The sequence below is a fragment of the Sphingomonas sp. Y38-1Y genome, from assembly GCF_032391395.1.
Lineage (GTDB): Bacteria > Pseudomonadota > Alphaproteobacteria > Sphingomonadales > Sphingomonadaceae > Sphingomonas.
Map to the genome: position 1 here is coordinate 285,832 of NZ_CP135916.1, position 55,068 is coordinate 340,899.

55 protein-coding genes, 3 tRNA genes and 3 rRNA genes (2 of these 61 cut by a window edge) are annotated in these 55,068 nt (G+C 67.2%); 22 read left to right on the plus strand and 39 right to left on the minus strand.

Translation table 11 applies throughout. From position 1 onward, the window contains the following. Positions 1 to 551 carry the 3' portion of an LON peptidase substrate-binding domain-containing protein gene (locus tag RS883_RS01240; RefSeq protein WP_315761873.1) on the plus strand. It extends 58 nt beyond the left edge of the window, so 551 of the gene's 609 nt are visible here — the last part of the coding sequence; its start codon lies off the left edge, out of view; it ends in the stop codon at positions 549 to 551. Then, positions 548 to 748, plus strand: coding sequence for a Trm112 family protein (locus RS883_RS01245; RefSeq protein ID WP_315761875.1), 201 nt, complete (start codon positions 548 to 550; stop codon positions 746 to 748). The genes RS883_RS01240 and RS883_RS01245 overlap by 4 nt, the downstream gene beginning before the upstream one ends. 85 nt (positions 749 to 833) lie before the next feature. Here the strand turns inward: RS883_RS01245 and RS883_RS01250 are convergent, their stop codons facing one another. The 4 genes from RS883_RS01250 to RS883_RS01265 all read right to left on the minus strand — a co-directional run bounded on the left by RS883_RS01250 (position 834) and on the right by RS883_RS01265 (position 3,901). After that, positions 834 to 1,622 (minus strand): Coq4 family protein, encoded by a 789-nt coding sequence (locus RS883_RS01250; protein ID WP_315761877.1) that lies wholly within the window; start codon positions 1,620 to 1,622, stop codon positions 834 to 836. A gap of 58 nt (positions 1,623 to 1,680) precedes the next feature. Further along, positions 1,681 to 1,821, minus strand: coding sequence for a hypothetical protein (locus RS883_RS01255; protein ID WP_315761879.1), 141 nt, complete (start codon positions 1,819 to 1,821; stop codon positions 1,681 to 1,683). Positions 1,822 to 1,952: 131 nt separating this feature from the next. After that, positions 1,953 to 3,080 (minus strand): DNA polymerase III subunit beta, encoded by a 1,128-nt coding sequence (gene dnaN / locus RS883_RS01260; RefSeq protein ID WP_315761881.1) that lies wholly within the window; start codon positions 3,078 to 3,080, stop codon positions 1,953 to 1,955. A 161-nt stretch (positions 3,081 to 3,241) separates the two neighbouring features. Next, positions 3,242 to 3,901: an outer membrane protein gene (locus tag RS883_RS01265; RefSeq protein ID WP_315761883.1), complete on the minus strand. Its 660-nt coding sequence runs from the start codon at positions 3,899 to 3,901 to the stop codon at positions 3,242 to 3,244. Between the two features lie 161 nt (positions 3,902 to 4,062). Here RS883_RS01265 and RS883_RS01270 point away from each other — a divergent pair, with 161 nt between their 5' ends. Next, positions 4,063 to 4,515 (plus strand): invasion associated locus B family protein, encoded by a 453-nt coding sequence (locus RS883_RS01270; protein WP_315761885.1) that lies wholly within the window; start codon positions 4,063 to 4,065, stop codon positions 4,513 to 4,515. Positions 4,516 to 4,598: 83 nt separating this feature from the next. On the opposite strand, the gene RS883_RS01275 is transcribed toward RS883_RS01270, so the two are convergent. Genes RS883_RS01275 through hemC form a run of 3 tightly spaced genes read right to left on the minus strand, consistent with a single transcriptional unit; the run spans position 4,599 to position 7,065 of the window. After that, positions 4,599 to 5,480, minus strand: coding sequence for a hypothetical protein (locus RS883_RS01275; protein ID WP_315761887.1), 882 nt, complete (start codon positions 5,478 to 5,480; stop codon positions 4,599 to 4,601). Then, complete coding sequence (locus RS883_RS01280; RefSeq protein WP_315761889.1) at positions 5,477 to 6,154, minus strand: uroporphyrinogen-III synthase; 678 nt, start codon at positions 6,152 to 6,154, stop codon at positions 5,477 to 5,479. Before RS883_RS01280 ends, RS883_RS01275 begins: the two co-directional genes overlap by 4 nt. After that, complete coding sequence (gene hemC, locus RS883_RS01285; RefSeq protein ID WP_315761890.1) at positions 6,139 to 7,065, minus strand: hydroxymethylbilane synthase; 927 nt, start codon at positions 7,063 to 7,065, stop codon at positions 6,139 to 6,141. Before hemC ends, RS883_RS01280 begins: the two co-directional genes overlap by 16 nt. A 38-nt stretch (positions 7,066 to 7,103) precedes the next feature. Here hemC and tsaD point away from each other — a divergent pair, with 38 nt between their 5' ends. Further along, the gene (tsaD, locus tag RS883_RS01290) at positions 7,104 to 8,138 is read left to right on the plus strand and encodes a tRNA (adenosine(37)-N6)-threonylcarbamoyltransferase complex transferase subunit TsaD (RefSeq protein WP_315761892.1); all 1,035 of its coding nucleotides are present in this window, start codon (positions 7,104 to 7,106) and stop codon (positions 8,136 to 8,138) included. Then, positions 8,135 to 9,109 carry an NAD(P)H-dependent glycerol-3-phosphate dehydrogenase gene (locus tag RS883_RS01295; protein WP_315761894.1) on the plus strand — a complete coding sequence of 325 codons (975 nt, stop codon included), beginning with the start codon at positions 8,135 to 8,137 and terminating at the stop codon, positions 9,107 to 9,109. The genes tsaD and RS883_RS01295 overlap by 4 nt, the downstream gene beginning before the upstream one ends. Here the strand turns inward: RS883_RS01295 and RS883_RS01300 are convergent. Together RS883_RS01300 and thyA are read right to left on the minus strand one after the other, a co-directional pair. Next, complete coding sequence (locus RS883_RS01300; RefSeq protein WP_315761896.1) at positions 9,106 to 9,264, minus strand: DUF1674 domain-containing protein; 159 nt, start codon at positions 9,262 to 9,264, stop codon at positions 9,106 to 9,108. The two genes, RS883_RS01295 and RS883_RS01300, sit on opposite strands and share 4 nt — an antisense overlap. 67 nt (positions 9,265 to 9,331) lie before the next feature. After that, positions 9,332 to 10,252: a thymidylate synthase gene (gene thyA, locus RS883_RS01305; protein ID WP_315761898.1), complete on the minus strand. Its 921-nt coding sequence runs from the start codon at positions 10,250 to 10,252 to the stop codon at positions 9,332 to 9,334. 160 nt (positions 10,253 to 10,412) lie between these two features. Between thyA and RS883_RS01310 the strand changes: the two genes are divergently transcribed. Next, positions 10,413 to 10,799, plus strand: coding sequence for a JAB domain-containing protein (locus tag RS883_RS01310; RefSeq protein WP_315761900.1), 387 nt, complete (start codon positions 10,413 to 10,415; stop codon positions 10,797 to 10,799). Between the two features lie 52 nt (positions 10,800 to 10,851). Here the strand turns inward: RS883_RS01310 and RS883_RS01315 are convergent. From RS883_RS01315 to RS883_RS01340, 6 genes are all read right to left on the minus strand, one after another. Then, positions 10,852 to 10,928, minus strand: a tRNA-Met gene (locus RS883_RS01315). Between the two features lie 107 nt (positions 10,929 to 11,035). Beyond that, a 5S ribosomal RNA gene (rrf, locus tag RS883_RS01320) occupies positions 11,036 to 11,150 on the minus strand. A gap of 107 nt (positions 11,151 to 11,257) precedes the next feature. Further along, a 23S ribosomal RNA gene (locus RS883_RS01325) occupies positions 11,258 to 14,041 on the minus strand. Between the two features lie 421 nt (positions 14,042 to 14,462). Beyond that, positions 14,463 to 14,538: transfer RNA gene (locus tag RS883_RS01330), tRNA-Ala, on the minus strand. 118 nt (positions 14,539 to 14,656) lie between these two features. Beyond that, positions 14,657 to 14,733: transfer RNA gene (locus RS883_RS01335), tRNA-Ile, on the minus strand. Between the two features lie 212 nt (positions 14,734 to 14,945). Next, positions 14,946 to 16,435, minus strand: a 16S ribosomal RNA gene (locus RS883_RS01340). Together the 16S, 23S and 5S rRNA genes with 3 tRNA genes alongside form the textbook arrangement of a ribosomal RNA operon. A 460-nt stretch (positions 16,436 to 16,895) precedes the next feature. Here RS883_RS01340 and RS883_RS01345 point away from each other — a divergent pair. Further along, a complete protein-coding gene (locus RS883_RS01345) occupies positions 16,896 to 18,371 on the plus strand; it encodes a lipopolysaccharide biosynthesis protein (RefSeq protein WP_315761902.1) in 1,476 nt (491 codons plus the stop codon). Here the strand turns inward: RS883_RS01345 and RS883_RS01350 are convergent. Then, positions 18,368 to 18,796 carry a CBS domain-containing protein gene (locus tag RS883_RS01350; RefSeq protein ID WP_315761904.1) on the minus strand — a complete coding sequence of 143 codons (429 nt, stop codon included), beginning with the start codon at positions 18,794 to 18,796 and terminating at the stop codon, positions 18,368 to 18,370. The two genes, RS883_RS01345 and RS883_RS01350, sit on opposite strands and share 4 nt — an antisense overlap. Before the next feature lie 62 nt (positions 18,797 to 18,858). Between RS883_RS01350 and RS883_RS01355 the strand changes: the two genes are divergently transcribed. Further along, a complete protein-coding gene (locus RS883_RS01355; RefSeq protein ID WP_315761906.1) occupies positions 18,859 to 19,164 on the plus strand; it encodes a hypothetical protein in 306 nt (101 codons plus the stop codon). On the opposite strand, the gene RS883_RS01360 is transcribed toward RS883_RS01355, so the two are convergent. The 11 genes from RS883_RS01360 to RS883_RS01410 all read right to left on the minus strand — a co-directional run bounded on the left by RS883_RS01360 (position 19,118) and on the right by RS883_RS01410 (position 29,581). Then, positions 19,118 to 19,615, minus strand: coding sequence for a hypothetical protein (locus RS883_RS01360; protein WP_315761908.1), 498 nt, complete (start codon positions 19,613 to 19,615; stop codon positions 19,118 to 19,120). The two genes, RS883_RS01355 and RS883_RS01360, sit on opposite strands and share 47 nt — an antisense overlap. After that, positions 19,554 to 20,618, minus strand: coding sequence for a hypothetical protein (locus RS883_RS01365; protein WP_315761910.1), 1,065 nt, complete (start codon positions 20,616 to 20,618; stop codon positions 19,554 to 19,556). Before RS883_RS01365 ends, RS883_RS01360 begins: the two co-directional genes overlap by 62 nt. A gap of 11 nt (positions 20,619 to 20,629) precedes the next feature. After that, complete coding sequence (locus RS883_RS01370; RefSeq protein ID WP_315761912.1) at positions 20,630 to 22,117, minus strand: DUF4139 domain-containing protein; 1,488 nt, start codon at positions 22,115 to 22,117, stop codon at positions 20,630 to 20,632. 249 nt (positions 22,118 to 22,366) lie between these two features. Further along, positions 22,367 to 23,212: a DUF4167 domain-containing protein gene (locus tag RS883_RS01375; protein ID WP_315761914.1), complete on the minus strand. Its 846-nt coding sequence runs from the start codon at positions 23,210 to 23,212 to the stop codon at positions 22,367 to 22,369. Between the two features lie 258 nt (positions 23,213 to 23,470). Next, the gene (gene prmC / locus RS883_RS01380; RefSeq protein WP_315761916.1) at positions 23,471 to 24,289 is read right to left on the minus strand and encodes a peptide chain release factor N(5)-glutamine methyltransferase; all 819 of its coding nucleotides are present in this window, start codon (positions 24,287 to 24,289) and stop codon (positions 23,471 to 23,473) included. Next, complete coding sequence (gene prfA, locus RS883_RS01385; protein ID WP_315761918.1) at positions 24,282 to 25,355, minus strand: peptide chain release factor 1; 1,074 nt, start codon at positions 25,353 to 25,355, stop codon at positions 24,282 to 24,284. The genes prmC and prfA overlap by 8 nt, the downstream gene beginning before the upstream one ends. Continuing rightward, positions 25,352 to 26,620 (minus strand): histidine--tRNA ligase, encoded by a 1,269-nt coding sequence (hisS, locus tag RS883_RS01390; protein ID WP_315761920.1) that lies wholly within the window; start codon positions 26,618 to 26,620, stop codon positions 25,352 to 25,354. Before hisS ends, prfA begins: the two co-directional genes overlap by 4 nt. A gap of 183 nt (positions 26,621 to 26,803) precedes the next feature. Further along, a complete protein-coding gene (locus RS883_RS01395; RefSeq protein WP_315761922.1) occupies positions 26,804 to 27,724 on the minus strand; it encodes an alpha/beta hydrolase in 921 nt (306 codons plus the stop codon). Continuing rightward, positions 27,679 to 28,581 (minus strand): pirin family protein, encoded by a 903-nt coding sequence (locus tag RS883_RS01400; RefSeq protein WP_315761924.1) that lies wholly within the window; start codon positions 28,579 to 28,581, stop codon positions 27,679 to 27,681. Before RS883_RS01400 ends, RS883_RS01395 begins: the two co-directional genes overlap by 46 nt. Next, complete coding sequence (locus RS883_RS01405) at positions 28,578 to 29,285, minus strand: glutathione S-transferase (RefSeq protein WP_315761926.1); 708 nt, start codon at positions 29,283 to 29,285, stop codon at positions 28,578 to 28,580. The genes RS883_RS01400 and RS883_RS01405 overlap by 4 nt, the downstream gene beginning before the upstream one ends. Continuing rightward, positions 29,285 to 29,581 (minus strand): BolA family protein, encoded by a 297-nt coding sequence (locus tag RS883_RS01410; protein ID WP_315761928.1) that lies wholly within the window; start codon positions 29,579 to 29,581, stop codon positions 29,285 to 29,287. Before RS883_RS01410 ends, RS883_RS01405 begins: the two co-directional genes overlap by 1 nt. A gap of 45 nt (positions 29,582 to 29,626) precedes the next feature. Here RS883_RS01410 and RS883_RS01415 point away from each other — a divergent pair, with 45 nt between their 5' ends. Further along, positions 29,627 to 30,256, plus strand: coding sequence for a J domain-containing protein (locus RS883_RS01415; RefSeq protein ID WP_315761930.1), 630 nt, complete (start codon positions 29,627 to 29,629; stop codon positions 30,254 to 30,256). A 122-nt stretch (positions 30,257 to 30,378) separates the two neighbouring features. Here RS883_RS01415 and RS883_RS01420 read toward each other — a convergent pair whose 3' ends face one another. The 7 genes from RS883_RS01420 to RS883_RS01455 form a co-directional block, all read right to left on the minus strand. Further along, the gene (locus RS883_RS01420) at positions 30,379 to 31,161 is read right to left on the minus strand and encodes a VOC family protein (RefSeq protein WP_315761932.1); all 783 of its coding nucleotides are present in this window, start codon (positions 31,159 to 31,161) and stop codon (positions 30,379 to 30,381) included. 14 nt (positions 31,162 to 31,175) lie between these two features. Continuing rightward, positions 31,176 to 31,889: a DUF1428 domain-containing protein gene (locus RS883_RS17110; RefSeq protein WP_409977370.1), complete on the minus strand. Its 714-nt coding sequence runs from the start codon at positions 31,887 to 31,889 to the stop codon at positions 31,176 to 31,178. Then, positions 31,886 to 32,356, minus strand: a complete 471-nt coding sequence (locus RS883_RS01435) for an SRPBCC family protein (RefSeq protein ID WP_315761934.1) — start codon at positions 32,354 to 32,356, stop codon at positions 31,886 to 31,888. Before RS883_RS01435 ends, RS883_RS17110 begins: the two co-directional genes overlap by 4 nt. Positions 32,357 to 32,370: 14 nt before the next feature. Continuing rightward, on the minus strand, positions 32,371 to 33,045 hold the full coding sequence (locus RS883_RS01440; RefSeq protein WP_315761936.1) for a glutathione S-transferase family protein: 675 nt from the start codon (positions 33,043 to 33,045) through the stop codon (positions 32,371 to 32,373). A 3-nt stretch (positions 33,046 to 33,048) separates the two neighbouring features. After that, positions 33,049 to 33,534, minus strand: a complete 486-nt coding sequence (locus RS883_RS01445; protein ID WP_315761938.1) for a VOC family protein — start codon at positions 33,532 to 33,534, stop codon at positions 33,049 to 33,051. A gap of 118 nt (positions 33,535 to 33,652) precedes the next feature. Further along, on the minus strand, positions 33,653 to 34,051 hold the full coding sequence (locus tag RS883_RS01450; protein ID WP_315761941.1) for a VOC family protein: 399 nt from the start codon (positions 34,049 to 34,051) through the stop codon (positions 33,653 to 33,655). A gap of 4 nt (positions 34,052 to 34,055) precedes the next feature. Beyond that, entirely contained in the window at positions 34,056 to 34,490 is a 435-nt protein-coding gene (locus RS883_RS01455) for a VOC family protein (RefSeq protein WP_315761943.1), read from the minus strand. A 69-nt stretch (positions 34,491 to 34,559) separates the two neighbouring features. Between RS883_RS01455 and RS883_RS01460 the strand changes: the two genes are divergently transcribed. The 3 genes from RS883_RS01460 (at position 34,560) to RS883_RS01470 (ending at position 37,623) form a co-directional block, all read left to right on the plus strand. Then, positions 34,560 to 35,231 carry a winged helix-turn-helix transcriptional regulator gene (locus RS883_RS01460; RefSeq protein WP_315761945.1) on the plus strand — a complete coding sequence of 224 codons (672 nt, stop codon included), beginning with the start codon at positions 34,560 to 34,562 and terminating at the stop codon, positions 35,229 to 35,231. A gap of 173 nt (positions 35,232 to 35,404) precedes the next feature. Next, positions 35,405 to 36,409 (plus strand): cobaltochelatase subunit CobS, encoded by a 1,005-nt coding sequence (gene cobS, locus RS883_RS01465; RefSeq protein ID WP_315761946.1) that lies wholly within the window; start codon positions 35,405 to 35,407, stop codon positions 36,407 to 36,409. Positions 36,410 to 36,498: 89 nt separating this feature from the next. Continuing rightward, complete coding sequence (locus RS883_RS01470; protein ID WP_315761948.1) at positions 36,499 to 37,623, plus strand: 5-methyltetrahydropteroyltriglutamate--homocysteine S-methyltransferase; 1,125 nt, start codon at positions 36,499 to 36,501, stop codon at positions 37,621 to 37,623. 296 nt (positions 37,624 to 37,919) lie between these two features. Here RS883_RS01470 and RS883_RS01475 read toward each other — a convergent pair whose 3' ends face one another. Further along, complete coding sequence (locus RS883_RS01475) at positions 37,920 to 38,993, minus strand: LLM class flavin-dependent oxidoreductase (RefSeq protein ID WP_315761950.1); 1,074 nt, start codon at positions 38,991 to 38,993, stop codon at positions 37,920 to 37,922. Between the two features lie 143 nt (positions 38,994 to 39,136). Continuing rightward, positions 39,137 to 39,574: a hypothetical protein gene (locus RS883_RS01480; RefSeq protein ID WP_315761952.1), complete on the minus strand. Its 438-nt coding sequence runs from the start codon at positions 39,572 to 39,574 to the stop codon at positions 39,137 to 39,139. A 125-nt stretch (positions 39,575 to 39,699) separates the two neighbouring features. On the opposite strand from RS883_RS01480, the gene cobT reads away from it, so the two are divergent. The 8 genes from cobT to aac(3) all read left to right on the plus strand — a co-directional run bounded on the left by cobT (position 39,700) and on the right by aac(3) (position 51,642). Continuing rightward, a complete protein-coding gene (gene cobT / locus RS883_RS01485; RefSeq protein ID WP_315761954.1) occupies positions 39,700 to 41,532 on the plus strand; it encodes a cobaltochelatase subunit CobT in 1,833 nt (610 codons plus the stop codon). Continuing rightward, positions 41,529 to 41,780 (plus strand): ribbon-helix-helix domain-containing protein, encoded by a 252-nt coding sequence (locus RS883_RS01490; RefSeq protein ID WP_315761955.1) that lies wholly within the window; start codon positions 41,529 to 41,531, stop codon positions 41,778 to 41,780. Before cobT ends, RS883_RS01490 begins: the two co-directional genes overlap by 4 nt. Before the next feature lie 53 nt (positions 41,781 to 41,833). Then, positions 41,834 to 42,727: a glutathione-dependent disulfide-bond oxidoreductase gene (yghU, locus tag RS883_RS01495; protein ID WP_315761957.1), complete on the plus strand. Its 894-nt coding sequence runs from the start codon at positions 41,834 to 41,836 to the stop codon at positions 42,725 to 42,727. A 303-nt stretch (positions 42,728 to 43,030) separates the two neighbouring features. Then, positions 43,031 to 45,172, plus strand: coding sequence for an NAD-dependent DNA ligase LigA (gene ligA, locus RS883_RS01500; protein ID WP_315761959.1), 2,142 nt, complete (start codon positions 43,031 to 43,033; stop codon positions 45,170 to 45,172). 162 nt (positions 45,173 to 45,334) lie between these two features. Continuing rightward, positions 45,335 to 48,646 carry a TonB-dependent receptor gene (locus RS883_RS01505; protein ID WP_315761961.1) on the plus strand — a complete coding sequence of 1,104 codons (3,312 nt, stop codon included), beginning with the start codon at positions 45,335 to 45,337 and terminating at the stop codon, positions 48,644 to 48,646. A 110-nt stretch (positions 48,647 to 48,756) separates the two neighbouring features. Further along, positions 48,757 to 49,854 carry a sensor histidine kinase gene (locus RS883_RS01510; RefSeq protein ID WP_315761963.1) on the plus strand — a complete coding sequence of 366 codons (1,098 nt, stop codon included), beginning with the start codon at positions 48,757 to 48,759 and terminating at the stop codon, positions 49,852 to 49,854. Next, on the plus strand, positions 49,851 to 50,657 hold the full coding sequence (locus RS883_RS01515) for a LytR/AlgR family response regulator transcription factor (protein WP_315761965.1): 807 nt from the start codon (positions 49,851 to 49,853) through the stop codon (positions 50,655 to 50,657). Before RS883_RS01510 ends, RS883_RS01515 begins: the two co-directional genes overlap by 4 nt. Before the next feature lie 169 nt (positions 50,658 to 50,826). Continuing rightward, positions 50,827 to 51,642: an aminoglycoside 3-N-acetyltransferase gene (gene aac(3), locus RS883_RS01520; protein WP_315761967.1), complete on the plus strand. Its 816-nt coding sequence runs from the start codon at positions 50,827 to 50,829 to the stop codon at positions 51,640 to 51,642. Here the strand turns inward: aac(3) and RS883_RS01525 are convergent. Beyond that, positions 51,624 to 51,911, minus strand: coding sequence for a DUF3297 family protein (locus tag RS883_RS01525; RefSeq protein ID WP_315761969.1), 288 nt, complete (start codon positions 51,909 to 51,911; stop codon positions 51,624 to 51,626). The genes aac(3) and RS883_RS01525 overlap by 19 nt on opposite strands. A gap of 66 nt (positions 51,912 to 51,977) precedes the next feature. Next, positions 51,978 to 52,367 (minus strand): hypothetical protein, encoded by a 390-nt coding sequence (locus tag RS883_RS01530; RefSeq protein ID WP_315761971.1) that lies wholly within the window; start codon positions 52,365 to 52,367, stop codon positions 51,978 to 51,980. Between the two features lie 146 nt (positions 52,368 to 52,513). On the opposite strand from RS883_RS01530, the gene RS883_RS01535 reads away from it, so the two are divergent. Together RS883_RS01535 and RS883_RS01540 are read left to right on the plus strand one after the other, a co-directional pair. Beyond that, on the plus strand, positions 52,514 to 52,933 hold the full coding sequence (locus RS883_RS01535) for an EVE domain-containing protein (RefSeq protein WP_315761973.1): 420 nt from the start codon (positions 52,514 to 52,516) through the stop codon (positions 52,931 to 52,933). 32 nt (positions 52,934 to 52,965) lie between these two features. After that, entirely contained in the window at positions 52,966 to 54,339 is a 1,374-nt protein-coding gene (locus RS883_RS01540) for a glutamate--cysteine ligase (RefSeq protein WP_315761975.1), read from the plus strand. 133 nt (positions 54,340 to 54,472) lie between these two features. Here RS883_RS01540 and RS883_RS01545 read toward each other — a convergent pair whose 3' ends face one another. Further along, positions 54,473 to 55,068: the final stretch of a methyltransferase family protein gene (locus RS883_RS01545; protein ID WP_315761977.1), read on the minus strand. 730 nt of this gene lie beyond the right edge of the window; only the last 596 of its 1,326 coding nucleotides appear in the window; the start codon falls outside the window, past its right edge; it ends in the stop codon at positions 54,473 to 54,475.

Below are 55,068 nucleotides of genomic sequence, written 5' to 3' on the forward strand. Positions count from 1 at the left end.
TGCACCTGCCGCTGCACATCTTCGAGCCGCGGTACCGCGCGATGGTCAGCGACGCGCTCGCCCGTGACCGCCGCATCGGCATGGTCCAGCCGCGCGGCCCCGGCGAGCCGCCGCCCTTGTTCGAGACCGGCTGTGTCGGGCGCATCGTCGATGTCGAGGCGCATGACGACGGCCGCTACGACATCGTGCTCGAGGGCGCGGCGATCTTCCGCATCCTGCGTGAGCTCGACGTCACGACGCTGTTCCGTCAGGTCGAGGCCGAGCTGCTGCCCAATGGCGAGTCGGAAACGCTGAGCCTGGGGATGCGCGCCTCGATCGAAATGGAGTCGCGTCGCTTCGCCGAAGTGCATGGCTATGCCGTCGACTGGGAGGCTGTGACGCGGCTGGACGACGAAAGCCTGGTCAACGGCATCGCCCAGATCGCGCCGTTCGACGTGGCGTCGAAACAGGCGCTGCTCGAATCGGAAAGCCTGGCCGATCGCGCTGAGCTGCTCGTCCAGCTCATCCAGTTCTTCGGCCGCCACGGCCAGGACGACGCGACGCTGCAATGACGGCGCCGATCGATCCCTGGTTGCTGGAGCGGCTGGTCTGCCCGGCGACGCGCACGCCGCTCCGGCAGGACGGCGATCGGCTGGTGTCGGACGCCGCGGGGCTGGCCTATCCGATCCGCGACGGCGTGCCGGTGCTGCTGGTGGAGGCATCGACTCCCTATGCCTCACCAACCCCGTTCGTCCCGAGTAGCGACTGAGTAGCCCCGCAAGGGGCGTATCGAAGGCGCGTATCGAGGGATGGTCTCGGGCGGAACGTCGATACGAGGCACGAGCGGCGAAGGTTCAGAGCCCGCTCAGCCCCTTCGCCTTCAGCGAAGCCTGCGCACGCTGATACGCCGCCGGCGCCTCGATCCGCAGCCGCCGCCGCGCGGCGTCCAGCGGCTCGGCCAGCAAAGCCTCGTAATCCTCGCCGTGCAGCCAGGCGGCGCGCTTGCCGTGCCGGTATCCCTCCCAAACCGCCTTGGCGAACCGCGTGTCGCCGGTGATTTTCACGCTCTTGAGCGCCGCCGCCAGACCGATCGCGCCCCAGCCGAGCCCGCGCGTCTGTGCATAGCTGAACGCGACCAGGCACGCCTCGCCCAGCGGCTCCTCCGCGGTATAGCCGGTCAGCACGTGCCAGATGTCGTGGATGTCGCGCTCGCGCCGGCCGAACCATGCATAGGGATGGTCGCTGTCGCGAAAATCGGCGTTCTCGGCGTAGCTGATGTCGGCCAGCCCCTGTGCCGAAAAGCCCGTGCGCGCGAGGAAGTCGCGATACGCGGCGCCGACGCTCCCCTCGGGCAGCGCCTGTAGCCATGCGCGATCGCTGAACCGCTCGGCCAGCTCGACATGGCGAAGCGCAATCCGCCCACCCTCCGCGGTGCGCAGCAGGCGCGTATAGTTCTTGTGGCTGGTATCGGCGTTCAGCGCCCGCATGATGCGGAAGACCTGTCCGGTATCCTCGGCATTGCGGAGCAACTTGCGGAGCGCGATCCAGGCGGTGCGCCAGTCGCGCTTGAGCGGTCGGCCAGGGTTGAAGTCAGCCACCGGGCCAGTGGCACCGCGATCGATGGCATTGGGAACACTGGCCATGGCGAGCTCCTTACTGACAGCATTGTCAGTACACCGCTCGCCGAGCGGCATCAAGCGTTCAGAAGACGATCAGAGCGACCGTCAGCCAAAAGGCCAGAAGAAAAACGGCGATCGCTGAATAGACCGTAAGATTGGAAAGCACGCCGGTATCGTGCTTGCCAAGCGACGACAGATTCTTGAACGGCTGCGTACCCTGCATGTAGCACCTCTCCAACCCGTCTTTTATATGTCACGGGATAACGAAGGATGAACGCACGTCCAAGCGTTTCGGATGCGAACCTACCAAAGCAGGTAGTTGAAAAGAATGCACGTCGCGCCGCACTATCGCGGTCAGACGCGCATCGGCATCAGCACATAGAGGGCCGGGCTCTTGTCATTCTCGCGAATCAGCGTCGGCGCTGCCGCATCTGCGAGATGGACTTCGACGCTGTCGCCTTCGATCTGGTGCAGGATGTCGAGTAGATAGCGGCTGTTGAAACCGATCTCGATCGGGATCGCCGCGTACTCGCCAGGGACTTCTTCCGCCGCCGCGCCGTTCTCGGGGCTCGTCACCGACAGTGTCACCCGGTCGCGGTCGACCGCCATCTTGACCGCGCGCGTCTTCTCGGTGGCGATCGTCGACACGCGGTCGACGCCGTCCATGAAGCTCTTGGGATCGATCTTGAGCAGCTTGTCGTTCGCGGTCGGGATGACGCGCGAATAGTCGGGGAAGGTGCCGTCGATCAGCTTGGAGGTGAGGATCGCCTGCCCCAGGTCGAAACGGATCTTCGACGGGCTGAGCGACACGCCGACCGAGCCGTCGACCTCGTCGAGCAGCTTGCGCAGCTCGCCCACGCACTTCCGCGGCACGATCACATCCGGCATCGCCTCGGCACCATCGGGCCGCGCCACGGTGACGCGTGCCAGCCGATGGCCGTCGGTCGCCGCCGCCTTGAGCACCGCCTGACCGCCGCCCGGGCCGCCCTCATCGGCGACATGGAGGAAGATGCCGTTGAGATAATAGCGCGTCTCTTCGGTCGAGATCGCAAAGCGGGTCTTGTCGATGATCGCCTTCAGCGTCTCCGCGGGCAGCTCGAACTGCGTCGGCAGCTCACCCTCCGCGATCACCGGAAAGTCGTCGCGCGGCAGCGTCGCAAGCTGGAAGCGGGCGCGGCCCGCCACCACCGTCAGCCGGCCCTCGGCCGCGGCGAGCTCGACCTGCGCGCCTTCGGGCAGCTTGCGGGCGATGTCGAACAGCGTGTGCGCCGACACCGTCGTCGCGCCCGCCTGGTCGACCGCCGCCGCCACCGTCTCGTCGATCTGGAGGTCGAGGTCGGTCGCCATCAGCCGGATCGTGCCCTGTGCCTGCGCATCGATCAGCACGTTCGACAGGATGGGGATGGTGTTGCGCCGCTCGACCACCGACTGGACGTGGCTGAGCGCCCGGAGCAGGGTCGCGCGTTCGATCGTCGCCTTCATCTTCATCCCCCGGGCCGCGGCCCACAACGTCACGCCTCCCGCGCCGGGAGCGGCCCTCAAGCCCTCTATGTCTAGCGCGAAAAAGGGCCGGAGCAAGCCGCTCCGACCCTTCGTTCGACTAGGTTGGCGGGGTTAACGCCCCGTCAACGAAGCAGATCGCCTCAGAAGCGCAGACCGACGCCCGCGACGACCTGATGGCGATCGGTGTCGACGTCGAAGCGACCCGTGCTCGCACCGTTCGGATATTCGAGACGGGCGTTCTCGTAGTTCGAGTAGCGATACTCGAGCTTGGCAAAGGTATTGCGACCCACCGCCTGCTCGACACCCGCGCCCAGGCGCCAGCCGTCGAGGTTGAAGTTGGTGTCGAGCGTCGTGCGCCCGTCATCCGCCAGCACGTTCAGGCGGGTGTTGGTGTAGCCGCCCTTGGCATAGACGAGCGTCTCGGGCATCACGAGCGCACCGACGCGCGCACCGACATAGATGTCGCGGCCCGTCGACACTTCGCCGAAGCCGAAGGTGTTCGGGTTGACGCGGTTGGTCTCGACCTTGCCGGTCGAATCGGTCAGCTCGGCCTCGACACCGACGAGCGCGCCGCCGAACGCGAAATCGTAACCGATCTCGCCGCCATAGAGGAAGCCGTTGACCGTCTGATTGTCGCCCTCGATGTCGCTGTCCTCGCTGCTGCCGGGCTTGATGCCGTCATAGCCGCCGAGGATGGCGACGCGCGGGCCGGTGAACGCCGGGTTCACCTGGTCCTGCGCCAGCGCGGGGGCGGCGAAGGCGGACGAGGCGACGAGCGCCGCGGCGATTGCGTAACGCATGGAAAACTCCTTACCTGAACACGCACCCGGCGAACCGGGCGGGTCGCTCAAATGGGTGCAATGCAGCCGAGTTGCATGAACGCCAGCTAAACAGGGGTTTTCGTGGTATTTGTGCAACAGGGGCTTGAACCTGGACCCTTATCGTCCAAGGCAGCGACGGGATGATGCTGCTCGTCGCCCTGTTGTTGTCCTCACCCGATCGTACGACGATCGGCGTCTTCGAAAGCTGGGGCGCGTTCGCCGATACCGGCCCGCGCCGCTGCTATGCGATGGCGGCACCGGTGCAGCAGCGGCGCGTCGGGTTCGTCGCGGTGACGACCTGGCCCAACGCCGATCCGCGGCCACAGCTCCATGTCCGGCTCAGCCGCGCGCATGCCGCCGCGTCGCGCGTGACGCTGGCGATCGGCGAGCGCCGCTTCCGCCTGACCGCCGGCCCGCGCGACGCCTGGGCACCCGATCCCGAAACCGATCGGGCGATCGTCGCGGCGATGCGCGGCGCGCGGAGCTTGAGCGTCGAGAGCGTGGGCACGAACCGGCAGCCCTTTGCGGATGTGTACCGGCTAAGCGGCGCTGCGACGGCGATCGACGCGGCGCGGGTGGCTTGTCTGGGGTAGGCCTCGGCCGCCCCGACGCCGTTCGTGCTGAGCTAGTCGAAGCACGTGCCCAACGCCCACGCCCCCACGCACGAACGGAACCGCTATTGCTGGGGCTGTGCCGGCGCCTGTTCCGCCGCGGGCAGAGCGGGCGCCGCCGGCGGATCGGGGAGCGATAGCGCCGTCGCTTCGATCGCGCCCAGCGCGCGTCGCGCCGTCACATATCGTTGAGCCGCCGTCAGCCAGCTTTGCGCGCCGCTTGCGCCCGGCATGCGCGCGACCTCGGCCATCGCCGCCTCGACCTGGCCGGCGTCGACGAGGCGGCGGGCGCGGGTCAGCCGGTCGGCGGGGCGCGCACTCGGCGTCGTTTCCTCGCGCAGCACCAGCAGCCCGGCGAGCTCGCGCCGCAACGCCGGCCACCAGCCGTCGCGCCGGCCGCTGAGCAGCGTCGGCCCGATTGAGTCGAGCCCCATGCGAAGATCCTCGATCGTCACTGGCGTTGCCGCCGCCGCGGTGACTGCGGCGACCGCACGCGGCTGGGTCGCACCAAACCGCTCGCGAAGCTGCGCGTCGACATAGCCGAGCGGCAGGCCCCGATCGAGCGCCCGCCGCGCCGCGAACGCGACCAGCACGCCCTCGGCCCGCGTCGCATAGGCGGAGGCGACGCGCGAATCACCCTCCAGCCCGGCAAGCTGCGTCTCCAGCGCCTCCAGCCGCGCCGCCAGCGCGATCTCGCGCGCATAGAGCGAGGTGAGGTCGGTGCCGGGTTCGGCAGGCGGCTGCGCGGCCTGGGTCGGCGTCGCAGCGGGCGTCGCCGCTACCGCCGTTGAAGCGGCCGGATTGCGCCACCGCTCCCAGGCTGGCGCCACCCACAGCACCGCGACGATCCCGCCGACGATCAGCGCCACCAGAAGCGCCAGCACCAGGCCAAGCCCGCGCCCGCGCCGCCGCGGGCGCGCTTCGAACGACACGTCGTCAGCGATCATGGCGTCTTATCCCCGTGCCCGCCGGGCGGGTCAATCGAAAGCGCGGTGGCGATCAGCGCATCGTCGCGGGGGCTGGGCGCGGCGACTGCCGCGGCCCAGTCGTCGCCGGCGGCCTCGAGCGCGGCGGGACTGATCGCCGCCACCGCGATCGACGCGCGCGCGTCCGGCGCGACCAGCGTTGCCAGCCGCCGACCCGCGCGGGGCGAATGGACCAGCACCGTCGCGCAGCTCAGCGCGACCGGCGGCGGGTCGACCGGCTCGCTCGCATAGACCATCCGCGTCACCGCCCCCGCCAGCGGCCGGTGCTCGCGCCCGGCCAGATGCAGCGGCCGCGTCGCGCCGATCCTCGCCAGCAACGCGGGTAGCTCACCGGCGTCGCTCGCGCCCTCAGCGACAACGTGTAGGCCCTCCGCCGCCGCCGCCCGTGTCGTCGCCTCACCCACGGTCACCGCCGGCAGATGCGCGAAGGCAGCCAACCCCGCCCCGGCATGGCGCACGGCATTGGCACTCGTCAGCACCAGCGCATCGAAGTCGTCAGGATCGGGTGTGTCCCACGCCAATCGCACCACCGCGAACAGCGGCATCGCCACCGCCGCCGCCCCCGCCGCCTCGATCGCGGCGCAAGTCGCCGCGTTGCCCGGCTCAGGCCGGAGGACGATCAGCCGGCGTCGCATCGGCCGAAGCGCGCGCACACCGCCGCGGGCGCGCGTTCGAGCAGGTCCTTCGCCAGCGCCGCCGCCAGCTTCGGTCCGTCGGCACCCGACAGCCGGCCGGTGACGTGCTCGGCCCCATCCTCGCTCAGCAACTGCGCCGACAGCGTCAGCACCCCGCCATCGATCCGCGCGTTCGCTGCGACGGGGGAGTGGCAATCGGCCTGGAGCTCGGCGAGCAGCGCGCGCTCCGCTTCGACACAGGCGCGCGTGTCGGCGTGATTGATCGCCGCGATCATCGCGTGCGTATCGGCATCGTTCGCGCGCACCTCGATCCCAATCGCGCCCTGCGACGGCGCGGGCAGCATCGTCTCGATCGGCACCGCGAACCCGACATCGTGGCGTCCCAGCCGCTCAAGTCCGGCGGCAGCGAGCAAGGTCGCATCCGCCTCGCCCGTCAGCAGCCGCGACAGCCGCGTATCGACATTGCCACGCAGCGGCACGATGCGCAGGTCGGGCCGCAGCCGCCGCATCTGCGCCGCGCGCCGCGGCGAGGAGGTGCCGATCGCCGCCCCCTCCGGCAGCGCCTCGATCGACGGCGCGCCGACCAGCCGCTCGCGAACGTCGGCGCGTTCCAGCATCGCCGCGATGACGATCGCCGACGGGCGGATCGTCTCGACATCCTTCATCGAATGCACCGCGCAGTCGATCTCGCCCTCGATCAGCGCGCGGTCGAGCTCCTTGGTCCACAGCGCCTTGCCGCCGATCTCGGCGAGCGGACGGTCCTGGACGCGGTCGCCGGTGGTGCGGATCGGCACGATCTCGAACGCCGTCGCGGGTTCGCCATGCGCCGCGGCGAGCAGCCCGCGCGCGAGATTGGCCTGGGTCAATGCCAGCGGCGAGCCGCGCGTGCCGATGCGGAAGGGGCGGGACATGGCCTTGTGCTAGCCGGGCGCGCGTCTAGATGGAAGCGATGGAGCTGATCCTGGGTCTCGAATCGAGCTGCGACGAAACCGCCGCGGCGATCGTCAGCAGCGACCGACGCATCCTCTCGCACAAGCTCGCCGGCCAGGAGGCCGCGCACGCCCCCTATGGCGGCGTCGTGCCGGAGATCGCCGCGCGCGCCCACGCCGACGTGCTCGCGCCGCTTGTGGAGGCGGCGCTGGCGGAGGCGCAGGTGTCGCTCGCCGACATTGATGCGGTGGCGGCAACCGCCGGCCCCGGCCTGATCGGCGGGGTGATGGTCGGTCTCGTCACCGGCAAGGCGCTGGCGCATGCCGCAGGCAAGCCGCTGATTGCGGTCAATCATCTCGAGGGGCATGCGCTCAGCCCGCGGCTGGCCGAACCCGACCTTGCCTTCCCCTATCTCCTGCTGCTCGTCTCGGGGGGGCATTGCCAGCTCCTGCTGGTCCGCGGTGTCGGCGACCATGTGCGCCTCGCGACGACGATCGACGATGCCGCGGGGGAGGCATTCGACAAGACCGCCAAGCTGCTCGGCCTGGGCTTTCCCGGCGGTCCCGCGGTCGAGCGCGCTGCGGCGCTGGGCGATCCGCGCGCGGTGCCGCTGCCGCGGCCGCTGCTCGGTTCGGCCGAGCCGCATTTCTCCTTTGCCGGCCTCAAGAGCGCGGTCGCGCGCGCGGTCCAGTCGGGCGAGCATTGCGCCGAGGATATCGCTGCCTCGTTCAGCCAGGCGGTGATCGACTGCCTGATCGACCGCACGCGCCGCGCCATCGCGCAGGCCCCCGGCGCCACCGCACTTGTCGTCGCCGGCGGCGTCGCCGCCAACCAGGGGGTGCGTTCGGCGCTTCAGGCGCTCGCTGCCCGGCACGACCTCCGTTTCGTCGCACCGCCCCTGTGGCTGTGCACCGACAATGCCGCGATGATCGCCTGGGCGGGCGCCGAGCGCTTTGCCGCCGGCCTCACCGATCCGCTCGACGTGCCCGCTCGCGCGCGCTGGCCGCTCGACCCCCATGCTGAACCGGCGCGCGGGGCGGGGGTCAAGGCATGAGGATCGGAGTCATCGGTGCGGGTGCCTGGGGCACGGCGCTGGCGCAGGTCGCGGCGTCGGGCGGCGAGGACGTCCTTCTCTGGGCGCGCGAACCCGAGGTGGTGGCGGCGATCAACGCCGATCACGTCAACACCCTCTTCCTTCCGAAGGCGCGGCTCTCCACCTCGATCCGCGCAACCGAGGATCTTGCCGACCTCGGCGAAGCCGACGCGCTGCTCGTCGTCGTGCCGACCCAGCATGTCGGGACGGTGCTGCGCGACGTCGGCGTCGCTAGCCGCCCGCTCGTCCTGTGCGCCAAGGGGATCGAGGCGGGCACCCGCCGCCTGGTCAGCGAGATCGCTGCCGACGCTCAGCCCGGCGCGCCGCTCGCGGTTCTGTCCGGCCCGACTTTCGCGCATGAGGTCGCCGCCGGCCTGCCGACCGCGGTCACGCTCGCCTGTCAGGATGCCGCGCTCCGCGATGCGCTGGCCGAGCGGCTCGCCGGCCCGGCGCTCCGCCCCTATGCCAGCGACGATGTCGTCGGGGCCGAGATCGGCGGCGCGGTCAAGAACGTGCTCGCGATCGCGTGCGGCGTGGTCGAGGGCGCGGGGCTGGGCCAGAATGCGCGCGCGGCGCTGATCGCGCGCGGCTTCGCCGAGATGACCCGCTACGGCATCGCGCGCGGCGCGCGGGCGGAGACGCTGGCGGGGCTCTCCGGCTTCGGCGACCTGGTCCTTACCTGCTCGTCGACCAGCAGCCGCAATTTCTCGCTTGGCGTCGGCATCGGCGAGGGGCGCGCGGCGTCGGCGATGCTGTCCGACCGCCGCACGGTGGCCGAGGGCGCGTTCACCGCACCCGTCCTGCGCGAAGACGCCCGCGCGCGCGGCGTCGACATGCCGGTGACGGAGGCGGTGTGCGCACTGCTCGAAGGCGCCGATGTCGATGCGATCACCCAGGCCCTGCTCGCCCGGCCGTTGCGCGCCGAAGCCTAGAAGTCGATCGCGATCCCCTTGAGCTCCCAGTCGCCATAGCGGACGGGATCACGCCCCTCCGGATCGGGCTTGCGCTCGACCGGTTCCGGCGTCGGCACCGGCGGGTTCTTCGACAGATAGGCGGGCGGCTTCACGTGCGGCGGGCGCTGGCCCATGATCGGCTCCTCGTTGGCGTGGCGCCGATGTGGTCGCACCGCTCGGCGGATCAACCCGGCGACTGGATCAGACCGCGACGGGCGCAGCGATGTGTGGGTGCGGGTCGTATCCCTCGACCTCGAAATCCTCGATCGCATAATCGAAGATCGAAGCCGGCCGACGTTTGATCCGCAGCCGCGGGTCGCTGCGCGGCTCGCGCGTCAGCGTCGCCTCGACCAGATGCGCGTGATTGAGATAGACATGCGCGTCGCCCGCGCTCCAGACGAGCTCGCCGGGCTCCAGATCGCATTGCAGCGCCAGCATCCGAAGCAGCATCGCCGCCGAAAACGCGTTGAAGGCAAAGCCCAGGCCCAGGTCGCACGACCGCTGCCACAGCATCCCCGACAGCCGCCCGCCCGCGACATGATATTGATAGGTCATGTGGCACGGCGGCAGCGCCATCCCGCCAAGCTCGGCGACGTTCCACCCCGTGAACAGCAGCCGCCGCGAGGTGGGGTTCGTCCGGATCGCCTGCACGAGTTCGGCAATCTGATTGACCGGCGTGCCTCGCCAATAGAGGCCATCGCCCACCGGCTCATAGGTGTCCCAGGCCACCCACTGCTTGCCATAGACGGGGCCGAGATCGCCCCAGCGTGCGGCAAATTCGTCATCGGCCAGAACCCGCGCCTCAAACGCATCACGGTCGATCGTCTCGCCCGTTTCCCGCCGGAACCGGTCGAGCGGCCAGTCGGTCCAGATGTGCACTTTCTGCCGCACCAGCTCGCGGATGTTGGTGTCGCCGGTCAGGAACCACAGCATTTCGCGCGCCGCGGTCTTCCACGCGACGCGCTTGGTGGTGAGCAGCGGGATCCGATCGTCCGACAGATCGAAGCGCAGCGTCGGTCCGAACAGCGACCGCGTCCCCACTCCCGTCCGGTCGCGCCGCTCGTCGCCGCGAGTCCAAACGTCGCGGAGCAGGTCGAGATATTGCTGCTCGTAATGGGTCATGCGTCCTCCGCCGGCTGGCGTCCGCTCTACCGCGGCGGACAGCCGGCACAATGGGGCAGCCGTCAAGGACGCTCCGATCTTGCGTATCACTTCGTAGCGATCCTCTAGAACGGATGAGGTTCGCGGAGGCAAAGATTGTCGACAATGCGATGTTTGCGACATGGCGATCGCTCGCAACACGCTGGAGGATCTGCGCTCAGCGCGAGCAATCTTCGCCTCGATCGCGCATTCGCGAGAGGAGATCGCGGCGTTCGCCTATCTCGATCAGGCCAACCGCGTGATCGCACTACGTCACACGCCCGTGGGTTCGGCTGACGCGATTGAACTGCCGATCCGGACCATCGCTCGCGAAGCGTTGGCGCTGGAAGCGACAGGACTGGTGATGGCGCACAATCATCCCTCGCGCGACGTTCGTCCGAGTGCGGCGGACATCGCGGTGACACGGCGGTTCGAGCAGGCGCTCGGCGCGCTGGGTTTGAAGCTGATCGATCACGTGATCCTGTCGGCTGACGCGGTGTCTAGTTTTCGGGCGTTGGGGTTGTTGTGACGCGGACACGAAAAAGCCCCCGCGGCGAGTTGCCGTGGGGGCTTTTGGTGTTTGGTTGCGGGGACAGGATTTGAACCTGTGACCTTCAGGTTATGAGCCTGACGAGCTACCGGGCTGCTCCACCCCGCGCCAGGGACGCTTGTCGAAGGGTTGCTTCGGGGCGTCCCGTAAAGGGTTGGGGCCGCGGGAGCGGCCCGACATCATGAATGGGTATACGAACTTTCACCGTCTTCAATGCCTGGCGACGACCTACTCTTCCAGCGCTTGAGCGTTAGTACCATCGGCGCAGTCCGGTTTCACGGCCGAGTTCGGGATGGGATCGGGTGGGTCACAGACGCTATAGCCACCAAGCAATGGAGGCGGTGAGGTTCGGTTTTTCAAATCTTTGTGCAAGGCCTTGATCGTCATCCACGCCGAGTGCTGGGGTTACCAGCGCTGTTGTTGGCGGTGTGAACTCTCGAAGCGCGAAAAGAGCAATTAGGACTGGTTAGCTCCACCTGTTACCAGGCTTCCACATCCAGCCTATCAAGGTCGTGGTCTACGACCGCTCGATGAAATCTTATCTTGAGGGAGGCTTCCCGCTTAGATGCTTTCAGCGGTTATCCCGTCCATACATAGCTACCCTGCTGCGCCGTTGGCACGACGACAGGTACACCAGAGGTATGTTCAACCCGGTCCTCTCGTACTAGGGTCAACTCCTCTCAAATTTCGACGCCCACGGCAGATAGGGACCAAACTGTCTCGCGACGTTCTGAACCCAGCTCACGTACCACTTTAATTGGCGAACAGCCAAACCCTTGGGACCTGCTCCAGCCCCAGGATGTGATGAGCCGACATCGAGGTGCCAAACGATTCCGTCGATATGAGCTCTTGGGAATCATCAGCCTGTTATCCCCGGCGTACCTTTTATCCGTTGAGCGATGGCCCTTCCACGAGGGACCACCGGATCACTATGACCGACTTTCGTCTCTGCTCGACTTGTCAGTCTCGCAGTCAGGCTGGCTTATGCCATTGCACTCTAACGATCGGTTTCCAACCGATCTGAGCCAACCTTCGCACGCCTCCGTTACGCTTTAGGAGGCGACCGCCCCAGTCAAACTACCCGCCACAGAGGGTCCCCGAACCGGATAACGGTTCTGGGTTAGACATCAGAAAACAACAGGGTGGTATTTCACCTATGGCTCCACACCGGCTGGCGCCAGTGCTTCAAAGCCTCCCACCTATGCTACACAGTTCTTTCCTAATGCCACTCTGAAGCTGCAGTAAAGGTGCACGGGGTCTTTCCGTCTAACCGCGGGTACTCCGCATCTTCACGGAGAATTCAATTTCGCTGAGCATGTCCTGGAGACAGTGGGGAAGTCGTTACGCCATTCGTGCAGGTCGGAACTTACCCGACAAGGAATTTCGCTACCTTAGGACCGTTATAGTTACGGCCGCCGTTTACCTGGGCTTCATTTCGGAGCTTGCACCCCTCCACTTAACCTTCAGGCACCGGGCAGGCGTCAGGCCCTATACGTCGTCTTGAAGCCGACTTAGCAGAGCCCTGTGTTTTTGCTAAACAGTCGCTACCCCTGGCCTGTGCCCCCTCAATCTGCTTGCGCAAAATGAGGGCCTCCTTCTTCCGAAGGTACGGAGGCAATTTGCCGAGTTCCTTCAGGACACTTCTCTCAAGCGCCTTGGTATACTCTACCAGACCACCTGTGTCGGTTTCGGGTACGGTCTATACGGTGGGGCTATTTCCTGGGACAGCTTCGAGGCACGATCAATCCGATAAGATCGTACAACACACGCCATCCGTCACACACCACCAGGCCCACGAATATTAACGTGGTTCCCATCGACTACCCCCTTCGGGCTCGTCTTAGGGGCCGGCTCACCCTGCTCAGATTAGCTTTAAGCAGGAACCCTTGGTCTTTCGGCGAGAGGGCATCTCACCCTCTTTATCGCTACTCATGTCTGCATTCGCACTTCCGATACCTCCACGGCCCATTACCAGACCGCTTCACAGGCGTACGGAACGCTCCGCTACCGCTCGACTTACGTCGAACCCAAAGCTTCGGTGCACGTCTTGAGCCCCGTTACATTTTCGCCGCAGGATCTCTTGTTTAGACCAGTGAGCTGTTACGCTTTCTTTAAAGGATGGCTGCTTCTAAGCCAACCTCCTGGTTGTTTTGGAAATCCCACATGCTTTCCCACTTAGACGTGACTTGGGGACCTTAGCTGTTGGTCAGGGCTGTTTCCCTTTTGACGACGGACCTTAGCACCCGCCGTCTGTCTCCCGAGTAGTACTCATGCGTATTCGGAGTTTGGTTAGGTTTGGTACAGCTCGCGCCGCCTAGCCCATCCAGTGCTCTACCCCACATGGTATTCACTCGAGGCTCTACCTCAATAGATTTCGCGGAGAACCAGCTATTTCCCGGCTTGATTGGCCTTTCACCCCTAAACACAACTCATCCGATAATTTTTCAACATTAATCGGTTCGGTCCTCCAGTGGGTGTTACCCCACCTTCAACCTGGTCATGCCTAGATCGCCGGGTTTCGGGTCTAATGCATCGAACTCAATCGCCCTATTCAGACTCGCTTTCGCTTCGCCTACACCTAACGGCTTAAGCTTGCTCGATACACTAAGTCACAGACCCATTATGCAAGAGGTACGCGGTCACATCTCAAGGATGCTCCCACTGCTTGTAGGCAACCGGTTTCAGGTACTGTTTCACTCCCCTCATCGGGGTGCTTTTCACCTTTCCCTCACGGTACTAGTTCGCTATCGGTCATGTACGAGTATTTAGGCTTCGAGGGTGGTCCCCCGATGTTCAGACAGGGTTTCACGTGCCCCGCCCTACTCAAGTCTCATCACATCAGTTTCGCATACGGGACTGTCACCCACTATGGTCCGACTTTCCAATCGGTTCTGCTACTTGAATGATGAGCACTGGCCTGGTCCGCGTTCGCTCGCCACTACTAACGGAATCTCGGTTGATGTCTTTTCCTCCGGGTACTGAGATGTTTCAGTTCTCCGGGTTCGCTTCACCAAAGCTATGTATTCACCTCGGTGATGACTTCTCTCAATTACCCAGCTCGTGGGTCCCACGAGCAGGATAATTGGTGAAGCCAGGTTGCCCCATTCGGAAATCGTGGGATCAATGCCTGCTCACGGCTCCCCCACGCTTATCGCAGCGTGCCACGTCCTTCATCGCCTGTACATGCCAAGGCATCCACCAGTTGCCCTTACCTCACGCTTGAGAGTCCACACCACCAACAACAACGCTGGATCGATTACTCGACCAAAACTCGGCAGAGCAGCGAAGTGCAGTCTCTTGGTGTGGATGATAATCTCAGCCTTGCTGAGCACGCGACCATCGAGGCGAACCTCGACCATCGGTGCCCATGTAGTGCCGACAATCAGCTCCAGCCCGAAAGCCGAAACCGAATGCCGCCACGGCATCGATTTGAAAACCCATTCACAATGTCAAAAGAAGGCGGTCCTTGGACCGCGGACCGAACGTTACACCCGGATCTCGTGTCTTCATCAAACTGGATGTTCGGTGGCATCGCGCCGTCAGTCGCAGCAAAGCTGCGCCTTATGGCGCGCTTCGCAGCGCTGGCCGTCCTTGGCTGCGTGCGAGATCAGCTTCGCTGATCCGTCTCGCTGCCTTGCGGAGTGGTGGAGCCTATCGGGATCGAACCGATGACCTGATGCTTGCAAAGCAACTGCTCTCCCAGCTGAGCTAAGGCCCCATGCGCCGGCATGGAGACAAGCTAGCGAAGCTAGATTGCACCATGGCAAGCACGGCCGGCGGTGCATCGCACCGTCCGACAACGCGGGCTTTGCCCGCGGCGCTGCCGCCTGGCTGATTGGTGGGCCGGGGAGGAGTTGAACCTCCGACCTCACGCTTATCAGGCGTGCGCTCTAACCACCTGAGCTACCGGCCCGAGCCCGCTTTCGCCGTCAGTCGCAGCTAAGCTGCGCCTGAAGGCGCGCTCCCTGCGCTGGCCGAACGGACCGACGGGCAAGATAGCTGACACTATCTCGTCTCGTCGGTTCCAGTTGATGAAGGGACATGAGGACGGCGGCGATGTTCTTTGGAATGGAAGAAGCTCTTCCCACTGGCGAACCAGAAGGCGCTTTCTGCCGATATCCTTAGAAAGGAGGTGATCCAGCCGCAGGTTCCCCTACGGCTACCTTGTTACGACTTCACCCCAGTCGCTAAGCCCACCGTGGTCGCCTGCCTCTCTTGCGAGTTAGCGCAACGCCTTCGGGTGAACCCAACTCCCATGGTGTGACGGGCGGTGTGTACAAGGCCTGGGAACGTATTCACCGCGGCATGCTGATCCGCGATTACTAGCGATTCCGCCTTCATGCTCTCGAGTTGCAGAGAACAATCCGAACTGAGACAAGTTTTGGAGATTAGCTCACCCTCGCGGGATTGCTGCCCACTGTACTTGCCATTGTAGCACGCGTGTGTAGCCCAGCGCGTAAGGGCCATGAGGACTTGACGTCATCCCCACCTTCCTCCGGCTTATCACCGGCGGTTCCTTTAGAGTACCCAACTGAATGATGGTAACTAAAGGCGAGGGTTGCGCTCGTTGCGGGACTTAACCCAACATCTCACGACACGAGCTGACGACAGCCATGCAGCACCTGTGTGCAGGTCCCCGAAGGGAAGGAATCCATCTCTGGAAGCCGTCCTGCCATGTCAAACGCTGGTAAGGTTCTGCGCGTTGCTTCGAATTAAACCACATGCTCCACCGCTTGTGCAGGCCCCCGTCAATTCCTTTGAGTTTTAACCTTGCGGCCGTACTCCCCAGGCGGATAACTTAATGCGTTAGCTGCGCCACCCAATCACCAAGTGACCGGACAGCTAGTTATCATCGTTTACGGCGTGGACTACCAGGGTATCTAATCCTGTTTGCTCCCCACGCTTTCGCACCTCAGCGTCAATACCAGTCAGTGAGCCGCCTTCGCCACTGGTGTTCTTCCGAATATCTACGAATTTCACCTCTACACTCGGAATTCCACTCACCTCTCCTGGATTCAAGCGATGCAGTCTTAAAGGCAGTTCTGGAGTTGAGCTCCAGGCTTTCACCTCTAACTTACAAAGCCGCCTACGTGCGCTTTACGCCCAGTAATTCCGAACAACGCTAGCTCCCTCCGTATTACCGCGGCTGCTGGCACGGAGTTAGCCGGAGCTTATTCTCCCGGTACAGTCATTATCTTCCCGGGTAAAAGAGCTTTACAACCCTAAGGCCTTCATCACTCACGCGGCATTGCTGGATCAGGCTTTCGCCCATTGTCCAATATTCCCCACTGCTGCCTCCCGTAGGAGTCTGGGCCGTGTGTCTCAGTCCCAGTGTGGCTGATCATCCTCTCAGACCAGCTATGGATCGTCGCCTTGGTAGGCCTTTACCCCACCAACTAGCTAATCCAACGCGGGCTCATCCCTGGGCGATAAATCTTTGGACCGAAGTCATCATCCGGTATTAGCAGTAATTTCTCACTGTTATCCCGAACCCAAGGGCAGATTCCCACGCGTTACGCACCCGTGCGCCACTAAGGCCGAAGCCTTCGTTCGACTTGCATGTGTTAGGCATGCCGCCAGCGTTCGTTCTGAGCCAGGATCAAACTCTCAAGTTTGATGTCCGATCTCGCAGCAGCCGGAATGGACCACCACGAAACCGCTCATTTCTAGGAGCCGTTCCTGCACAAATCATTTCACGTATGGAAACGTGTAAGGACATGCTGGCCACAGGCGTGAGCCCGTGAACCGTGGAACGACTTGACTTTAACCGAATACCTGACGCCTAAAAACCGCCAAGACCCGGAGCCGCCGCCCACATGTCCCTTCATCTCAATCACAATGTCAAAGAGCGACAAAAACCGACGCACTGTCCACCCCGTTTACCGGGTGACCCGTGCGCCTTGTCTCTGAGTGACCAGCCGGACAACCAAGAGGTCGTCCCCGCCGGTGAAAAGCTCTCTACGGATACGAGTTGGACCCGTCAAACACATTTTTCAGAAAAGTGACGATTGCGCGTCAATTTGGCGGAAATCCGGGCTTTACGGGCTGTTAGGACCGCTTTGACATACCCCCCGGATGGCCGAATCAGCCGAATCCGGCGCGCCTCAGCGCTTCGAATCGCTCCGCCAGCAGGTGCGGAGTGCCGTGCTATGGCGATCGGGCACGCAATTTCTGGGGCAGCTCGTCACCTGGGGCTCCACCTTCCTCGTCATCCGCATCCTGTCGCCCGAGGATTACGGCCTGTTCGCGATGACCCAGGTCGTGCTGGCGCTCCTTAACATGCTCAACGGCTATGGGCTGGCGAGCGCCATTATCCAGCGCCCCCATGTCGACACCCGGCTCAAGCGCCAGCTGTTCGGGCTGCTCCTCATCCTCAACCTGGGGCTTGGCGCGCTTCAGGTCGCGATGGCGCCGCTTGCCGCCGCCTATTTCCGCCAGCCGATCGTCGCCGACCTGCTGCGCGTCCAGGCGCTGCTCTATGTCGCGACGCCGTTCATCGCCTTCCCCTATGCGCTGCTTGCCCGCGACATGGACTTCAAGGGACAGGCACAGGCGAACCTTGCCTCGGCGACGCTCGGTGCGCTGGTCAGCCTGGCCGGTGCGCTCGCCGGCTGGGGGGTATGGACGCTGATCGCCGCGCCGATGGCGTTGTTCTGGAGCCGGGCGATCATCATGACCTGGCTCGCCCGCTCGCTGATGTGGCCGAGCTTCGACTTTCGCGGTGCCGGCGACGTCGTGCGCTTCGGCGGGTTGATGGCCACGAGCCAGCTCTTCTGGTTCCTCCAGAGCCAGGCCGACGTGTTTGTCGCGGGCCGTCACCTCGATCCGCATACGCTCGGCCTCTACACGACCGCGCTGTTCCTCACCCAGGTGTTCGTGGCCAAGTTCCTGCCGACGCTCAACGACGTCGCCTTCTCGGCCTATGCAAGGATTCAGGACGATGCGGCGGCGATGGGCGCCGCCTTCGCCAAATCGAGCCGGATCGTCATGGTCGCGGCGATGCCCTTCTATGCCGGGCTGGCGGTCACCGCCGATCCGCTGGTCCATGTGGTGCTGGGCGAGAAGTGGCTGCAGGCGGCACCGCTCGTCCGCATCCTGGCGATCGCGATGCCGTTCATGACGCTCCAGACGCTGTTCGCCCCCGCCACCAATGCGCGCGGCTTGCCGGGTCTCGCCGCGCGGCTGGGCGCCGCAGGAGGTGTGCTGCTCCCGCTCGCCTTCGTCATCGGCGTGAAGTTCGGGGTGGAGGGGCTGGTCTGGTCGTGGGTTGCGGTCTGGCCGCTCTACCTGATCGTCACCGCCGGCCGCTCGCTGCGCGAGGTCGGGCTGTCCGCATCGGCACTGGCCAGCGCGATCGCACCGCCCTTGCTTGCCGGCCTCGCCATGGCGGCGATCGTCGTGGTGATCGACACCGCGCTGCCGCCGCTCGATCCGGCCCCGCGCCTCGCGATCCTCGTCGCCGCGGGGGCGTCGGCCTATGGCGGATGGCTCGCGCTGTTCGCGCGCGATACGCTGGCTGAGCTGATCGCCTTCGTCCGACGCCGGGGCTAGACCTGCTGGATATAGCTGCGCATCGCCTCGGCTTCCGCCTCGATGCGCTCGATACGGTGCTTGACCAGATCGCCGATCGACACGAAGCCGACCAGCCGCCCATCCTCGACCACCGGCAGATGGCGGATGCGCCGCCGCGTCATCAGTGCGAGTGCGCCGATCACGGTCTCGTCCGGGCCGACGCTGATCGGCGGCGCGGTCATCAGGTCGGCCACCGGCCGGTCTAGCGCCGCCGCCCCGTCGCGCGCGATCGCGTAGAGCACGTCGCGCTCGGAGAAGATGCCGGCGATGCTCTCGCCGTCCATGACCGGCAGCGCCCCGATCCGCCGCTCGGCCAGCGTCGCCATCGCCGCCTGCGCGCTCGCGCTCACCGGCACCGACACCACCTCACCGCCCTTGCCCGCAAGTATCGCCGCGATCGTCATGGCTTTCGCTCTCCTCTCCTGTCGCGGTGGACTTTCCCACCAAATGCCCCATCTGGAAAGCCGTGCCCGACCTGGACGATCCCGATTATGCGCGCCTTGCCTGGGGCCGGTTTCGCCGCATCCTCGGCTGGATGGCGCTGCTCGCGCTCGCCTGCGCGATCGGCGCCTTGGCTGCGCTCTATCTGTGGGTCGGGACGCTCCACCTGCACATGGCGATCGCCACCTTCCTGGGCATGTTCGGGACCGTGCTGATGGGCGGCGCGCTGATGGGGCTCGTATTCCTCTCGTCGGGTTCGGGCCATGACGAGACCGTCGACCGGATCAATCGCGCCTACGATCCGGGCCGCGAGGACGAACGGTCCAGCTGACCGACGCGCTGGCGTTTGCCGGCACGCGCAGCCGCGCGATCCAGCGGCCGTCCTCACGCACCAGCCCGCGCGGCCGCTCGCCATCGGCAAGGGCGATGCGCGCCTCATGCTCGATCGGCTGCCGCGTGGCGTTGGTGACGGTCAGCGTCGTGCGCCGCGCGCCGCGCTTGAGCGGCGCCGTCTCCGTCGCCGCGGTGACGTCCGGCGTGGCGGGCAGCACCACCTCGACCTTCTCGCCCTCCGCCTTGTCATCGAGTTCGGCTTCGCCGACCAGGATCGGCCGCGCCGCGCCTGCGGCAAAGACGGTGACCTGGCCCGAGGGGATCGGCAGTCCCATCCCCGCCTCACGGCGGTTCTGCATCGTCAGCACCAGCTGCGGCTCGTGAGGATCATCGCCGAAGACGTCGCTGCGATAGCGGCGCGTGACCGCCACCGCCTCGCGGTCGAACAAGCCCACCTGCTTCTGCCCGCGTGAGGCGACGGTGACGGGGCGCGGCGCACGATAGAGCTTGAGGTCGCCAAGCCGCTCCAACTGCACCTTCATGCCGGTGACGACGATGTCGGCCGATTCGCGCATCGCCATCATCGGCGCGGGCGGGGTGGGGGTGGCGGAGGAGGCGGCGGCGGGGCGGCGGTGCCTCGGTTTCCCAGCACGCCAGCTCGAGCTCGCCATCCGGCACGACCAGCGGCTGCCCCTCATCCTCGCGATCGACCTTGCCCGCGACCAGTTGCAGTCCGGCATCGACAAAGCCCGTCGGATCGCCGCTCGCCAGCGTGACGCGCGCCGACCAGTCGGCCCGCCCATCCTCGCGCAGCGTCAGCACATGGTTCGCCTGCCAGTCGAACCCTGCCGAGAGATAGGTGAGCGTCACCTCCGCCTCGACCAGCGCCGCCGCCTCCGTGGCAAAGGACAAGGTCGGCCGCGCGGGCAATCCCTCGGGCACGCCGGAGTAGACGATCGTTTCGGCAAGTCCCGTGCAGCGCAGCGCCTCGATCCCCGCCGCGGTCTGGAGCACCGCCGCGCCACCGCCCGACGAGCGGATCACCGCGGGCTCCATCGTCACGCGGCCGGTCGCGCGGTCGGTCCGCCGCACGAGCACGCGTCGCCCGAGCGCCCGGTCATAAAGCGCGCCCGGCGAGAGGAGGTCGGCGTCGAGATTCTTCTCGCGCACGCCCGCGGGCAGCCCGGTCAGCACCGCGCTTTCGGACAGGATGCCGCCCGCCACCCCCTCGAACCGGATCACCGCGGGGCCGGCCGGCAGGCGAACGCGCCGCGTCTCACTGACGAGCGCGAAGCCCGAGGGATCGTCGCTGTCGATCGCATCGGTCCCGCGGTCGGGGTCGCGGTAGAGCGTCACCGACACCTTGTCGGGCGCGGCCGACGTCACCGCCTGCTGCGCGGGCGCGGGCACCGCCCCAAGCGTGAGGAGCAGGGCGGCCAGAAGGCGGCGCATCCGCCCTGCCCTCAATAACGCGTGTCGAAGGTCGCGGTCAGGCTCGCCGATCCGTTCGCCGGCACCGTTACGCGCCACACCCGCTCGTTGCGGCTGCGCTGCTCGCCGGGCTGGCTCTCGGCGGGCACCCGCGTATCGCCGAAGCCGGGGTCGAGGCCGCCCTGGACGAGCTCGACCGTTGCGGGCGCCGGCCCGGCATTGGTGAGCTCGTAGCGCATCCGCGTCCGCCAATAGGTGACGGCGTTCTCGATGGTGACGGTGCGCACCGGCTCGCCATCGACGCGGATGCGATAGCGCTCCGACCGGCGGAACTCGTCGCTGTCGATCCGCTCGCGCCCCTCGACGATCGGCCGGACCTTGAGGTCGAAGGCCTCGCCGGTGCGGATCGACAAGTCGCTGCCCATCGGCGTGTGGCCGATCCCGTTCTCGCCGACGAACTGCGGCTGGCCGCGCGCATCGCGGACATAGACATGCACCGTCCCCGCGGGCAGCGCATCGCCCAGGCCGCCGTCGCGGCTGGTCGAGAAGGCGAGCGCCGTCTCCACGCCCTGCGGCTCGTCGGCGCTGCCCAGCCAACCATTGACGAAGCGATAGGCGCGTGTCGCCGGCACGCCCGCGGTCGACAGGAAGCTCACCTGCTTCTGCTGGTTGGCGGCGATCGTCGTGCGGCGCGGCAGCGGGTAGAGGTAATAGTCGCCGATACGTGCGCGGTCGGCGGTCTGCGTCCCCGGACGCGATCCGGGCGCAATGCCGATCGGCCGCGGCGGCCGCCTGCCGCCGCCGCTGTTCACCGATCCCGCGACCAGCACCGTATCGGCATTCACCAGCGCCGCCTGGTTGCGGTTGGTGAGCGTGATCCAGCCCTGAAGGTCGAGCTTGCCCGCCGCCTCGTCGAACAGCGCCACATAATCCGCCCGCCACGACAGCCCGCGCGTCAGATAGGAGAGCGTCACCGGCCGCGCCCCTGCGGTCGCGCTCTCGACCGTTACCGACAGCGTGGGCCGCGCGCGCAGATTCGGCGGCAGCCCGGGGAAGATCACGCGAACGGGTAGGCCGTCGTCGCGCAGCACCTCGATCCGCCCGCCGATGTCGAGCACCACGCCGCCATTCGCCGCCAGCACGCGCGCCTGCTCGCGCGTCTCCGCGCCGGTCGCCGGGTTGGTGCGGACGATCGTGATCGTCTGCCCGACCGCCTTTTCCATCAGGGCGTCGGGCGAGAGCAGGTCATAGTCGAAATTCTGCTCGACCACGCCCACGCCGTCCGCCGACAGGCGCACCGTTTCGGGCCGGATCTGCTGGGTGACGTCGGGAAAGTCCTGGCGCGACACGCCCGCAGACAGCGCCAGACGGCGGACGTCCTGCACCAGCGCGGTATCGTCATTGTAGATGGTGACCGCAACGTCGCCCTGCGCGCTTTTGGCCAGTGGCGAGACCGGCGCCTCCTGTGCCGCAGCGGCGCTCCCCAGCGCGATCAACGGCAATCCCAAAGCGAACCGCATACGCCCCTCCCCACAATTGAGGAGAGCTTAGGCGAGGGGGAGCGGGATGGCCATCGGGTTTGGAGGGACCGCGACATACCCTGAGTTCGCCCGTCACCCCGGCCTTGAGCCGGGGTCCCGCTGCCTCTCGACAGCAGAAAAGCGGGATCCCGGATCAAGTCCGGGATGACGCAGATATCTGCCGGGCTCTACGCACAAAAAAAGAGGCCGGCGCTCGCGCGCCGGCCTCTCCTTCGAACTTAAAGCCCATCAGGCGGCCGAGGGCGTCGCTTCCTCGTCGTCCACGCGCTTGCGGCGACGGCGGGGCTTGGGCGCCTCCTCGTCGTCGGCGGTCGCGACCAGACCCAGCGACGGCGGCAGGCGATCGGCCTCGATCGCGGTCGTGCCTTCGCTCGCCGACGCCTCGGGCGCGGTCAGCTCGGGCTGGCGACGGGGACGGCCACGGCGGCGCGGCGCTTCCTCGGTCGCAGCGTCCGCGGCGACGGGCGCAGGCGCGTCCTGGCGCTCCTCGACCGCATTGCCATCGACCTGGGCGGCGGGCGTGTAGCCGCCGCGCTCACGGCGACGATCGTCACGCTCGGGCCGGTCCTGGCGGTCGGGACGCTCCTGGCGTTCCGCGCGCTCCGGACGCTCGCGGCGTTCGCCGCGCGCTTCCCGCGGCTCACGATCGCCGCGGCCCTGGTCGCGATTGTCGCCGCGGTCGTTGCCGCGCTCGCTACGCTGGCTATCGCGCTCGGGGCGGCGATCGAACGAGCGGTCGAACTGGTCGGGCGTGCCGGGCTCGCCCTCCATCTCGAAATCGTCGTCGTCCTCATCGCTTTGCGGACGGCGGTTGTTGTTCTCTTCGAAGCGCGAGCGGCTCTCGCTCAGCACCCGGAAATAATGGTCGGCGAACTGGAGGTAATATTCGATATTGACCCGGTCGCCCTGCATCTGGGCGTCGCGCGCGAGATTCTTGTACTTCTCGAGCAGCTGCGCCGCGTTGCCGCGCGCGCGATTGTCGATGCGATTGCCGTTGTCCGAACGATTGGGGTTGCCACCCTGCGGGCGCTGCCCGCCACGACCGCGACGGCGGCCGGCCTGACGATTGTTCATCAAGGTATGTGTGTCCTGTCCTTACCCTCTCCGGCCAGCGATACTCACCGGATGCGTGTTCACTCCGCGCGCCTGACCGGGGACGAGCCGGACCGACGTGTTCGCCATAAGGCCACCCGAACTGATGGCGCGTCTGACTGGATCGAGCCAATGCCCGCTTTTCAACAACCTGGTTGAAAAATGCCTGCCCCTATGCGGCATCATTAGCCGGAGGCTGGATAATCTCCAAGCGGAATATTGTGACGAAGTCTGTCCGCTTCAAGTCGCAAAGACGGCCCGCGGCCGATTTCCGAGGTCGTTGGCGATCCGCGGGCGGAGCCCCGCGGCCGCCACCATCGCCGCCACCGCCTCGCCCTGTCGCCAGCCGATCTCGAGCACCGCGACGCCGCCCGGCGCGATCAACCGCGGCAGCTCGGGCACGATCGCGCGATAAGCGGCAAGCCCGTCCTCGCCCGCGAACAGCGCCTCGGCCGGCTCGAACGCGCGCACGTCCGCCGCCACATCCCCGTCGTCCAGCGCGATATAGGGCGGGTTGGCGAGCGCCAGGTCGAACCGTTCGTCGATCCCCGCCGCCCAGTCCCCCAGCCGGAACTCGGCCGCCGCGCCCAGCGCCGCCGCATTCGCGCGCGCATAGTCGAGCGCCGCCGCCGACGCATCGATCCCCAGCCCGCTCGCCGCCGGCCATTCGGCCAGCGCCGCAAGCAGCAGCGTCCCCGGCCCGGTCCCCAGGTCGAGGATGCGTCGCGGCCCCGGCGTCCCGCGGAAATGCGCGACCGCCGCCTCGATCAGCGTCTCGCTGTCGGCACGCGGGATCAGCGCGCCCGGCCCGACGGCAAGCCGGATCGTCCAGAAATCGCGCGTGCCGGCGATATAGGCGATCGGCTCCCCCGACACCCGCCGCGCGAGCAGCGCCGCGAAGCCCGCCGGCTCGGGATCGCGCAGATGGCGCAGCAGCAGCGCGTCGCGCTCGCACCCCAACGCCTGCGCCATCAGCAGTTCGGCATCCAGCCGCGGCGTGTCCGAAACTGCCTCCAACGCCCGCGCGGCCGCCACCAGCGCCGCGCGGACCTCAGCCATCCACCGCCGCCAGCCGCGCCGCCTCGTCCTCGGCGATCAGCGCGCCGAGCAGCTCGTCCATCTCGCCCTCCAGGATTTCGGGCAGGCGATGCAGCGTCAGGTTGATGCGGTGGTCGGTCACCCGACCCTGCGGAAAGTTATAGGTGCGGATGCGTTCGGACCGGTCGCCGGAGCCCACCATCGACCGGCGCGCATCGGCCCGCTCGTTCGCCGCGCGTTCGCGTTCGGCCTCGAACAGGCGGGTGCGCAGCACGCGCATCGCCTTGGCCTTGTTCTTGTGCTGCGACTTCTCGTCCTGCTGGCTGACGACGATGCCGCTGGGCAAGTGGGTGATGCGCACCGCCGAATCGGTGGTGTTGACGTGCTGGCCGCCCGCGCCGGACGCGCGGAACACGTCGATGCGCAGGTCGCTTTCGGAGATGTCGATGTCGACATCCTCGGCCTGCGGCAGCACCGCCACCGTCGCGGCGGAGGTGTGGATGCGCCCGCCGCTCTCAGTCACGGGCACGCGCTGAACGCGGTGGACGCCGCTTTCGAACTTCAGCCGCGCGAACACGCCGCTCCCCTCGACGCTGGCGATCACTTCCTTGAACCCGCCCGCCTCGCTCGCGCTGGCGGAGATGAGCTCGACGCGCCAGCCCTGCTTGTCGGCATAGCGCTGGTACATGCGCAGCAGGTCGCCCGCGAACAGCGCCGCCTCGTCGCCCCCCGTCCCCGCACGGATCTCCAGCATCGCCGGGCGCACATCGGCGGCATCGCGCGGCAGCAGCGACAGCGCCAGCGAATGCTCGGCGGTGTCGAGCGCGGCGCGATTGTCGTGCAGCTCCTCCGCCGCCATCCGGCGCAGTTCCTCGTCGCCGTCCTGCGTCATCGCGGTCAGCGACTTCGCCTCGGCACGCAGCCGCCGCACCTCGCCCGCCGCCGCGGCGACGGGTTCGAGCTCGGCATATTCCTTGGACACGGCGACGAAGCGATCCGACGGCAGGTCGCCCGTCGCCATCATCGCCTGCAACTCGTCGCGCCGCGCCTCGATCGCGGCGATGCGTTCGGCCGAAATCCGCGTCATGCGTCGGGAAGCTCCGCAACCCCGCGGATCTGCAGCATCATCAGCTCGATCTCGGATCGGTCGATCGGCGATTCGGGAAAGACGGTGACGTTGATGCGGTCGCCGTCATGCCCGGGCCCACGCAGATACACCACCGCGTCGACACCAGCCTTGCGCGCCTGCTCGGCGCGCTTCTTGGCATTGGCCTTGTACCCCGAATAGACCTCGATCCCCGTCCCGCGCAGCTTGCGCTCCAGATGGGCGGCGCGGCCCCCCTCGCTCGGCGCGTCGGGCACGATCGCGACGATCGGCTTCTCGCGCGGCGGCAGGTCGGTCAGCATCGCCAGCCGCTCGATCCCAGCGGCCCAGCCGACACCCGCGGTCGCCGGCCCGCCCAGGCTCTCGACCAGCCCGTCATAGCGGCCGCCTGCCAGCACGGTGCCCTGTGCGCCCAGCCGGTCAGTGACGAACTCGAACGCGGTATGGCGGTAATAATCCAGCCCCCGCACCAGCCGGCTGTTGCGCGTCCAGGCGACCCCCGCCGCATCCAGCCCCGCCGTCACCGCCGCGAAGAAGTCGCTGGCGGCGGGCGTCAGATAGGCGTCGATCTCCGGCGCGGCATCGGCGATCGGCCGGTCGCGCGGATCCTTTGAATCGAGGATGCGCAGCGGGTTCTTCTCCAGCCGCGCCAGGCTGTCTTCCGACAGCTCGCCCCGATGCCCCTCGAAATGCTCGACCAGCGCCGCGCGCCAACCCTCGCGCGTCTCGGCATCGCCCAGCGTGTTGAGCTGGAGCGTCACGCCCTCGTTGATGCCAAGCTCGCGCAGCAGATGGTCGGCGAGCGCCAGCAGCTCGACATCGGCCGCGGGCTCGGGCGCGCCGAGCACCTCGGCGTCGATCTGGTGGAACTGGCGATACCGACCCTTTTGGGGCCGCTCGTAGCGGAACACGGGACCATGCGCCGCGACCTTCAAGGGCGCGAGCTGCTGCCAGCCCTCGTTGAGATACGCCCGCGCGATCCCCGCGGTGAACTCGGGCCGCAGCGTCAGCGAATCGCCGCCGCGATCCTCGAAGGAGTACATCTCCTTCGACACGACATCGGTCGTTTCGCCGAGGGAGCGCGCGAACACCGATGTCGCCTCGAATACCGGCAACTCGACCCGGTGGAAGCAATAGAGCCGCCGCACGCGATCGAAGGTCTCGACCACGCGCGCAAAGCGGCGCTGCTCGTCGCCGAAGATGTCCTGCGTGCCACGCACGCGCCGGGGAGGTTCGATCCGCGCCATAAGGGGCGCGTATCTAGGCGAAGGCGTGGCCCTGCGCCAGACGGGGCGTTGTACGATCCGGCTGATGCCGGATGGCGGCGCCGGCCCGCTCCCCCACCCCGCCTCCCAGTCATGATGTTGATGGGAGGCGGGGTGGGGGAGCGGGCCGGCGCCGCGAGCGACAGCATCGCTGTCGCGCTCAGATCAAGCTCGCGCCAGCCAGCGCCGCATCGCGGCGTTCACCGCCTCGGGCGCTTCCCAGGGTACGAAATGGCCCGCATCTTCGATCCGCTCGATCGTCAGGTCGTCGACATATGCCTCCAGCCCCTCGATCTGCCCCGGCCGCAAGGCCGCGTCGCGCATCCCCCAGATGACGAGCGTCGGCACCTTGACGCTGGGGAACGGCGCATCGAGCCAGGCGGGGCGCTCGGGCGTCTCGTCCATCGCGTGCACGATGATGCGGCTGGCACGATACCAGTTGAGCATCCCGGTCATCGCCCCCGGCTGCGACCATTCGTCGAGGTAGCGCGCGCGTTCGTCGCCGAGCTTGGCCGGGTCGATCAGCGGCGCGAACACGCGATCGAAGAAGCCCTCCACCCCCATCGCCTGGACACGCGCCTCCAGCCCCGGATCGCGGAACGAGCGGATATACTGGCTGCTCGCGCGCTGCTCGGGATCATCGAACAGCGCGCGCTGGAAGACGAGCGGATGCGGCGCGTTGAGGATGACCAGCCGTTCGATCCGGTCGGGATGCTTGAGCGCCGCCATCCACGCGACCGCACCGCCCCAGTCATGCGCGACGAGCGTGAAGCGCCGCGCGTCGAAATGGTCGGCGAGCGCGATCAGGTCGGCGACGACCTTGTCGGGGGCATAATCCTCCACGGCCTCGGGCTTGTCCGATCGCGCATAGCCGCGCTGGTCGGGCGCGATGACGTGAAAGTCGCGCGCGAACTCGGCCGCCTGGTGCCGCCACGTCCGGTGCGATTCGGGAAAGCCGTGGAGGCAGATCATCGCCGGCGCCCCCGGCTCGCCCGCGACCGCGACGTCGAGCGCGATGCCCGTGGAAAGCGGGACGCGGATCACGGATAGCTGACCGTCTTCGGCACTTCGGGGATCGGGATCCATTCCTTGTCGTCGCCGGGCACCTTGGGAAAGCGGCCCGCCTTCCACGCTTCCTTGGCCTCGTTGATCCGCTCGCGGCGCGAGGAGACGAAGTTCCACCAGACGTGGCGCGGGCTGGCGAACGCCTCGCCGCCGCACAGCATCACCCGCGCGCCGCGTTCCGACCGCAGTGTCGCAAGCGCGCCGGGGCGCAGGACGTAGAGCGTATAGGGGTCAAGGGTCATGCCGTCGACGCTGGCGTCGCCGTCCGCGACGTACAGCGCCCGCTCCTCCGCCGCCGCCTCGATTGGCACGCTGCCGCCGGCGTCCAGCTGGATGTCGGCATAGATGGTCTGCGCATAGGTGGTGGTCGGCGCCTTTGCGCCCCACAGCTCGCCCATGATGATCCGCGCTCGCGCGCCGGTGTCGTCGATGACCGGCAGTTCGTCCTTGGCGACGTGCTGAAAGGCGGGATCGATCTCCTCGTCCTTTTCCGGCAGCGCCAGCCAGGTCTGGATGCCGAACAGCGCCGGGCCTTTCGCCCGCTCCTCGCCCGGCGACCGCTCCGAATGGACGATGCCATGGCCCGCGGTCATCAGGTTGACCGCGCCGGGCTCGATGACGAGGTCGCTGCCGATCGAATCGCGATGCCCGATCGCGCCGCGGAACAGATAGGTGACGGTCGCCAGGTTGATATGCGGATGCGGCCGCACGTCGATGCCGTTGCCGACTCCCAGGTCCGCCGGCCCCATCTGGTCGAAGAACAGGAACGGCCCCACCATCGTCCGCGGCCGCGACGGCAAGGTGCGATAGACCTTGAAGCCGCCCAAATCATGCGTCGTCGGCAGGATCTCCTGCAGGATCAGGTCTTCGCGAGTCATTCGCCGTCGAGCTCCGGATAGTGGCGGAAAATGCCGTCCTGATTGAAGGGGATGCGGCGCCCGCTGTCCAGATAGGCGGCGACGCCGTGGATCGCCGCGACGCGATCGTGGATAGCGATCAGCGCGGGATAGTCGCCCTCGATCGCCGCCATCCGCCGCGGAAAGGCATAGCGCAGCCCCTCGATCACCTGGAACAGGCTGAGGTCGGCATAGGTCCAGCGATGCCCGGCGACCCAGTCGCCCTCCTGCGCGGTCGCCGCATCCTCGAAATGACCGAGGAACTTGGGCATCCGTTCGTCCCGGAACTGCTGGGCAGCACGCTTCGCTTCCGCTTTCTGATCGTCGTAATAGGCGCCGGCGGCGACGGGATGGTGGACGTTGTGCGCCTCCGCCACCAGGTCCGCGATCGTCATCTGGAGCTGGTTGAGCCACAGCCGGTCGCCGAGCGATGCCGGCGCCAGATGATGCCGCTCGCCGAGGTAGAGGAGGATGTTGGCGACCTGCGCGATCACCAGGTCGCCGGTGTCGAAATAGGGCGGCGCGAACGGCGTCCGCCCCGCGCGGCCGTTGAGGTCGGCCATCAGCGCCTCGTCCCCGTCCTCGCGCGCCATGTCGCGATACTCGATCCCGCCCGCTTCCAGCGCCAGCCGCACGAACTCGCCGCGCCCCTGGATGCCGGACCAGTACCAGAGCTTGTACGCCATCATGCCTCTCCCGGCGCGCGGGCGCGCATGGTCAGCGCGTGGATGCGCGTCGCGAGCAATTCGGCCAGCGCCTGGTTCACCAGCCGCTGGCGCGCAAGTCGGTTGAGGCCGGCGAACGCTGCGCTCTCGATCGCGACGGCGAAGTGCGATTCGCCGGTGCCGTCGTCGCCCATATGGCCGGCATGATGGTGGCTCTCGTTCACCACCTCCAGCTGGGTGGGCGACAGGGCCTCGGTCAGGCGCGCTTCGATCAGCGCGGCGACGGAGGGGCGGGCGGCGGTGGAAGGCTCGGTCATCGCGCCTATATCTGACGACTTTGCATCGCTTCAGGAACCCCGTGCGTGCCGCGTCAGGATCGTCCCAACACTCGTTTTCATGGCCGTGTCGAGACGGGTGGGCGGCCCTGCGCGATCCCGGGCTGCGACGAACCGGGCGAGTTCCGCGCCCCCGCGCGTGAGGGCGCGCGCCACGGCTTCGACGGGCCGGGCGAATACCGCTTCCTGTGTCTCGACCATGTCCGCGCGTTCAACGCGGGCTACAACTTCTTCGCCGGGATGAGCCCCGACGAGATCAACGACGCACAGCGCCCCTATGCCGGGTGGGAGCGGGAGACGCGCGCCTTCGCCGCCAACGGCGCCGACCGGCCGCCGCGGTGGAACGACTTCGCCGACCCGCTCGACGCGATCGGCGCTCGCTTTCGCGACCGCATGGCCGCCGAGCGCGCACGGGGCGACGGGAAGCCCCCGTCGGCGAACGCCGACAACCGATGGCTCTCGGGCCGCGATCGGGAGGCGCTGCGAACGCTGGGGTTGGCGACCGATGCCGACCGCCGGGCGCTCCGCCAACGCTACGCCGCGCTCGTCCGCCAGCTCCACCCCGACCATAATGGCGGCGACCGCTCGAGCGAGACGCGGCTCCAGGCAGTGGTCGAGGCGTACCAGCATCTGCGCAAAGCGCCGGCGTTCACCTAGCCGTGCTCCTTGTTCCCCGGCGAAGGCCGGGGTCCAGTTGGGGAACGAAGGCGATGAGCGCTGCGCATCGTCACGCTGGCCTTCCCAACTGGGCCCCGGCCTTCGCCGGGGCACATCATGAGCTATTCCACCCGCGGCCCCACCATCCCGAAGCGCACGCCGGCAGCGTCCGCCGCGACGAGCGAATAGCCGCCGCCGGGGATCTGGTCAGGTCCCTGCACCACGCTGCCGCCCGCATCCGTCAGCCGCTTGGCCGCGGCGTCGATCTCGTCGACCAGGAAATAGACCTGCCACCCCCGCGGCCAGTCGGGCTGCGCGTTCATCGACGCGCCGATGCAGGTGCCCCCGGCGTGGACAAACTTGTAGTCGCCCCACGCCCCCATCGGCATCCCGCCCTCGTGCCGGAGGCCGAGCACCTTGCCATAGAACGCCATCGCCGCGTCCTGATCGTCGGCGGTCAGCTCGTTCCAGATGGCGTGGCCCGGCGGCACCTGTCCGGTCGACGAATCGGCAAAGGCGTTGCTGGTCTCGTCGGGCTCGCGGCGCATGACGTAGAAGGAATTGCCCTGCGGGTCGCTGAGCAGCGCCAGCCGGCCGACACCCGGCACCGTGGTCGCCGGCATGCAGACACTGCCACCCTCGGCTTGCGCCGCCGCGACCGCCGCATCGACGTCGTCGACGCCGAAATAGACGAACCATCGCGCGGGTGCCGCACCGTCGGGCCGCTTGAGCAGTCCGGCGATCGCATCGCCATGCGGACGGGCGAAGACGCGATAATCCATCCCCGCCTGCCCCGAATCGGCCGAGAACCAGCCGATCACGTCGCCATAGAAGGTCTGGGCCGCGTCGGGATCGTCGGCCATCAGCTCGTACCAGATCGGAAAACCGTGCGGATTGCGTGCCATGTCGCTTGCTCCCTTCAGGCGTCGAGCAGCGGGACGAAGCCGCCGAAGATCATCCGCTTACCGTCGAACGGCGCGTCCTCGCCGGTCATCCGCGGATCGGCCATCACCTTTTCCCAGCCGGCATCGCGCGCCGCCTTGTCGGGCCACTCGACCCAGCCGAACGCCGCGACCTCGCCCTCTTCGCGCAGGATCGCGCGGTTGAAGTCGGTGACCTTGCCGTCCTGCACGTCGTCGGCGACGGCATCCATCACCCGCGTCGCGCCATATTCGAGGAACACCGGCGCGACTGCCGAACAGAAGCGGCGATACTCGTCACGCGCCGCCGCGGGCAGCGGCAGCACCACGCCGTCGATATAGCCCGCGCCGCCCGGCGTGCCGACATCGGCGACGCTCTCGAACCCGCCCCAGACCATGCGCTTGCCGTCAAACGGCATGTCGGCACCCATCGCCTTCATGCGCGGGTCCGCCATGATCTTCTCGTTGGCGGCGTCGCGCGTCGCCCGGTCGGGATATTCGAACCAGCTGAACAGCACGGTCTCGCCCTCTTCGGCCGCGACGGCGCCGTACAGGTCGTTGCGCTTGCCACGCGGCACGTCGTCGCCCCAGCCCTCGACCAGCCGCGCCGCGCCGAATTCCTTGAACAGCGACACCGATCGCTCGGCATGCTCGCGATAGGCGTCCTTGTTGGCGGTCCGCACCGCGACCAGAAACCCTTCGACATAGGTCATCGCGTCTCTCCCTGATGGATGCGGCGCGCCACCGCCTCGAGCTGCTCGGCGACCTTGCCCCACCCCTCGTGGAAGCCCATCGCCTCGTGCTGCGCGCGCGCTTCCTCGCTCCAGTGCCGGGCGGTGGCGCGATAGATCGTGCCCTCGCCATCGTCGGCGAATTCGGTGATCGCGACCATGAAGGGCGTCCGCGGTAGCCAGCCCTCGGCAAAGGCGTCGGTGGTGACGACGCGCTCGCCCTCGACCGCCTCCAGCACGACGCCGGTCAGCACCATGTCCTCGCCCGCCGGCCCGACCATGCGGACATGGCTGCGACCGCCGGGGCGAAGGTTGTACTCGACCTCCGGCGCCTTCCAGGGCGGCGGGCAGAACCACTCGGTCGCATGGTCGCGCCAGGCGCGCCACACTGCCGCGCGGGGCACCGCCATGCGGCGCTCGATCGTCAGTTCGAAAGGTCCGTCGGTCATCGTCGCTCTCCCGCTCACGCCGCCCTGGGCGCCTTGCTCTCGTCGAAATCGGCAAGCTGTGCCGCCAGCGCCGCCTGAAACGCCGGCCGCGCGATCCCGCGCGCGACATAGGCGGCGAGCGCCGGCCGCTGGGCGATCAGCACCGTGTCCGCCATCTCGCGCAGCACCGTCACCATCGCGATGTCGGCGATGCTGAACCCGCCCGCCAGCCATTCGCGATCGCCGAGCGCCGTCTGGAGCCGGTCGAGCCGCTGGCCGATCTCGGCCTCCAGGCTCGGTCGCCGGAGTTTCGCCCATTCCTCTCGGGCGGCAAAGATCGTCACGCGCGCATGCTCGAAGCGCCACGGCTCGACCGAGTTGTACGCGGCGAACAGCCACGACACCGCCCGGTCGCGCGCCGCGGGATCGCGTGGCAACAGCCGCTCGTCCTTCTCGCCGATGTGGAGCAGGATCGCGCCGCTCTCGAACAGCGTGCGCCCGTCCTCCTCGATCACCGGCACCTGACCCCAGGGCTGCTCCTCATAATAGAAAGCGGGCCGATCGACCGCGCTCACCAGCCGGACGGCATAGGGAAGGCCGATCTCCTCGCACGCCCATCGGGGCCTGAGGTCGCGCACGAAGCCGCGCGCGAACTCGGGCACCCATTCGAAAGCGGTGATCGTCAGCGCCGCAGTGTCCTGGCGAACCATGGTTCAGGCTCCCGTGCCGGCGACCGCGCCGTCCAGCGCCGCGATGTCGATCTTGCGCATGGTCATCATCGCCTCCATCGCCTTGCCCGCGACCGCCGCGTCGGGATGCGCGACCAGCTCGGTCAGGCGCCGCGGGGTGATCTGCCAGTTGACGCCCCAGCGATCCTTGCACCAGCCGCAGGCGCTCTCCTGCCCGCCATTGCCGACGATCGCATCCCACAGCCGGTCGGTTTCGGCCTGGTCGTCGGTCGCGATCTGGAAGCTCACTGCCTCCGTCTGCGGAAAGATCGGGCCGCCGTTGAGGCCCAGGAAGCGCTGGCCGGCCAGGTCCCATTCGACGGTGATAACGTCGCCGGCCTTGTTCCCCGGCGTGTCGACCGGCGTATGCGCGACGCGGACGATGCGGCTATCGGGTAGCAACGTGACATAGAAGCGCGCGGCTTCCTCGGCACCGCCGTCATACCAGATGCACGGCACGATCTTGCTCATCGATCCTCTCCTCGTCTTCAGGCGAAGGGCCCGGTGCCCGCGATCGCCGCTGGGACCAGCACCGCCAGCACCGTCGCCGCGAAGGTCGACAGGCCCAGCGTGACGGACGCCCGCGCGCTCACGACGCCGGCGCCGCGAAGTGGAACGGGCCCCAGCCATTGCCGTCCGGATCCTCGAAGGCGCGCGAATAGACGCCGCCCTCGTCCTCGGCGCCGTGAAGCTCGCGCCCGCCCGCCGCCACCGCCGCGGCGATCATCGCGTCCACCGCCTCGCGGCTCTCCAGCATCAACGCCATCAGTGCGCCGGCCTCGATCCGCGGGTCGATCAGCCGCTTGGGGCTCATCGCCGCAAATGCTTCCCGCTGCATCAGCATGATGCGGATCGCCTCGGACCAGATCATCGCGGCGTGGTTCTCGCCCGAAAACGCCGGATCGCGCTCGAACCCGATCGCGGCATAGAAGTCGGCGGCGCGGCCGGCATGCTCAACGGGCAGGCTGATATAGATGGTGCGGGTCATGGGCTCAGGCCGGCTCGGCGGCGAACGCAGTCTGCGCCGCGGCCATGTCCATGAACATCGGCTCGTAGATGTGGCCGTCGGGGTCAGCAAAGGCGCGGCTGTACATGAAGCCCATGTCCTGCGCCGCGCGCACGTCGGCAGTACCGCCGTTCGCCGCCGCCGCCTCGGTCACCGCATCCACCGCCTCGCGGCTGTCGAAGGAAAGGCAGATCAGCGTCTGCGCCGCGCGGTGAGCGTCGCCGATCGCATGTCCCTCGGGCAGGAAGCCGCGGAAGAAGTCGTGCGCCAGCAGCATCACGCTGATCTCGTCCGACCACCCCATCGCCGACGCGTTCTCGTTCGAGAACATCTCGTTCTTGATGAAGCCGATCGCCTCGTAAAAGGCGGTCGCCCCCGCCACGTCCGCCACCGGCAGGTTCACGAAGATCATCTTGGCCATCGTCCGCTCCCTCGTTTCCGAATCACTCCACATTGACGAACCTGCCCGTTGAGGTTATTAAAAGCAACCATGAAGTTAGAAAATGTAACTGCGTCTAATTCGAAGCGCTGGTACGACGACGCCTGCGGCACCGCGCTGGCGCTGGAGATCGTGGGCGAGCGCTGGGCGCTGCTCATCATGCGGGAGCTCGCCTTCGGCCCGCGCCGCTTTTCGGAGATCAAGGCGAACCTGCCCGGCATCAGCGCCAACGTGCTGACCCAGCGGCTCCAGGGCCTGGAGGGGACGGGCGTGCTGACGCGGCGAACGCTGCCGTCGCCCGCCAACGTCCAGGTCTATGCGCTCACCGACTGGGGACTCGAATCGCTTCCGCTGATGCGCGATCTCGGCCGCTGGGCCGCTCGCTCGCCGCGCCACGATCCGTTCGCCTTCATGTCGCCGGCGTCGGCGATGATGTCGCTCCAGACGCTGGTCGATCCGGCCAAGGCGCAAGACATCGATCTCGCTATGGCGTTCCGCTTCCCGGCCGACGGCTTCGTCGTTCGCGCGCATGAAGGCCGGATCGACGTCATCCGGGGCGAGGGCGACGCCATGGCGACCTTTGCCGGCGACACGATGCAGATGCGCGTAACGATCTATGGCAAGGCGCCGTTCGGCGACCCGCGCGGGATGGAAGTGACCGGCGACCTCGCTGCCGCCGCCACCTTCGCCGACCTGTTCCGGCTGCCGGAGAAGGTGGCCTGATCTCCACCCCGTTCGCCCTGAGCTGGTCGAAGGGCGTGTTCCAGGGCACGTGCTTCGACAAGCTCAGCACGAACGGTCGAGACGAAACCCCACTCCCCGCCCCCAAGTCCCGTTTGCGTCGGCGCGATCAGCCCTTATGTGACCGGGACACCCCGTTCCGACAGGCTTTCTTCATGACCGACCTCGCCAACACCCAGCCCGACAGCCGGCAGACGACCCTGCTCGACGCGCCCGACAAGACGGTGAGCGTTCGCGAGCTGTTCGGCATCGACGTCGACATGGAGGCGCCCGCGTTCAGCGAGGCGGACGAGCGCGTCCCTGACCTCGACCCCGCTTATGTGTTCGATCCGGACACCACGCTCGCGGTGCTGGCGGGGTTCGCGCACAATCGCCGCGTGATGATCCAGGGCTATCACGGCACCGGCAAGTCGTCGCACATCGAACAGGTCGCCGCCCGCCTCAACTGGCCGTGCATCCGCATCAATCTCGACGCGCATATCAGCCGCATCGACCTGATCGGCCGCGACGCGATCGTGCTCAAGGACGGGCAGCAGGTTACCGAATTTCGCGAGGGCCTGCTCCCCTGGGCACTCCAGACGCCGACCGCGCTCGTGTTCGACGAATACGACGCCGGCCGGCCGGATGTGATGTTCGTGATCCAGCGCGTGCTGGAGACCGAGGGCAAGCTGACCCTCCTCGACCAGAACCGCGTCATCCGCCCCAACCCGTGGTTCCGCCTGTTCGCGACCGCCAACACCGTGGGCCTCGGCGACACGTCAGGCCTCTACCACGGCACGCAGCAGATCAATCAGGGGCAGATGGACCGCTGGAACGTGGTCGTGACGCTCAACTATCTGCCCGCCGCGATCGAGGCGCAGATCGTGCTCGCCAAGTCGGGCGAGTATGACAAGCCGGGCGGCAAGCAGGCGGTCGAGAACATGGTCCGCGTGGCCGAGCTGACGCGCCGCGGCTTCATCAACGGCGACATCTCGACGGTGATGAGCCCGCGCACCGTCATCACCTGGGCACAGAACGCGCTGATCTTCGGCGATGTCGGCTTCGCCTTCCGCCTCTCCTTCCTCAACAAGTGCGACGAGGCGGAGCGGGCCTTGGTGGCCGAATATTATCAGCGCGTGTTCGGCAAGGATCTGCCCGAAAGCGTCGCCAAAAAGGCATGACCGCGAACGCCATCAAGACATAAACAATCCTTTATGTCTTGGTGGCGACGCTCTAGGAACGCCGCCTGTTCTTCTTGAGGAGGCGTTCCATGACCACGACCCGCCCGCCGTTCCGCGCCGACCATGTCGGCAGCCTGCTGCGCCCCGCCTATCTGGCCGAGGCGCGTGAGGCGTTCGCCGCCGGCACGCTGCCCGCCGACGCCTATGTCGAGGTCCAGAACCGTGCGGTGCGCGAGATCATCGCGCTTCAGGAGGATGTCGGCCTCATCGGCATCACCGATGGCGAGGCGCGCCGCGACACCTGGCACATGGATTACATCTACCAGATCGGCGGCATCTCGAAGCGAGAGACCGACATGAAGGTGCGCTTCCACAATGCCGGCGGCGACATCGAATGGACGCCCGCCAAGCTCCACGTCACCGACAAGCTCAACCTTCCATCGACGATCTTCGCCGACGCCTTCACCTTCCTGAAGGAGAACGTCAGCCGCGGCGTGCCCAAGCTGACCATCCCCAGCCCGTCGATGGTGCATTATCGCGGCGGTCGCGAGGCGGTGGACGCGGCGGTCTATCCCGACCTGGAGGCATTCTACGCCGACCTGTCGGCGGTCTATGCCGAGGAGATTGCCGGGCTCGGCGCGCTCGGCTGCACCTATCTCCAGCTCGACGACACCAGCCTTGCCTATCTCAACGATCCCGCACAGCGCGCGATGATCGCCGCGCAGGGCGAGGATGCCGACACCCAGCACGAAACCTATATCCGCATCATCAACGACGCCGTTCGCAACCGCCCGGCGGGGATGACGATCACCACCCATCTGTGCCGCGGCAACTTCCGGTCGAGCTGGGTCGCCTCGGGCAGCTACGACCATGTCGCCGACGCGCTGTTCAACACGCTCGACGTCGACGGCTATTTCCTCGAATTCGACGACGAGCGCTCGGGCGGGTTCGAGCCGCTCCGGCTGCTGCCCAAGGGCGAGAAGCGCGTCGTCCTCGGCCTGCTCACCACCAAGCATGGCGAACTCGAGGATGCCGACACGATCAAGCGCCGCATCGACGCCGCCGCCAAGTTCGCGCCGATGGAGCAGCTCTGCCTCAGCGCGCAGTGCGGCTTCTCCTCGACCAAGGAGGGCAACGACGTCACCCCCGACCAGCAGCGCGCCAAGCTCGAGCTGATCGTCGAGATCGCCCAGGACATGTGGGGCGAGCTTTAGGGTCTGTACTCGATCACAACAGGGATCGTGATCGCCCGTGGAAGACCATCGACGAGGAGCGCAGCGCAGTCGGGTAGCTGCGCTACCCGCAAGCAAGCGACGACGCTCGATGGTCTTGCACGGGCGACCGCTTCGCGGCGGGCGGCTTTTGGCGCAGGGCGGCGTCGCGCGTCGGTCACGATGTGACCACATCGCTCCCTCCTTGCTTCTAGCCCCGCGCTAAAATCCGCTCCGTCACGACCCTGTTGTGATCGAGCACAGACCCTTAAGCCCGCCCCGTCCCGAGCCATGTCGCGTCAGCGCCAGCCGAGCGCCGGCGCGACATGCTCGGCGATCGACGACAGGACATGCGCGTTATAGTCGACGCCCAGCTGGTTGGGCACCGTCAGCAGCAGCGTATCCGCCTCGGCGATCGCCTCGTCCGCGCGTAACTGCTCGATCAGCCGGTCGGGCTCGTCGGCATAGGAGCGGCCGAAGACCGCGCGCATGTCGTCGATGATGCCGATCTGGTCGCTGCTGTCGCCGCGGCCGAAATAGGCCCGGTCGGTGTCGTTGACGATTGCGAAGATCGATCGCGACACCGATACGCGCGGCGTGCGCGAATGCCCCGCCGCCTTCCACGCCTCGCGATAGGCGCGGATCTGCCGCGCCTGCTGGATGTGAAAGGGTTCGCCGGTCTCGTCGGCCTTCAGCGTCGAGCTTTGCAGGTTCATGCCCTGCTGCGCCGCCCACACCGCCGTCGCGTTGGAAGCGGAGCCCCACCAGATGCGATCGCGCAGGCCCGCCGAATGCGGCTCGATGCGCAGCAGCCCCGGCGGGTTCGGGAACATCGGCCGCGGATTGGGCCGCGCAAAACCCTCGCCCTTCAACAGGTCGAAGAACACCTCGCCATGGCGGCGGCCCATATCGGCCTCGCTCTCGCCCTCGGCGGGCGCGTAGCCGAAATGGCGCCAGCCCTCGATCACCTGCTCGGGCGAGCCGCGGCTGATGCCGAGCTGGAGCCGCCCGCCGCTGATGAGATCCGCGGCCCCCGCATCCTCGACCATATAGAACGGGTTCTCGTACCGCATGTCGATGACGCCGGTGCCGATCTCGATCCGGCTGGTGCGCGCGCCGACCGCGGCGAGCAGCGGGAAGGGCGAGGCGAGCTGCCGCGCGAAATGGTGGACGCGGTAATAGGCGCCATCAATGCCGATTTCCTCGGCGGCGACCGCCAGGTCGATCGATTGTAGCAGCACGTCGGCCGCCGACCGCGTCGCCGATCCGCGCGCGTCGGACCAGTGCCCGAAGGAAAGAAAGCCGATCTTCTTCATGTCGTCATATCCCGTCACGGTCCGCGCCTGGCGCGAACCCTTGTCATGGTGCGACATGGGTTGGGGTCGACGATTTGGCAAAGCGGCCGAGCCTGAGCGGCACCCGCCATCTTCGCCTACCACTCTGTGATTCCGTAACTTTGGCTCGGGCTGCCGATACATCAAACACTGCGTTTACGGAATCGATCTTCCGTTCCGCTTCACAGCCCCCGCTTTCCGAAGCTTCGCACCGGTCGCGCGATGGGTGCCGGCGCCTCGGGCCCAGGCGCGATGTATTCCGGCTCCAGAATCCGCAGCCGCGCTTCGGTGCGCGGATCGGGCGGCCGCCATTTCTGCACCGGCGGCTCGTGATAGTCGTAGATCTTCTCGACCTTCGGGCCGTTGTTGCGAAGAATGTGCGCGAGCACCAGCCGGGCGATGACGAAGATCAGCCCGACCGGAATGAACACGAACTCGAAGCTGCCGCCGCCCAGGAAGCCGCCCTTTGGCTTGATCGAGCCGCGAGAGGCCTCGACCGCTTCCTGATCGACGGGCCGCTCGGTTTCGCCCCAGCCGCCGCGCGACGGATCGTTGGCCGTCGTCAGCGGCGTGCGGGTCTGCGCCGCGAGCGGTGACGCCGCGGCCAGCCCCAATGCCAACGCAAAGCTCCACCCGAGTCGCATCGCCGTCGCCCCCGCCGATCGTCGCACACCGATCGCAAGGCTGGCATCGCGCCGAAACCCTATTATTTGGATAAGACCCCCCACAGGACCCGACCTTACCAATGGCCAATCAGACCCCGATCGACCGCTTTCGCGACGTGCTCGCCGGCACCGCGCGTGCGATCTCGGGCGATGGAGAGGTCGAGCTTGCCTTCAGCGCGGACTCGCCCGCGCAATCGGGCCGCAACATGAAGGTGCCGATGCCCGCTCGCGCGCTGCCCGCGGATCAGGTGGCGGAAGCGCGCGGCTTCGCCGATGGATTCGCGCTTCGCCTGCGCCATCACGACGCCGGCCTGCACGCGCGCGGCGCTCCGGCCGAGCCGGTTGCGCGCGCGGTCCATGACGCGGTCGAGACCGCGCGGATCGAGGCGCTGGGTGCGCGCGGCTTTGCCGGAATCGCCGACAATCTCGACGCCAGCCTCGCCATGCGGATGCGCTCCGACCCGATCGCCCGCGCCCGCACCCGCGACGAAGTGCCGCTGTCGACCGCGGTCGGCCTGATGGTACGCGAGCGGCTGACGGGGAAGCCCGCGCCCCATACCGCCGCCGGCGGCCTGGCCCTCGTCACCGACTGGATCGAGGACAAGGCGGGTGCCGACCTCGACGCGCTCGCGCTCGCGATCGACGATCAGGCGGCGTTCGCGCGGCTGGTCGCCGACCTGCTCGCCGATCTCGAGCTCACCGAAGGCCGCATCGAGCCCGATGAGGCGGACGAGGGCGACGACGACGAAGGCGGCGACGAAGGCGACGAGGACGAGCAGGACCAGGAAGACGACCAGTCCTCCGACGGCGATGCCGAGGTCGAGGCGCGGGGCGAGCAGCGTGAAAGCGACGATGCCGAAGGCGATGGCGAGGATCAGGATCGCGACGGCGATCCGCTCGACGACATGGACGGCGAGGATGGCGACGACGGCCAGGACGGCATGCTGCCGACCCGGCCCAACCGTCCTTTCTCCGACTTCCCGCCACAGTTCGAATACAGCGCCTTCACGAACCAGTTCGACGAGGTCGTGGCCGCAACCGATCTGTGCGATGCGGAGGAGCTCGACCGTCTCCGCGCCTATCTCGACCAGCAGCTCGTCCAGCTTCAGGGCATCGTCACCAAGCTTGCCAACCGGCTGCAACGACGGCTGATGGCGCAGCAGTCGCGGTCCTGGGCCTTCGACCAGGACGAGGGGCTGCTCGATGCCGCGCGCCTTGCCCGCGTGGTCGTCAATCCGATGCAGTCGCTCTCCTACAAGATCGAGCGCGACACCGATTTCCGCGACACCGTGGTCACCCTCCTCATCGACAATTCGGGGTCGATGCGCGGACGCCCGATCGGCATCGCCGCGATCAGCGCCGACATCCTCGCGCGCACGCTGGAGCGGTGCGGCGTGAAGGCCGAGATCCTGGGCTTCACCACGCGCGCGTGGAAGGGGGGCCAGTCGCGCGACGCGTGGCTCGCGCAGGGCCGCCCGCCCGCGCCCGGCCGCCTCAACGACCTTCGCCACATCGTCTACAAGGAAGCCGACGAACCCTGGCGCCGCGCCAAGAAGTCGCTCGGCCTGATGATGCGCGAGGGGCTCCTCAAGGAGAATATCGACGGTGAGGCGCTGCTCTGGGCCCACTCCCGCCTGATCGCGCGGCCCGAGGAGCGCAAGATCCTGATGGTCATCTCCGACGGCGCGCCGGTCGATGATTCGACGCTGAGCGTCAACTCGGGCAGCTATCTGGAGCGGCATCTTCGCCAGGTGATCGGCTGGATCGAGGGGCGCAGCCCCGTCGAGCTCGTCGCGATCGGCATCGGCCACGACGTGACGCGTTACTATCAGCGTGCGGTGACGATCATGGATGTCGACCAGCTCGCGGGCACGATGATCGAGCAGCTCGCCAGCCTGTTCGACCAGCCGTGACCCCCATCGTGCCGCCGCCGGGTGGGTTCGCCGGCCCGGTCAAGCGCTCGATCACCATCGCCGGCCACGCCACCTCGATCAGCCTGGAGCCGCCCTTCTGGTCGGCGCTGGAGGCGGCGGCGGGCGAGCACGACCTTCCCCTCTCCGCGCTCGTCGCGGCGATCGACGCCGCGCGCATCGCCGCCGACGATCCGCCCAATCTGGCGAGTGCAATCCGCGTCTGGCTGTTCGCGCGCGCGACTGGTTGAGCGCGCGCGGCGGCGCCCTATCTGTCGGCGATCCGCTTCAAAGGAGCTCCCACATGGCCGACACCCCCGATCCCGCGAACAACTTTCCCGCCGGCTATGTCCCCGCACGCGTCTGGACGGCGCCGGAGGCGAGCGGACCGTTCGGCAACATCAACCGGCCCGTATCCGGCGCGACCCACGAAAAGGAATTGCCGGTCGGCCAGCATCCGATCCAGCTCTATTCGCAGGGGACGCCCAACGGGCAGAAGGTGACGATCATGCTCGAGGAGCTGCTCGCCGCCGGCCATGCGGGCGCCGAGTACGACGCCTGGCTGATCCGCATCGGCGAGGGTGACCAGTTCGGCAGCGGCTTTGTCGGCATCAATCCCAATTCGAAGATCCCCGCGCTCGTCGACCGCTCGGTCGATCCCGCGATCCCGGTGTTCGAGAGCGGCGCTATCCTCTTCTACCTCGCCGAAAGGTTCGGCGCGTTCCTTCCCACCGATCCCGCCAAGCGCGCCGCGACGATGAGCTGGCTGATGTGGCAGATGGGCGCCGGCCCGTTCGTCGGCGGCGGCTTCGGCCATTTCTACGCCTATGCGCCGATCAAGATCCAATATGCCATCGACCGCTATACGATGGAGGTGAAGCGCCAGCTCCACGTCCTCGACACCCAGCTCGGCCGGCACGAGTTCGTTGCGGGTGACGAGCTCAGCATCGCCGACTTCGCGATCTGGCCCTGGTACGGCGCGCTGGCGCTCGGCAAGACCTATGGCAATGCCGGCGAGTTCCTCGCCACCGGCGACTATGCCAACCTCCAGCGCTGGACCCGCCAGCTCGCCGACCGCCCCGCGGTCAAGCGCGGCCGCATCGTCAACGTGACGATGGGCGCGCCCGAGCACCAGCTTCACGAACGCCACGACGCCGGTGATTTCGACACCAAGACGCAGGACAAGATCGGCGGCTGACCGCCCGTACCCCCGCGAAGGCGGGGGTCCAGGGCCATAATCGTCACGCTGAGTCACTCTGGGTTCCCGCCTGCGCGGGAGCACCGGACGCGGTTGGAAGCGCTTCGCACCAAAATCCTCCCCTGAACGGGAGGTGGCAGGCCGCCGGCCTGACGGAGGGGTAGGTCGGCGAGGGTGCGCACCATCGTGGCCTACCCCTCCACCATGCTTCGCATGGTCCCCCTCCCCCTCCGGGGGAGGATCGAGGCCTTCGGGGCATGGAGATGGTTGCAACCTTCGCCGCGCTTCCGGCATGAGCATCGCATGCCCGCCACTCTCCCCCAGACCGACGAGGAAGCCGCCGCCGAGCTGGAGGCGCTCGCGGCCGAGATCGCGCGGCACAACCGGCTCTATCACACCGACGACGCGCCCGAGATCAGCGACGCGGCATACGACGCGCTCGTCCGCCGCAATCTCGCGATCGAGACGGCGTTCCCCTCGCTCGTCCGCCCCGACTCGCCCTCGGTCCAGGTAGGCGCCGCGCCTGCCGCGCACCTCGCCAAGGTCGCGCATGCGCGGCCGATGCTCAGCCTCGACAACGCCTTTTCGGACGAGGAGGTCGCCGAGTTCGTCGGCCGCATCCGCCGCTTCCTGTCGCTCGGCGCCGACGAGCCGGTCGCGCTCACGGCCGAGCCCAAGATCGACGGCCTGTCCTGCTCGCTCCGCTACGAGAACCGCCGCCTGGTCCAGGCGCTCACCCGCGGTGACGGCGCGGTGGGGGAGGATGTCACCGCCAACGTCCTGACGATCGCCGACATCCCGCGCACGCTCCCCGCCGCCGCCCCCGACATCTTCGAGGTGCGCGGCGAGGTCTATATGGAGAAGGCCGCGTTCGCCGATCTCAATGCCCGGCTGCTCGCCGAGGCGGAGGCGGCGGGCGATCCGACCAAGGCGCGCCGTTTCGCCAATCCGCGCAACGCCGCCGCCGGCTCGCTCCGCCAGAAGGACGCGAAGGTGACCGAGTCGCGGCCGCTGCGCTTCCTCGCGCATGGCTGGGGCGAGACGAGCGCGCTTCCCGCCGACACGCAGGCCGGCGTCGTCGCGACGTTGGTCGACTGGGGCTTCCCCGTCGCCGACGCGTTCGCGCGCTGCGAGACGACCGAAGCCGCCCTTGCCGCCTATCGCGCGATCGAGGCGGCGCGCGCCGACCTTCCCTTCGACATCGACGGCGTCGTCTACAAGGTCGACCGCCTCGACTGGCAGGCACGGCTCGGCACCATCGGCCGCGCGCCGCGCTGGGGCCTTGCGCACAAATTCCCCGCCGAGCGCGCGCAGACGACGCTGAACGCGATCGATATTCAGGTCGGCCGCACCGGCAAGCTCACCCCGGTCGCGCGGCTGGAGCCCGTCACCGTCGGCGGCGTCGTCGTCACCAACGCCACGCTCCACAACGCCGACGAGATCGCGCGGCTTGGCGTCCGCCCCGGTGACCGCGTCGTCCTCCAGCGTGCGGGCGACGTGATTCCGCAGATCGTCGAGAACCTGACCCGCGACGAGGACCGCGCCGCCTTCGCCTTCCCCACCCATTGCCCCGAATGCGGGTCGGAGGCGGTGCGGGAAGAGGGTGAAGTCGATATCCGCTGCACCGGTGGCCTGATCTGCCCCGCCCAGCGCATCGAGCGGCTGAAGCATTTCGTCAGCCGCGGCGCGCTCGACATCGAGGGTTTGGGTGAGAAGACGATCGAGCAGTTCGTTGCACTCGGCTGGCTGAAGGAGCCCGCCGACATCTTCCGACTCAAGGATCATCGCGAGGCGATGCTGGGGCTGGAGGGATGGAAGGCCAAGTCGGTCGACAACCTGCTCGACGCGGTTGAGGCGAAGCGCGCGCCCGACGCCGCGCGCCTGCTGTTCGGGCTCGGCATCCGCCACATCGGCGCGGTCACCGCGCGCGACCTCCTTAAGCATTATACGACGCTGCCGGCGCTGCGCGAACTCGGCGAGGCGCTGATCGCGCTGCGCGACGCGACGCAGCCTGCGCTCGGGGAGGATAGCACCAAGCACAGCGTCCGCCTCGACAAGGCGATCGCCGAGCGGATCGGCGTCGCGCAGGCCGGCGCCGCCGTCGGCCACGCGCTCGCCGACTTCTTCCACGAGCCGCACAATGTTGAGGCATGGGACGACCTGCTGCGCGAGGTATCGCCGCCCGACTATGTCGTCGCCGCGCGCGCGTCCGAAGTCTCGGGCAAGACCGTCGTCTTCACCGGCACGCTGGAGACGATGTCGCGTGACGAAGCCAAGGCGCAAGCTGAGACGCTGGGCGCGCGCGTGTCAGGATCGGTGTCGGCCAAGACCGACCTCGTCGTCGCCGGGCCGGGTGCGGGGTCGAAGATCAAGAAGGCTGGCGAGCTGGGCATCCGCGTCGTCGACGAAGCGGGCTGGCAGGCGATCGTCGCCGCGGCGGGCTGACTCGTAACCATCGTTACTGTCGCCTTTTTGCAACGCAGCAACACCAACTGCGCGGGGGGATGACGCTGTCACATATTGGAAATATTGATCGCGCAGGGCGCGCTCAACGGTCGTGCGCGGCCGCAAGTTCCGAGAAGCGGACGTTTTCCAAAGGGGAATGACATGCGAAACCACCTGCTGATGGGGGCGGCCGCAGCCGCACTCATGATTCCGGCCGCCGCGATGGCTCAGGAAACCACCTCCAGCATCCGCGGCACCGTGACCCAGGATGGCGCACCTGTCGCCGGCGCCGTCGTTCGCGTGACCAACACCGGCACCGGCGCGACCTCGACCACCAACACCAACGACAGCGGCGCGTTCAACGCGTCGGGTCTCCAGCCGGGCGGTCCCTACAGCGTCGAAGTGACCAGCCCCAACGGCAACGCCACCGTCACCGACATCTTCACCGTCGTCGGCCAGCCCTATACCGTTCCGGTCACGATCACGTCGGCTGGCGGCGAGGACATCGTCATCACCGCCTCGTCGGTCGCGGGTGCGGGCGTCACCTCGGACGGTCCGCAGACCGTGCTCAACGCGCAGGCGATCAGCCGCGTCGCCAGCGTCAACCGCGACATCCGCGACCTCGCCCGCCGCGACCCGTTCGCCCGCATCGAGGACACCGCGTCGGGCGGCCGCTCCATCAGCTTCGCGGGCATCAACCCGCGCTTTAACCGCTTCTCGATCGACGGCGTGACCGTCTCGGACAATTTCGGCCTCAACCCCGACGCGAACCCCACGCGCCGCGGTCCGGTGCCGATCGACTCGATCTCGCAGTTCTCGGTCTCGGTCGCGCCGTATGACATCCGTCAGGGCAACTTCCTGGGCGGCGCGGTCGACGCGGTGCTGCTGTCGGGCACAAACGAGTTCCACGGCAACGGCTTCTATTCGCAGAACACCGACGGCCTGACCGGCGAGCGCATCGGCTGCTGCGTCGACACCAATTTCGACTTCAAGTCGGAAAGCTATGGCGCGACGCTGTCGGGTCCGATCATCAAGGACAAGCTGTTCTTCATGATCTCGGCCGAGCGCACCAAGCAGGGCAACCCGCTGCCCAACGGTCTCGTCGCCGAAGGCGCGGGCACGCAGATCCCCGGCCTGACGCGTGGCCTGATCACCAGCGTCCAGAACCTGGCGAGCAGCGTCTACAACTACGAAGCGGGCGACATCCTGACGACGTCGAACGACGTCGACGAGAAGATCGTGGGCAAGATCACCTGGAACGTCACCGACGGCCAGCGCTTCACGCTCTCGTACATCAACGCCTATGACAACCAGCAGATCGCCGGCAACGTCAACTCGGGCTTCGCGTCGCCGAGCCTCGGCCTGTCGTCGAACGGATATGGCGGCTCGGAGCTGCTGCGCGCCGGTATCGCCCAGCTTAACTCGGAATGGACCGACGTCTTCTCGACCGAGGCCCGCTTTCTCTACAAGAGCTATGAGCGCGGTCGTCCGCCGCTCGGCGAGGGTGGCTTTGCCCAGTTCCGCGTCTGCACCGACGCCGTCACCAACGGCAACGGCGTCGCGGGCGACACGCTGACCTCGTGCGGCCAGAACAACCCGAACCTGGCGCTCGGTGTCGAGAACTCGACCCAGTCGAACGTGTTCTACACCGACACCTATGGCGGATCGCTGCTCGCGCGCATCAACCTGAACAACCACAATCTGCGCCTGCTCGCCGAGTATAACGAGGTGCGCATCTTCAACCTGTTCTTCCAGAACACGCTGGGGAACTATTACTTCGACTCGCTCGACGACTTCCAGAACCGCCGCGCGAACGAGCTCGTCTATGCCAACGCGCTGTCGGGCAACCCGAACGACACCGCCGCGGACTTCAAATATTCGCAGTGGAGCTTCGGCATCCAGGACGACTGGCGCGTCAGCGATCGCCTGAACATCAACTTCGGTGTTCGCGGCGACCTGTGGGGCCAGCGCGACCTGCCGGCGCTCAACCCGACCTTCACCAACCGCTACGGCTTCTCGAACCGCAACACGCTGAAGGGCCAGTTCCTGTTCCAGCCGCGCGTCGGCTTCAACTGGGAGCCGATCGACGACGTCAAGCTGCGCGGCGGCTACGGCATCTTCGGCGGCGGCACGCCCGACGTCTATCTGGCTAACAGCTTCCAGAATTCGGGCGTCGGCAACAACTCGATCACCGTGCGCCGCACGGCGACGGGCTTCACCGTCAACAACGCGTTCCTCGACCCGGTCGTGGGCGCCGCGCTGCTCAACAACGTCCAAGGCAATACGCTGCCGGGGCAGCTCCAGACGCTGCTGAACCAGAACGTCGCCGCGGTGAACACCGCCAACGTCAATGCGCTCGGGCCGGACTACAAGATCCCCTCAGCGCACAAGGCGACGCTGTCGGTCGACTGGACGCCCAAGGACTTCTTCCTGGGCTCGGGCTGGCGCTTCGGGGCTGACTATTACTTCAGCCGCACGCGCGACTCGATCCTGTTCACCGACGCCCGCTCGGTCCAGATCGGCACGCTGCCCGACGGCCGGCCGCGCTACAACGCGTTCCCGAACACCAACAATTCGACCAACACCGACATCATCCTGTACAACGGCAACAACGGCCGCAGCCATGTCGGTGTCGTCCGCGTCGACAAGGTGTTCGACAACGGCATCAACCTGAACTTTGCCTACTCGCTGCAGGACGTGAAGGACGAGACGCCGGCGACCTCGTCGACTGCGGGTTCGAACTACGGCAACGGCGCGTTCCTGGCCAACCAGGCCGCGTACGGCACCGCCAACGACCAGGTTTCGTGGTCGTTCAAGTATGGCGTCGGTCTGGATCGCGCGTTCTTCGGCGACTACCGCACCATCTTCCAGCTGTTTGGCGAGACCCAGGCGGGCCGTCCGTACAGCTTCACGATGGCGGACCTCGGGAACGCGCAGCGCAGCGCGGTGTTCGGCCTGACCGGCCGCGACGACCGTCACCTGCTCTACGTGCCGCAATCGGGTACCGACTCGATCGTCAGCTACGACAGCGCCGACACCCAGGCCGCGCTCGAGGGCGTGATCGAGAACTCGAAGCTCAAGAACTTCCGCGGTCAGATCGCCCCGCGCAACATCGCCCGGTCGCGCGCCTATACGCGTCTCGACCTGCACGTTGAGCAGGAGATCCCGACGTTCATCGGCAAGTCGCGCTTCTCCGTCTTCGCCGACATCGAGAATCTCCCCAACCTCCTCAACAAGGATTGGGGTGGCTTCCGCCAGGTCATCTTCCCGTACCTGGAGGACGTCGTGCAGGTGCAGTGCCTGACCACGCCGGTCGCCACCGGCACCACGCCGACCGCGGCGCAGGTGGCGAGCGCGCCGACGCAGCCCTGCGTCCAGTACCGCTACAGCCAGGCGCAGGCGCCGAACGAGGCGACGATCGAGAGCCGTCGTTCGCTCTACTTCATCCGGCTGGGTGCGCGCTTCAAGTTCTGATCCGCGCCTGATCCGAATGCCTCTGGGGGCCGCCGTTCCACGCGAACGGCGGCCCCTTTTGCCGTCCGGCTTTTGCCCTTCGTGAACCGAGTCGCTACAGGACGTGCCCCATGGCGAGTGCCGCGATCCTTTCCCGCCCCTTCTTCGAACAGAAGAGCCGCGCCTTCTGGATGCTCCAAGCAGCGGGCTGGTCGGGCTATCTGATCCTGCGCATGGTGTCGGGTGTCTCGAACAACCCCAGCCTCGACAACGTCATCCCGATCATCATCGAATCGATCGTCGGCTATTGCCTGACGCTGCTCCTTTCGACGCTGTACGGCTATTATCGCCGGCTGCCGCGGATCACCGGCATCCTGGCGGTGGTGGCGACGCTGGCCGCGGCGACGGTGATCTATGCCGTGCTCGACGCCTTCACCTTTTCGTTCATTCGCTCGGCGACGCCGGGGATCACCGTCAACCTCGTGCTCGCGACGGTGTTCCTCAACTTTACCGTGCTCGCCGGCTGGACCGCGCTCTATTTCGGCATCAACTGGTATCTTATCGTCGAGGACCAGATCGACCAGATGCAGGCGTTGGAGCTTCAGGCATCCTCCGCGCAGCTGGCGATGCTGCGTTATCAGCTCAACCCTCATTTCCTGTTCAACACGCTCAACTCGATCTCGACGCTGGTGCTGCTGAAGCAGACCGAGCGCGCCAACGTGATGCTCAGCCGCTTGTCCTCGTTCCTGCGTTACACGCTGGCAAACGAGCCGACCGCGCACGTCACGCTGGCACAGGAGATCGAGACGCTGAAGCTCTATCTCGAGATCGAGAAGATGCGGTTCGAGACGCGGTTGCGCCCGGTGTTCGACGTCGATGCGCGCGTCGAGCGGGCACGCCTGCCCTCTTTGCTCCTCCAGCCGCTGGTCGAGAACGCGATCAAATATGCGGTGACGCCGCTCGAGGAGGGGGCAGAGATCGCGGTTTCGGCACGGCTCGCCGGGGATCGGGTGCAGATCGCCGTGACGGACAGCGGTCCGGGGTTGATGCAGGGCAAATCTCGGCCAAGCCTTTCAACCGGCGTGGGCCTGGCCAATATTCGCGACCGGCTGGCACAGGCTTATGGCGCGGAGCACCGCTTCGACACGGGGGCGAACCCCGGCGGCGGCTTCCGCGTTGAAATCGAAATACCGTTCCAGGTCGAGGAACCCAGACGCGAGGCAGCATGACCATCCGTACCATCCTTGTCGACGACGAGCCGCTGGCCATTCAGGGCCTTGAGTTGAGGCTCCAGGCGCACGAGGACGTCGAGATCATCGACAAGTGCATGAACGGTCGCGAGGCGATCCGTTCGATCAAGACCCACAAGCCCGACCTCGTCTTTCTCGACGTGCAGATGCCCGGCTTCGACGGCTTTTCCGTCGTTCAGGGGCTGATGGAAGTCGAACCGCCGCTGTTCGTCTTCGTCACCGCCTATTCCGACCACGCCATCCGCGCGTTCGAGGCGCAGGCGGTCGACTATCTGATGAAGCCGGTCGAGGAAGCGCGGCTCGCCGACACGCTCGACCGCGTTCGCCAGCGCCTCACCGAAAAGCGCGGCGTCGAGGAAGTCGAGAAGCTGAAGGAAGTGCTGGCCGAAGTCGCGCCCGACGCGGTCGACCAGATCGGCGACGGCGGCACCGGCGGCGAACTCGCCTCCAACCGCTTCGAGAAGCTCATCAACATCAAGGATCGCGGCCAGATCTTCCGCGTCGACGTCGATTCGATCGAGCGGATCGATGCCGCGGGCGATTACATGTGCATCTATACCGGCGACAACACGCTGATCCTGCGCGAGACGATGAAGGATCTGGAAAAGCGCCTCGACCCGCGCCGTTTCCAGCGCGTCCACCGGTCGACGATCGTCAATCTTGACCTCGTCCGCCAGGTGAAGCCCCACACCAACGGCGAATGCTTCCTCGTCCTCGATTCGGGCGCGCAGGTGAAGGTCAGCCGCAGCTATCGCGACGTGGTGGCGCGCTTCGTCCACTAACCAACTCCTCCCCGGGAAGGGGAGGTGGCAGGCCGCAGGCCTGACGGAGGGGTAGGTCCGTGAGTCGCGTTATCCTCGCAGCCCACGACACCCCTCCACCGCCGGCTACGCCCGCGGTCGCCCTCCCATTGCAGGAGAGGTTTTCGCTCTCCCCAACCGGATCAGCTTGATGCGCAGCGCCGACGATCTCGCGTCCGACCTCCACGCACTCGGTCTGGATGCCGGCGACACCGTCATGGCGCATGCGGGGATGCGCAGCGTCGGACCGCTCATCAACGGGCCCGACACGCTGATCGAGGCGATCCGGATGGTGATCGGCCCCTCGGGCACGCTCGTTGCCGCGACCGATTGGGAGGCCCCGTATCTGGTACATCTGGTCGGCGAAGACGGGCGCGTGCCGGACGAGTGGCGCGACCGCATCCCGCCCTTCGATCCCGCTCGCTCGCGCGCGATCCGGGAGAATGGCGCCTTTGCCGAGTTCGTGCGGACGACGCCGGGCGAGCGGCGCAGCGGCAATCCGGGCTGCTCGGTCGCGGCGATCGGCGCGCGGGCGGACTGGCTGACCGAGGGACAGGCGCTCGACTACGGCTATGGCGAGGGTTCGCCGCTCGCCAAGCTGGTCGAGGCGGGCGGCAGGGTGCTGCTGGTCGGCGCACCCGCGCACAGCATGACATTGCTCCACCATGCCGAGCATCTCGCCGACGTGCCGGGCAAGCGTCGCTTTCGCCAGGAAGTGCCGTTCCGCGGGACCAGCGGCGCCACCGACTGGCGCTGGTGCGAGGAATATGAGTCGACCGAGGCGATCGTCGCCGGCTTTAGCGACCTCTATTTCGACGAGATCGCCGCCGACTATCGCCGTGGTGGCAGGATCGCGGAAGGATCGGTCGGCGACGCCCCGTCGTCGCTCTACGACGCCGCCGACATTACCGGCTTTGCCGTCGACTGGATCGAACGCGCTGTCGCGGCTCAGTCTTCGGCGGGCTGATCTACGGCCTCGGCCGCCTCGTCCGCCTTGCCGCCGTCCTGGAACCACGCTTCGACCGGACCGGTTAGCTTGATCGTCAGCGGATTGCCGTGGCGATCGGTCTTGCGGCCGACCTGCACGCGGATCCAGCCTTCCGAGATCGAATATTCCTCGACGTCGGTGCGCTCATTGCCCTTGAAGCGGATGCCGACCCCGCGCTCCAGCGCGGACTGGTCGAAATGAGGGCTCTTGGGCTGGATCGACAGGCGATCGGGGGGCGTATCGGTCATGCCGCGCCTGTACCGCCCCGCGCCGCCAAACGAAAGAGGGCGGCGGATCGCGCCGCCGCCCCTCGCTCAGCAATAGCGGACGCGCACGCGGCGGCCGATATACGGGTCGTACTGCCAGCGGGTGAAACAGCGCTGGCGATAGAAGCGGCGCGGCTGCGCGTAATAGCCGTTCCAGCCGCCGCGATAGCGCGGGCCGTAATAGCCACCGTCATAATAGCCGCCATTATAATAACCGCGGTCGTAATAGCCGCGATCATAATAACGGTCGCGATAGCGATCGTTGGCAAGCGCCGATCCGATCGCCAGTCCGGCCACGCCGCCGATGATCGCCGCCGCCGCCGCATCGCCGCCGCGGTCGCGATGATAACGCCGCCACTGCGCCTCGGCGGGTGCCGCCGCGGTCAGCATCGTTGCGCCGGCGACCAGTCCTAGCGTCGCCTTGGTCATGATACTCATGGAACAAGCCTCCTCTGTCGGTCGCGCAGGATCCGTGGGGTTGAACGCACGCATCGTGGCGACGATAGCAACGCCATATGCGAGTCGCGCTGAACTTGCGGCGAACCGCGCGTTCAGCCGCAGTTTAACTACATGAACGAAAAAGGATGTTGTCCGTGGCGCTGTGGCTGATGAAGTCCGAACCCGACGTGTTTGGCTGGGACGACCTCGTCCGCGACGGCAGGACCGAGTGGGATGGCGTGCGCAACCACACCGCCGCGCGCAATCTTCGCGAGATGAAGGTCGGCGACCGCGCCTTCTTCTATCACAGCAACATCGGCCTCCAGATCGTCGGCATCATGGAGATCGCGCGGGAGGCGAAGAAGGATGGCGAGGAAGGCAATTGGGTCTCGGTCGAGTGCCGCCCGGTCGAGCCGCTGCCGAACCCCGTCACGCTGAAGGCGGTCAAGGCCGAGCCGCGGCTCGCCGAGATGGAGCTCGTCAAATATTCGCGCCTGTCGGTCGGCCGCGTGACGCCGGCCGAATGGGACGTCGTCCTCGAAATGGCGGGCGCCAAATCGCGCTAGCGTCGCCATTCGCGCGCGCGTAGAGGCCCGCCATGAGCACGAAGACGGCATCGGCGACCGACGCCCCGGTGATCGAGGATCGGTCGCAGCTGATCGACTATTTCGCCGGCGGCGAAAAGCCCGCGGCACGCTGGCGGATCGGCACCGAGCACGAGAAGTTCGTCTATCGCACCGACGATTTCCGCGCGCCGAGCTATGACGAGCCAGGCGGCATCCGCGACCTGTTGATGGCGCTCACCCCCTATGGCTGGACGCCGGTCGAAGAGGGTGGGACCGTCATCGCGCTTGCCGGACCCGACGGGACCGTCAGCCTGGAGCCCGCGGGCCAGCTCGAACTGTCGGGCGCGCCGCTCGAAAACCTGCACCAGACCTGCGCCGAGACGGGGCGTCACCTCGAACAGGTGAAGGCTGTCGGCGAGAAGCTGGGCCTCGGTTTCCTCGGGCTCGGCATGTGGCCGGACAAGACCCGCGCCGAGCTGCCGATCATGCCCAAGGGCCGCTATGCGATCATGCTGCGGCACATGCCGCGGGTGGGGTCGATGGGCCTCGACATGATGCTGCGCACCTGCACCATCCAGGTCAATCTCGACTATTCGAGCGAAGCCGACATGGTGCAGAAGTTCCGCGTCGGCCTCGCGCTCCAGCCGCTCGCGACCGCTTTGTTTGCCAATTCGCCGCTGACGGAGGGGCATCCGAACGGGATGCTCTCCTATCGCAGCCACATCTGGTCCGACACCGACCCGCACCGCACGGGCATGCTGCCCTTCGTGTTCGACGAGGGCTTCGGCTACGAGCGCTATGCCGACTACGCGCTCGATGTGCCGATGTACTTCGTCTATCGTCAGGGTCGTTACATCGACGCCTCCGGGCTGAGCTTCCGCGACTTCCTGCGCGGCGAGCTGTCGGTGCTGCCGGGCGAGAAGCCGACGGTCGACGACTGGGCCGACCATCTGTCGACCGCCTTCCCCGAGGTGCGGCTCAAGACGTTCCTGGAGATGCGCGGCGCCGATGGTGGGCCGTGGGGCCGCATCTGTGCGCTGCCCGCCTTCTGGGTCGGCCTCCTCTACGACCAGGGCGCGCTCGACGCCGCCTGGAACCTGGTCAAGGGCTGGTCGATGGAAGAGCGGGAATCGCTTCGCAACGACGTCCCGCGCCTGGCGCTCGACGCGCCGCTGCCCGGCGGCGGCAAGCTGCGCGACATCGCTAAGGACGTGCTCGCCATTGCCCATCGCGGGCTCGCCGCGCGCGCGCGGCGCAACGGCTCGGGCGACGACGAAACGGGCTTCCTCGAACCGCTCCACGAGATCGTCCGGTCGGGCAAGGTGCCCGCCGAGCGGCTGCTGGAGCGCTACCACGCGCAGTGGGACGGCGATGCGACCGGCATCTACCGGGAGAATCGGTTCTAATCACCCACCGTTCGTCCTGAGTAGCCGCCGAGTAGCGCGAAGCGCGTATCGAGGCGGCGTATCGAAGGAGGTTGATGCTCGAAACCGTGCTTCGATACGCGCCTCGATACGCCGCTATGCGGCTACTCGGTCGCTACTCAGCATGAACGGGATTGGGATTTTGGGGACGCTTGGCGCCTCCCAACCACGCAAAGAACCGCGGCACCGCCCCGTTCCGCGCCATCCACGCGCTATACGCCTGATACGCCGGGTCGAGCCCCAGGTGCCGCTCCTCGGTCTTGGCCCGCCAGTAATAGACCCCGCTGACCACCCCCATTAGCAGCGTGTTGCGCACCCCGTCCTGCCAGTCGCCACCCGCCGGCAGCATCGGCAGCACCGCCAGCCACCAGAACAGATTCTTCGACAGGTACGCAGGGTGCCGCGAGAAGGCGTAGGGTCCGTGCGTTAGGATGCCGCGGTGCGTCAGGTTCGAGAACCGGAACCCAAACGCCATCGTCGCCCAGGCATAGATGCCCGTCAGTCCGACCAGCGCCGCGCCCCAGACCGCCAGCAGCACCGGATGCCCGGCGAACCAGACCGCCCAACCGTCCGGTCCCTGCGTGCCCTGATGATAGTCGAGCGGCCCCCCGTCACCCATCAGGATGAACGGCGGATAGCAGATCAGCGCCGCCATCCACGCCGCCGCGAACGGATTGGCCGTGCGGATATGCGCGTCGAGCGGCTTGATCG

Coding starts and splice junctions, on each gene's coding strand:
- RS883_RS01440 (WP_315761936.1), bottom strand. CDS start 33,045: ATGGTTCGCCAGGACACTGCGGCGCTGACGATCACCGCTTTCGAATGG.
- RS883_RS01435 (WP_315761934.1), bottom strand. CDS start 32,356: ATGACCGACGGACCTTTCGAACTGACGATCGAGCGCCGCATGGCGGTG.
- prfA (WP_315761918.1), bottom strand. CDS start 25,355: ATGACGCGGATTTCGGCCGAACGCATCGCCGCGATCGAGGCGCGGCGC.
- RS883_RS17110 (WP_409977370.1), bottom strand. CDS start 31,889: ATGACCTATGTCGAAGGGTTTCTGGTCGCGGTGCGGACCGCCAACAAG.
- RS883_RS01295 (WP_315761894.1), top strand. CDS start 8,135: ATGAGGATCGGAGTCATCGGTGCGGGTGCCTGGGGCACGGCGCTGGCG.
- RS883_RS01245 (WP_315761875.1), top strand. CDS start 548: ATGACGGCGCCGATCGATCCCTGGTTGCTGGAGCGGCTGGTCTGCCCG.
- RS883_RS01310 (WP_315761900.1), top strand. CDS start 10,413: ATGGCGATCGCTCGCAACACGCTGGAGGATCTGCGCTCAGCGCGAGCA.
- RS883_RS01375 (WP_315761914.1), bottom strand. CDS start 23,212: ATGAACAATCGTCAGGCCGGCCGCCGTCGCGGTCGTGGCGGGCAGCGC.
- RS883_RS01420 (WP_315761932.1), bottom strand. CDS start 31,161: ATGGCACGCAATCCGCACGGTTTTCCGATCTGGTACGAGCTGATGGCC.
- tsaD (WP_315761892.1), top strand. CDS start 7,104: ATGGAGCTGATCCTGGGTCTCGAATCGAGCTGCGACGAAACCGCCGCG.
- RS883_RS01510 (WP_315761963.1), top strand. CDS start 48,757: ATGGCGAGTGCCGCGATCCTTTCCCGCCCCTTCTTCGAACAGAAGAGC.
- dnaN (WP_315761881.1), bottom strand. CDS start 3,080: ATGAAGGCGACGATCGAACGCGCGACCCTGCTCCGGGCGCTCAGCCAC.
- RS883_RS01250 (WP_315761877.1), bottom strand. CDS start 1,622: ATGGCCAGTGTTCCCAATGCCATCGATCGCGGTGCCACTGGCCCGGTG.
- RS883_RS01280 (WP_315761889.1), bottom strand. CDS start 6,154: ATGCGACGCCGGCTGATCGTCCTCCGGCCTGAGCCGGGCAACGCGGCG.
- RS883_RS01470 (WP_315761948.1), top strand. CDS start 36,499: ATGACCACGACCCGCCCGCCGTTCCGCGCCGACCATGTCGGCAGCCTG.
- RS883_RS01515 (WP_315761965.1), top strand. CDS start 49,851: ATGACCATCCGTACCATCCTTGTCGACGACGAGCCGCTGGCCATTCAG.
- RS883_RS01410 (WP_315761928.1), bottom strand. CDS start 29,581: ATGACCGAGCCTTCCACCGCCGCCCGCCCCTCCGTCGCCGCGCTGATC.
- RS883_RS01540 (WP_315761975.1), top strand. CDS start 52,966: ATGAGCACGAAGACGGCATCGGCGACCGACGCCCCGGTGATCGAGGAT.
- RS883_RS01370 (WP_315761912.1), bottom strand. CDS start 22,117: ATGCGGTTCGCTTTGGGATTGCCGTTGATCGCGCTGGGGAGCGCCGCT.
- RS883_RS01525 (WP_315761969.1), bottom strand. CDS start 51,911: ATGACCGATACGCCCCCCGATCGCCTGTCGATCCAGCCCAAGAGCCCT.
- RS883_RS01365 (WP_315761910.1), bottom strand. CDS start 20,618: ATGCGCCGCCTTCTGGCCGCCCTGCTCCTCACGCTTGGGGCGGTGCCC.
- RS883_RS01455 (WP_315761943.1), bottom strand. CDS start 34,490: ATGGCCAAGATGATCTTCGTGAACCTGCCGGTGGCGGACGTGGCGGGG.
- RS883_RS01345 (WP_315761902.1), top strand. CDS start 16,896: ATGGCCGAATCAGCCGAATCCGGCGCGCCTCAGCGCTTCGAATCGCTC.
- prmC (WP_315761916.1), bottom strand. CDS start 24,289: ATGGCTGAGGTCCGCGCGGCGCTGGTGGCGGCCGCGCGGGCGTTGGAG.
- yghU (WP_315761957.1), top strand. CDS start 41,834: ATGGCCGACACCCCCGATCCCGCGAACAACTTTCCCGCCGGCTATGTC.
- RS883_RS01395 (WP_315761922.1), bottom strand. CDS start 27,724: ATGGATCCCGATCCCCGAAGTGCCGAAGACGGTCAGCTATCCGTGATC.
- RS883_RS01265 (WP_315761883.1), bottom strand. CDS start 3,901: ATGCGTTACGCAATCGCCGCGGCGCTCGTCGCCTCGTCCGCCTTCGCC.
- cobT (WP_315761954.1), top strand. CDS start 39,700: ATGGCCAATCAGACCCCGATCGACCGCTTTCGCGACGTGCTCGCCGGC.
- RS883_RS01350 (WP_315761904.1), bottom strand. CDS start 18,796: ATGACGATCGCGGCGATACTTGCGGGCAAGGGCGGTGAGGTGGTGTCG.
- RS883_RS01475 (WP_315761950.1), bottom strand. CDS start 38,993: ATGTCGCACCATGACAAGGGTTCGCGCCAGGCGCGGACCGTGACGGGA.
- RS883_RS01535 (WP_315761973.1), top strand. CDS start 52,514: ATGTTGTCCGTGGCGCTGTGGCTGATGAAGTCCGAACCCGACGTGTTT.
- ligA (WP_315761959.1), top strand. CDS start 43,031: ATGCCCGCCACTCTCCCCCAGACCGACGAGGAAGCCGCCGCCGAGCTG.
- RS883_RS01450 (WP_315761941.1), bottom strand. CDS start 34,051: ATGACCCGCACCATCTATATCAGCCTGCCCGTTGAGCATGCCGGCCGC.
- thyA (WP_315761898.1), bottom strand. CDS start 10,252: ATGACCCATTACGAGCAGCAATATCTCGACCTGCTCCGCGACGTTTGG.
- RS883_RS01255 (WP_315761879.1), bottom strand. CDS start 1,821: ATGCAGGGTACGCAGCCGTTCAAGAATCTGTCGTCGCTTGGCAAGCAC.
- RS883_RS01460 (WP_315761945.1), top strand. CDS start 34,560: ATGAAGTTAGAAAATGTAACTGCGTCTAATTCGAAGCGCTGGTACGAC.
- RS883_RS01270 (WP_315761885.1), top strand. CDS start 4,063: ATGATGCTGCTCGTCGCCCTGTTGTTGTCCTCACCCGATCGTACGACG.
- cobS (WP_315761946.1), top strand. CDS start 35,405: ATGACCGACCTCGCCAACACCCAGCCCGACAGCCGGCAGACGACCCTG.
- RS883_RS01530 (WP_315761971.1), bottom strand. CDS start 52,367: ATGAGTATCATGACCAAGGCGACGCTAGGACTGGTCGCCGGCGCAACG.
- RS883_RS01405 (WP_315761926.1), bottom strand. CDS start 29,285: ATGGCGTACAAGCTCTGGTACTGGTCCGGCATCCAGGGGCGCGGCGAG.
- RS883_RS01400 (WP_315761924.1), bottom strand. CDS start 28,581: ATGACTCGCGAAGACCTGATCCTGCAGGAGATCCTGCCGACGACGCAT.
- RS883_RS01300 (WP_315761896.1), bottom strand. CDS start 9,264: ATGGGCCAGCGCCCGCCGCACGTGAAGCCGCCCGCCTATCTGTCGAAG.
- RS883_RS01505 (WP_315761961.1), top strand. CDS start 45,335: ATGCGAAACCACCTGCTGATGGGGGCGGCCGCAGCCGCACTCATGATT.
- RS883_RS01275 (WP_315761887.1), bottom strand. CDS start 5,480: ATGATCGCTGACGACGTGTCGTTCGAAGCGCGCCCGCGGCGGCGCGGG.
- hemC (WP_315761890.1), bottom strand. CDS start 7,065: ATGTCCCGCCCCTTCCGCATCGGCACGCGCGGCTCGCCGCTGGCATTG.
- RS883_RS01445 (WP_315761938.1), bottom strand. CDS start 33,534: ATGAGCAAGATCGTGCCGTGCATCTGGTATGACGGCGGTGCCGAGGAA.
- hisS (WP_315761920.1), bottom strand. CDS start 26,620: ATGGCGCGGATCGAACCTCCCCGGCGCGTGCGTGGCACGCAGGACATC.